The sequence below is a fragment of the Dyella subtropica genome (genome assembly GCF_026283965.1).
GTDB lineage: Bacteria > Pseudomonadota > Gammaproteobacteria > Xanthomonadales > Rhodanobacteraceae > Dyella_D > Dyella_D subtropica.
Window position 1 is genome coordinate 55,838 of sequence record NZ_JAPDPD010000005.1, and the last position, 57,671, is coordinate 113,508.

50 protein-coding genes and 1 other RNA gene (2 of these 51 running past the window's edge) are annotated in these 57,671 nt (G+C 63.7%); 22 read left to right on the forward strand and 29 right to left on the reverse strand.

Features of this window, described 5'->3' with window-relative positions; translation table 11 throughout:
- The 3 genes in view from OUZ45_RS05610 to OUZ45_RS05620 are tightly spaced (at most 49 nt apart) and all read left to right on the forward strand, a layout consistent with a single transcriptional unit that may run on beyond the window.
- Positions 1-663, forward strand: the 3' portion of a protein-coding gene (locus OUZ45_RS05610; protein ID WP_266168954.1) for an efflux RND transporter periplasmic adaptor subunit. Its footprint begins 522 nt before the window's first position; only the last 663 of its 1,185 coding nucleotides appear in the window; its start codon lies beyond the left edge, outside the window; the stop codon is at positions 661-663.
- Between the two features lie 49 nt (positions 664-712).
- A complete protein-coding gene (locus OUZ45_RS05615; RefSeq protein WP_266168955.1) occupies positions 713-3,913 on the forward strand; it encodes an efflux RND transporter permease subunit in 3,201 nt (1,066 codons plus the stop codon).
- Positions 3,913-5,397: an efflux transporter outer membrane subunit gene (locus OUZ45_RS05620; protein ID WP_266168956.1), complete on the forward strand. Its 1,485-nt coding sequence runs from the start codon at positions 3,913-3,915 to the stop codon at positions 5,395-5,397. The genes OUZ45_RS05615 and OUZ45_RS05620 overlap by 1 nt, the downstream gene beginning before the upstream one ends.
- 70 nt (positions 5,398-5,467) lie before the next feature.
- On the opposite strand, the gene OUZ45_RS05625 is transcribed toward OUZ45_RS05620, so the two are convergent.
- Positions 5,468-6,124, reverse strand: a complete 657-nt coding sequence (locus OUZ45_RS05625; protein ID WP_266168957.1) for a response regulator — start codon at positions 6,122-6,124, stop codon at positions 5,468-5,470.
- A gap of 82 nt (positions 6,125-6,206) precedes the next feature.
- Between OUZ45_RS05625 and OUZ45_RS05630 the strand changes: the two genes are divergently transcribed.
- The gene (locus OUZ45_RS05630; protein ID WP_266168958.1) at positions 6,207-9,044 is read left to right on the forward strand and encodes an ATP-binding protein; all 2,838 of its coding nucleotides are present in this window, start codon (positions 6,207-6,209) and stop codon (positions 9,042-9,044) included.
- 148 nt (positions 9,045-9,192) lie between these two features.
- Positions 9,193-9,269, forward strand: a non-coding RNA gene (locus OUZ45_RS05635) — sX9 sRNA.
- Positions 9,270-9,305: 36 nt separating this feature from the next.
- Here the strand turns inward: OUZ45_RS05635 and OUZ45_RS05640 are convergent.
- The gene (locus OUZ45_RS05640) at positions 9,306-9,434 is read right to left on the reverse strand and encodes a hypothetical protein (protein WP_266168959.1); all 129 of its coding nucleotides are present in this window, start codon (positions 9,432-9,434) and stop codon (positions 9,306-9,308) included.
- Positions 9,435-9,518: 84 nt separating this feature from the next.
- On the opposite strand from OUZ45_RS05640, the gene OUZ45_RS05645 reads away from it, so the two are divergent.
- On the forward strand, positions 9,519-11,165 hold the full coding sequence (locus OUZ45_RS05645; protein WP_266168960.1) for a FecR domain-containing protein: 1,647 nt from the start codon (positions 9,519-9,521) through the stop codon (positions 11,163-11,165).
- Positions 11,166-11,178: 13 nt separating this feature from the next.
- Positions 11,179-12,321, forward strand: coding sequence for a CHASE2 domain-containing protein (locus tag OUZ45_RS05650; RefSeq protein WP_266168961.1), 1,143 nt, complete (start codon positions 11,179-11,181; stop codon positions 12,319-12,321).
- 134 nt (positions 12,322-12,455) lie between these two features.
- On the opposite strand, the gene OUZ45_RS05655 is transcribed toward OUZ45_RS05650, so the two are convergent.
- From OUZ45_RS05655 to gltX, 3 genes are all read right to left on the reverse strand, one after another.
- The gene (locus OUZ45_RS05655) at positions 12,456-12,914 is read right to left on the reverse strand and encodes a helix-turn-helix domain-containing protein (RefSeq protein ID WP_266168962.1); all 459 of its coding nucleotides are present in this window, start codon (positions 12,912-12,914) and stop codon (positions 12,456-12,458) included.
- An 89-nt stretch (positions 12,915-13,003) separates the two neighbouring features.
- Entirely contained in the window at positions 13,004-16,978 is a 3,975-nt protein-coding gene (locus tag OUZ45_RS05660; RefSeq protein WP_266168963.1) for a YadA-like family protein, read from the reverse strand.
- A 761-nt stretch (positions 16,979-17,739) separates the two neighbouring features.
- Entirely contained in the window at positions 17,740-19,140 is a 1,401-nt protein-coding gene (gene gltX / locus OUZ45_RS05665; RefSeq protein WP_266168964.1) for a glutamate--tRNA ligase, read from the reverse strand.
- A gap of 32 nt (positions 19,141-19,172) precedes the next feature.
- Between gltX and OUZ45_RS05670 the strand changes: the two genes are divergently transcribed.
- Entirely contained in the window at positions 19,173-19,982 is an 810-nt protein-coding gene (locus OUZ45_RS05670) for a transporter (RefSeq protein WP_266168965.1), read from the forward strand.
- Between the two features lie 54 nt (positions 19,983-20,036).
- On the opposite strand, the gene OUZ45_RS05675 is transcribed toward OUZ45_RS05670, so the two are convergent.
- Positions 20,037-20,471 (reverse strand): DUF4399 domain-containing protein, encoded by a 435-nt coding sequence (locus OUZ45_RS05675; protein WP_266168966.1) that lies wholly within the window; start codon positions 20,469-20,471, stop codon positions 20,037-20,039.
- Between the two features lie 166 nt (positions 20,472-20,637).
- On the opposite strand from OUZ45_RS05675, the gene OUZ45_RS05680 reads away from it, so the two are divergent.
- Both OUZ45_RS05680 and OUZ45_RS05685 read left to right on the forward strand, forming a co-directional pair.
- Positions 20,638-21,798: a glycosyltransferase family 4 protein gene (locus tag OUZ45_RS05680; RefSeq protein WP_266168967.1), complete on the forward strand. Its 1,161-nt coding sequence runs from the start codon at positions 20,638-20,640 to the stop codon at positions 21,796-21,798.
- Positions 21,767-22,339, forward strand: a complete 573-nt coding sequence (locus OUZ45_RS05685; RefSeq protein WP_266168968.1) for a phosphatase PAP2 family protein — start codon at positions 21,767-21,769, stop codon at positions 22,337-22,339. The genes OUZ45_RS05680 and OUZ45_RS05685 overlap by 32 nt, the downstream gene beginning before the upstream one ends.
- A gap of 791 nt (positions 22,340-23,130) precedes the next feature.
- Here OUZ45_RS05685 and accD read toward each other — a convergent pair.
- From accD to trpB, 3 genes are all read right to left on the reverse strand, one after another.
- Positions 23,131-24,000 carry an acetyl-CoA carboxylase, carboxyltransferase subunit beta gene (accD, locus tag OUZ45_RS05690; RefSeq protein ID WP_266168969.1) on the reverse strand — a complete coding sequence of 290 codons (870 nt, stop codon included), beginning with the start codon at positions 23,998-24,000 and terminating at the stop codon, positions 23,131-23,133.
- A 73-nt stretch (positions 24,001-24,073) separates the two neighbouring features.
- Positions 24,074-24,874, reverse strand: coding sequence for a tryptophan synthase subunit alpha (gene trpA, locus OUZ45_RS05695; RefSeq protein WP_266168970.1), 801 nt, complete (start codon positions 24,872-24,874; stop codon positions 24,074-24,076).
- Positions 24,871-26,082 carry a tryptophan synthase subunit beta gene (gene trpB, locus OUZ45_RS05700; RefSeq protein WP_266168971.1) on the reverse strand — a complete coding sequence of 404 codons (1,212 nt, stop codon included), beginning with the start codon at positions 26,080-26,082 and terminating at the stop codon, positions 24,871-24,873. The genes trpA and trpB overlap by 4 nt, the downstream gene beginning before the upstream one ends.
- A 134-nt stretch (positions 26,083-26,216) precedes the next feature.
- On the opposite strand from trpB, the gene OUZ45_RS05705 reads away from it, so the two are divergent.
- The gene (locus tag OUZ45_RS05705; protein ID WP_266168972.1) at positions 26,217-27,137 is read left to right on the forward strand and encodes a LysR family transcriptional regulator; all 921 of its coding nucleotides are present in this window, start codon (positions 26,217-26,219) and stop codon (positions 27,135-27,137) included.
- Here OUZ45_RS05705 and OUZ45_RS05710 read toward each other — a convergent pair.
- The 11 genes from OUZ45_RS05710 to OUZ45_RS05760 all read right to left on the reverse strand — a co-directional run bounded on the left by OUZ45_RS05710 (position 27,128) and on the right by OUZ45_RS05760 (position 39,153).
- Positions 27,128-28,132, reverse strand: coding sequence for a cupin-like domain-containing protein (locus OUZ45_RS05710; protein WP_266168973.1), 1,005 nt, complete (start codon positions 28,130-28,132; stop codon positions 27,128-27,130). The genes OUZ45_RS05705 and OUZ45_RS05710 overlap by 10 nt on opposite strands.
- A gap of 51 nt (positions 28,133-28,183) precedes the next feature.
- On the reverse strand, positions 28,184-29,563 hold the full coding sequence (locus OUZ45_RS05715; RefSeq protein ID WP_266168974.1) for an ATP-binding protein: 1,380 nt from the start codon (positions 29,561-29,563) through the stop codon (positions 28,184-28,186).
- A gap of 188 nt (positions 29,564-29,751) precedes the next feature.
- Positions 29,752-30,369 carry a phosphoribosylanthranilate isomerase gene (locus OUZ45_RS05720; protein ID WP_266168975.1) on the reverse strand — a complete coding sequence of 206 codons (618 nt, stop codon included), beginning with the start codon at positions 30,367-30,369 and terminating at the stop codon, positions 29,752-29,754.
- Positions 30,366-31,133 (reverse strand): tRNA pseudouridine(38-40) synthase TruA, encoded by a 768-nt coding sequence (truA, locus tag OUZ45_RS05725; RefSeq protein ID WP_266168976.1) that lies wholly within the window; start codon positions 31,131-31,133, stop codon positions 30,366-30,368. Before truA ends, OUZ45_RS05720 begins: the two co-directional genes overlap by 4 nt.
- Positions 31,134-31,329: 196 nt before the next feature.
- Positions 31,330-33,735 (reverse strand): motility hub landmark protein FimV, encoded by a 2,406-nt coding sequence (locus tag OUZ45_RS05730; RefSeq protein WP_266168977.1) that lies wholly within the window; start codon positions 33,733-33,735, stop codon positions 31,330-31,332.
- 167 nt (positions 33,736-33,902) lie between these two features.
- On the reverse strand, positions 33,903-34,196 hold the full coding sequence (locus OUZ45_RS05735; RefSeq protein ID WP_266168978.1) for a hypothetical protein: 294 nt from the start codon (positions 34,194-34,196) through the stop codon (positions 33,903-33,905).
- A complete protein-coding gene (locus OUZ45_RS05740; RefSeq protein ID WP_266168979.1) occupies positions 34,196-35,224 on the reverse strand; it encodes an aspartate-semialdehyde dehydrogenase in 1,029 nt (342 codons plus the stop codon). The genes OUZ45_RS05735 and OUZ45_RS05740 overlap by 1 nt, the downstream gene beginning before the upstream one ends.
- Before the next feature lie 134 nt (positions 35,225-35,358).
- Positions 35,359-36,369, reverse strand: a complete 1,011-nt coding sequence (locus OUZ45_RS05745; RefSeq protein ID WP_266168980.1) for a 2-hydroxyacid dehydrogenase — start codon at positions 36,367-36,369, stop codon at positions 35,359-35,361.
- Positions 36,370-36,425: 56 nt separating this feature from the next.
- Positions 36,426-37,514: a chorismate synthase gene (gene aroC / locus OUZ45_RS05750; protein ID WP_266168981.1), complete on the reverse strand. Its 1,089-nt coding sequence runs from the start codon at positions 37,512-37,514 to the stop codon at positions 36,426-36,428.
- 342 nt (positions 37,515-37,856) lie between these two features.
- Complete coding sequence (prmB, locus tag OUZ45_RS05755) at positions 37,857-38,777, reverse strand: 50S ribosomal protein L3 N(5)-glutamine methyltransferase (protein ID WP_266168982.1); 921 nt, start codon at positions 38,775-38,777, stop codon at positions 37,857-37,859.
- 49 nt (positions 38,778-38,826) lie between these two features.
- Positions 38,827-39,153, reverse strand: coding sequence for a cupin domain-containing protein (locus OUZ45_RS05760; RefSeq protein WP_266168983.1), 327 nt, complete (start codon positions 39,151-39,153; stop codon positions 38,827-38,829).
- Between the two features lie 53 nt (positions 39,154-39,206).
- On the opposite strand from OUZ45_RS05760, the gene asd reads away from it, so the two are divergent.
- A complete protein-coding gene (asd, locus tag OUZ45_RS05765) occupies positions 39,207-40,052 on the forward strand; it encodes an archaetidylserine decarboxylase (protein WP_266168984.1) in 846 nt (281 codons plus the stop codon).
- Between the two features lie 135 nt (positions 40,053-40,187).
- A complete protein-coding gene (locus OUZ45_RS05770; RefSeq protein WP_266168985.1) occupies positions 40,188-40,631 on the forward strand; it encodes a hypothetical protein in 444 nt (147 codons plus the stop codon).
- Positions 40,632-40,680: 49 nt separating this feature from the next.
- Here OUZ45_RS05770 and OUZ45_RS05775 read toward each other — a convergent pair whose 3' ends face one another.
- The gene (locus OUZ45_RS05775; RefSeq protein WP_266168986.1) at positions 40,681-42,177 is read right to left on the reverse strand and encodes a transglycosylase SLT domain-containing protein; all 1,497 of its coding nucleotides are present in this window, start codon (positions 42,175-42,177) and stop codon (positions 40,681-40,683) included.
- A 149-nt stretch (positions 42,178-42,326) separates the two neighbouring features.
- Here OUZ45_RS05775 and OUZ45_RS05780 point away from each other — a divergent pair, with 149 nt between their 5' ends.
- Together OUZ45_RS05780 and greB are read left to right on the forward strand one after the other, a co-directional pair.
- On the forward strand, positions 42,327-43,586 hold the full coding sequence (locus OUZ45_RS05780; RefSeq protein ID WP_266168987.1) for a tetratricopeptide repeat protein: 1,260 nt from the start codon (positions 42,327-42,329) through the stop codon (positions 43,584-43,586).
- The gene (gene greB, locus OUZ45_RS05785; RefSeq protein ID WP_266168988.1) at positions 43,583-44,080 is read left to right on the forward strand and encodes a transcription elongation factor GreB; all 498 of its coding nucleotides are present in this window, start codon (positions 43,583-43,585) and stop codon (positions 44,078-44,080) included. The genes OUZ45_RS05780 and greB overlap by 4 nt, the downstream gene beginning before the upstream one ends.
- Positions 44,081-44,183: 103 nt before the next feature.
- Here greB and OUZ45_RS05790 read toward each other — a convergent pair whose 3' ends face one another.
- The 3 genes from OUZ45_RS05790 to rimO all read right to left on the reverse strand — a co-directional run bounded on the left by OUZ45_RS05790 (position 44,184) and on the right by rimO (position 46,969).
- Entirely contained in the window at positions 44,184-44,693 is a 510-nt protein-coding gene (locus OUZ45_RS05790) for a hypothetical protein (protein WP_266168989.1), read from the reverse strand.
- A 130-nt stretch (positions 44,694-44,823) separates the two neighbouring features.
- Entirely contained in the window at positions 44,824-45,636 is an 813-nt protein-coding gene (locus OUZ45_RS05795) for a DUF3025 domain-containing protein (protein WP_266168990.1), read from the reverse strand.
- A 13-nt stretch (positions 45,637-45,649) separates the two neighbouring features.
- Positions 45,650-46,969 carry a 30S ribosomal protein S12 methylthiotransferase RimO gene (gene rimO, locus OUZ45_RS05800; protein WP_266168991.1) on the reverse strand — a complete coding sequence of 440 codons (1,320 nt, stop codon included), beginning with the start codon at positions 46,967-46,969 and terminating at the stop codon, positions 45,650-45,652.
- 104 nt (positions 46,970-47,073) lie between these two features.
- Between rimO and OUZ45_RS05805 the strand changes: the two genes are divergently transcribed.
- A complete protein-coding gene (locus tag OUZ45_RS05805; RefSeq protein ID WP_266168992.1) occupies positions 47,074-47,742 on the forward strand; it encodes a dienelactone hydrolase family protein in 669 nt (222 codons plus the stop codon).
- Complete coding sequence (locus OUZ45_RS05810) at positions 47,739-48,164, forward strand: HIT domain-containing protein (RefSeq protein WP_266168993.1); 426 nt, start codon at positions 47,739-47,741, stop codon at positions 48,162-48,164. Before OUZ45_RS05805 ends, OUZ45_RS05810 begins: the two co-directional genes overlap by 4 nt.
- 61 nt (positions 48,165-48,225) lie before the next feature.
- Here OUZ45_RS05810 and OUZ45_RS05815 read toward each other — a convergent pair whose 3' ends face one another.
- The 4 genes from OUZ45_RS05815 to apbC all read right to left on the reverse strand — a co-directional run bounded on the left by OUZ45_RS05815 (position 48,226) and on the right by apbC (position 51,328).
- Complete coding sequence (locus OUZ45_RS05815; RefSeq protein WP_266168994.1) at positions 48,226-48,720, reverse strand: hypothetical protein; 495 nt, start codon at positions 48,718-48,720, stop codon at positions 48,226-48,228.
- A gap of 141 nt (positions 48,721-48,861) precedes the next feature.
- Positions 48,862-49,428 (reverse strand): dCTP deaminase, encoded by a 567-nt coding sequence (gene dcd / locus OUZ45_RS05820; RefSeq protein WP_266168995.1) that lies wholly within the window; start codon positions 49,426-49,428, stop codon positions 48,862-48,864.
- 245 nt (positions 49,429-49,673) lie between these two features.
- Positions 49,674-50,237 (reverse strand): NADPH-dependent FMN reductase, encoded by a 564-nt coding sequence (locus OUZ45_RS05825; RefSeq protein WP_266168996.1) that lies wholly within the window; start codon positions 50,235-50,237, stop codon positions 49,674-49,676.
- Positions 50,234-51,328, reverse strand: a complete 1,095-nt coding sequence (apbC, locus tag OUZ45_RS05830; protein ID WP_266168997.1) for an iron-sulfur cluster carrier protein ApbC — start codon at positions 51,326-51,328, stop codon at positions 50,234-50,236. The genes OUZ45_RS05825 and apbC overlap by 4 nt, the downstream gene beginning before the upstream one ends.
- 146 nt (positions 51,329-51,474) lie before the next feature.
- Here apbC and OUZ45_RS05835 point away from each other — a divergent pair, with 146 nt between their 5' ends.
- The 4 genes from OUZ45_RS05835 to nth all read left to right on the forward strand — a co-directional run bounded on the left by OUZ45_RS05835 (position 51,475) and on the right by nth (position 55,460).
- Positions 51,475-51,921, forward strand: a complete 447-nt coding sequence (locus OUZ45_RS05835) for a DUF2147 domain-containing protein (protein ID WP_266168998.1) — start codon at positions 51,475-51,477, stop codon at positions 51,919-51,921.
- A 171-nt stretch (positions 51,922-52,092) separates the two neighbouring features.
- Complete coding sequence (metG, locus tag OUZ45_RS05840; RefSeq protein WP_266168999.1) at positions 52,093-54,192, forward strand: methionine--tRNA ligase; 2,100 nt, start codon at positions 52,093-52,095, stop codon at positions 54,190-54,192.
- A 27-nt stretch (positions 54,193-54,219) separates the two neighbouring features.
- Entirely contained in the window at positions 54,220-54,828 is a 609-nt protein-coding gene (locus OUZ45_RS05845) for an RnfABCDGE type electron transport complex subunit B (protein ID WP_266169000.1), read from the forward strand.
- A complete protein-coding gene (nth, locus tag OUZ45_RS05850; protein ID WP_266169001.1) occupies positions 54,825-55,460 on the forward strand; it encodes an endonuclease III in 636 nt (211 codons plus the stop codon). The genes OUZ45_RS05845 and nth overlap by 4 nt, the downstream gene beginning before the upstream one ends.
- 257 nt (positions 55,461-55,717) lie before the next feature.
- On the opposite strand, the gene OUZ45_RS05855 is transcribed toward nth, so the two are convergent.
- Positions 55,718-57,103 (reverse strand): coiled-coil domain-containing protein, encoded by a 1,386-nt coding sequence (locus OUZ45_RS05855; protein WP_266169002.1) that lies wholly within the window; start codon positions 57,101-57,103, stop codon positions 55,718-55,720.
- 209 nt (positions 57,104-57,312) lie between these two features.
- Between OUZ45_RS05855 and rnt the strand changes: the two genes are divergently transcribed.
- A protein-coding gene (gene rnt, locus OUZ45_RS05860; RefSeq protein ID WP_266169003.1) for a ribonuclease T crosses the window boundary here: on the forward strand, positions 57,313-57,671 show its 5' portion. The gene runs 301 nt beyond the window's last position; 359 of the gene's 660 nt are visible here — the first part of the coding sequence; it begins with the start codon at positions 57,313-57,315; its stop codon lies beyond the right edge, outside the window.

Genomic DNA, 57,671 nt, shown 5'->3' on the forward strand with positions numbered 1-57,671 from the left:
CGTTCAGCGCGTAACGTGCTGCGCCTGCAGGGCATGACGGACGGCGACATCGACCGCATCGTCGCCAGCCACAAGGTCGACGGCGAGCTGCGTGTGCTCAGCCCGATGGCCGGAAGAGTCACCGCGCGTACCGTGGCGCCTGGCGACTTCGTGCAACCCGGCGGCGCGACCGCACCGTTCACCGTGGCGAACCTCGATTCGCTCTGGATGGTGGCTAACGTAGCCGAGGACGACGCCATGGCGCTGCGTGCCGGACAAACCGTCACCGTGGCGGTGAACGCGCTGCCCGGCCGTACTCTGCAAGGCACCATCGAGGTGGTCGGCAGCAGCGTGGACCCCGCCACCCATCGCGTGCAGGTGCGCTCGACGATTCACGACACCCGCCGCGAATTGCGTCCGCAGATGCTAGCCACCTTTGTGATCCGTACCGGCGAACCGCTGCGTTCGGCGGCCGTTCCTGCCAATGCCGTGGTACGCGAAGGCGACGGCACCATGACGGTCTACACCACCCAGGACGGCCACCGCTTTACCCGGCGCCCGGTGAAACTCGGCCTGCAGCAGGACGGCTTCAACCAGATCGTCGAAGGCCTGTCGGGCAGCGAGCGGGTGGCCGGCGACGGCGCGCTGTTCATCAGCAACGCACTGGCGCTGCAGTCGCAGTAACGCTGCGAACACTGCCCGCCACTCCAACGTATAGAAGAAAGGCCAGATCGTGCTCAGAGGCATCGTTGCGTTTGCGCTCACCCGGCGATCCATTGTGATCATGGCCCTGGCGGCTTTTGTCATCGCCGGGCTGGTGGCGTACGCCAAGCTCAATATCGAGGCATACCCGAACCCGGCGCCGGTGATCCTGGAAATCACCGCGCAGTCGCCTGGACTCTCGGCCGAGGAAATGGAGCGGTCCTACACGCGCCCGATGGAGGTCGGACTGGCCACCACGCCGGGCGTGGACAACATCCGCTCCACCTCGTTCTACGGCCTGTCCTTTGTGCGCGTCACGTTCAAGTACGGCGTCGACTACTACCAAGCCTATACACAGGCCGCATTGAACCTGCAGCAGAATGTGAGCCTGCCGGGCGCCGTGCAGCCACAGATCCAGGCATCCAGCCTGGTTGGCGAAATTCTGCGCTACCAGCTGGTCGGTCCGCCGCACACCGGCCTCACTCAGTTGCGCACGCTGCAGGACTGGGTGGTCACGCGCCGCCTGCTGTCGGTGCCCGGCGTCGCGCAGGTCGTGACCTGGGGCGGCACCACCAAAGAATACGACGTCAATGCCGACCTCCACAAGCTGGAGGGTTACGGCATCACCCTGCCGCAGCTGATCACCGCTGTCGGCAACGCCAATGCCAATGTGGGCGGCCGCACCATCAACATCGGCCAGCAGTCGGTCAACATCCGCGGCGTGGGCCTGATCAAGAACACCGACGACGTCGGCAATATCGTGCTGTCGCAGACCAATGGCACACCCGTGCTGGTGAAGGACGTCGCGAAGGTCTCCATCGGCTACGTGCCGCGCCTGGGCAAGGCCGGGCGCGACGACCAGGATGATGTGGTGACCGGTATCGTGGTAATGAACCGCACGCTGCAAACCAATGAGGTACTCGCCCGCGTCAAGACCGAGGTGGCGAAACTCAACAGCGACGGCACCCTGCCCGCCGGCGTGAAGCTGGACCCCATCTACGACCGCTCCACCCTGGTGGACGTCACCACGCACACCGTCCTGCACAACCTGATCTTCGGTTGCCTGCTGGTGTTCTTCATCCAGTGGATCTTCCTGGGCGATCTGCGCAGCGCGCTCATCGTGAGCGCCAACATCCCGGTCGCGCTGTTCTTCAGCATCATCATCCTGGTCATCTTGGGCGACTCGGCCAACCTGCTGTCGGTGGGCGCGGTGGATTTCGGCATCATCGTCGACTCGGCGGTGATCCTGATCGAGAACATCTTCCGCAATTTCCAGAAGAACAAGGAAGAGCGGCAAGAGATGCTGCATGAGCAGGCGCAAAGCGACTTCGCGATGTACGCCAAGGGGCGCGCAGCGCATAGCTGGCCCGAGCGGATGCGCCTGCTGTTCATCAGCACCACGCAAGTGGACCGCGCCGTGTTGTTCTCCTCCGCCATCACCGTCGCCGCCTTCATTCCGCTGTTCACCATGCAAGGTGTCGAAGGCCAGATCTTCAACCCGATGGCGCGCACCTATGCCTACGCCCTGACCGGCGCGCTGATCGCCACCTTCACCGTGACGCCCGTGCTCGCCTCGCTGTTGCTGCCCAAGCACGTCAAGGAAACTGAAACGCTGTTTGTGCGCGCGATTCGCCGGGTCTACTCGCCTGTGCTGCATTGGGCGCTGCAACGGCGAAAGCTCACGGTGCTGATCGGCATGGGCTTTCTGCTGCTGGCCGGGCTGCTGTTGCCGCGCATCGGCACCGAATTCCTGCCGGCGCTGGAGGAAGGCAATCTGTGGATTCGCGCCACCATGCCGGCCACCATCTCCTTGGAAGCTGGCATGGACAAGGTCAACCGCATGCGCCAGATCCTCAAGGCGCATCCGGAGGTGATCACCGTGGTGTCCCAGCATGGTCGCCCCGACGACGGCAGCGACGCCTCGGGCTTCTACAATGTCGAGCTGTTCGTACCACTGAAGCCGGAAAACACCTGGCCCAGCGGCGAGACCAAAGACACCTTGGTGAAGGAACTGCAGCAGGCATTTGGCAACGAATTCCCTGGTGTGGAATTCAATTTCTCGCAGTACATCCAGGACAACATCGAGGAAGGCCTGTCCGGCGTCAAAGGCGCCAACTCGGTGAAGATCGTCGGCCCCGAACTGCCCGTGCTGGAGAAGCTGGCGGACCAGGTGCTGCACGAAATGCGGCAGGTCAAAGGCATAGAAGATCTCGGCGCATTCCATGTGCTGGGCCAGCCCAACCTCAACATCACCATCGACCGCGCCAAGGCAGCCCGCTACGGCCTCAACACCGGCGACATCAACAGCGTGGTGCAGGCCGCCGCGGGCGGCACGCAGGCCACCACGGTGCTCGAAGGCGACCGCCAATTCTCGTTGACCGTGCGCTTGGCGCAAACTTATCGCTCCGACGTGCAGGCGATCGGCGACATCAAAGTCGGTTACGCCACGCCCAGCGGCTCCACGGCCTATATTCCGCTGCGCGAACTGGCGAGCATCACGCTCGACACGGGCGCCTCGTACATCTATCACGAGCGCAACGAACGCTTCATCCCGGTGAAATTCAGCGTGCGTGGCCGCGACCTGGGCGGCACCGTGGCCGAAGCGCAGCACCGCATCGCCGAGCACGTCACCCTGCCCAGCGGCTACCACCTGGTGTGGGCCGGCGAGTTCGAGGATATGCAGCAGGCCAAGGATCGCCTGGCCATCGTGCTACCCATCGCCATCGGCCTGATCCTGGCGCTGTTGTTCACGCTGTTCAATTCGTTCCGCGACAGTCTGCTGACGCTGGCGGCGATTCCCTTCTCGATCGCTGGCGGCATCATCGCCTTGTATCTATCGGGCCTGAACTTGAGCGTTTCGGCCGCGATTGGCTTCGTCTCGTTGTTCGGTGTGTCGGTGATGAACGGCATCCTGGTCATCACCTATTTCAACCATCTGGTCTTCGAGGGCAAATCGCCGTTGGAAGCGATGTATCTCGCGGCCGAACAACGCATGCGCCCCATGCTGATGACGGCGCTGTCCGCGTGCATCGGCCTGTTGCCGGCGGCGTTGTCCACCGGCATTGGCAGCCAGGTGCAGCGCCCGCTGGCGACCGTGGTCGTCGGCGGCATGCTGCTCGGTCCGATCATGCTGCTGATCGTGGCGCCCGCATTGCAGGTGCTGGTGGTGGAATGGTCACAGGGACGCAAGCGACGCCGTCCGCGCCACCCTGCCGAGACGGGAGGTCTGTGATGGCTACGTCTCTTACCAAGCGCACGTCGCACGCCCGGTTGTCGATGATGGCGGTTGCTCTGCTCTGTGCGGGCTGCGCCGTGGGACCCGACTACCACCGCCCCGCCTTGCCCGCGGCCGACAACTACACGCGCGAGTCGCTGCCGAAAACGGTCGGCGCCGCCGACGTCAGCCACGACGAGCAACAGCTTCAACCAGGCGAGAAGATCGCAAAGGAATGGTGGACGACGTTCGGCTCGCCCCAGCTCAACGCGCTGGTGACGCAGGCGTTCGCGCATAACCCGTCCATCGAGAGCGCACAGGCGGCGTTGCGTCAGGCACAGGAGAACGTTGCCGCGCAGCGCGGCGCGTACCTGCCGACGGTCCAGCTCAACTATTCGGCCAGCCGCCAGAAGAACGCCGTCGGCACGATCTCGCCGACGCTCACCTCCGGCCAGCCGATCTACACGCTGCACACGACACAGCTCAACATCTCCTACGCGCCGGACGTCTTCGGCCTCAACCGGCGCGCGGTGGAGTCGCTTGCCGCGCAGGCCGAAAGCCAGCAGTTCCAGCTGGAAGCCGCTTACCAGACGTTGGCCTCTAACGTGGTGGCTGCCGCGGTACAGGAAGCCGCGCTGCGCGCGCAGATCGATGCGACCACCGACATCATCGCCAGCGACACGCGATCACTGGCGATACTGCACGGGCAGGCCAAACTCGGCTACGCCTCCGGTCTCGACGTAGCCGCGCAGGAAACAGCGCTGGCCCAGGCGAAGCAAACGCTTCCGCCCTTGCAGAAGCAGCTCGAGCAGACGCGCGACCTGATCGCCGTGCTGACTGGCAACCTGCCGTCGCAAGGCGGCAGCGAATCGTTCGACCTGGACCACTTGCAACTGCCTCGCGAAGTGCCGTTGTCACTGCCCTCGCAGCTGGTCGAACGACGTCCGGACGTGAGAGCCGCCGAAGCGCAGGTCCACGCAGCCAATGCGCAAGTGGGTGTAGCCCTCGCCAATCGCCTGCCGCAGTTTTCCATCTCGGGACAGTACGGCGGCAGCTCGACGCAATTCAGCCGGATGTTCGACCAGGGCAACAAGTTCTGGGGCCTGACCGGCAACGTCGCGCAAACCATTTTCGACTTCGGCACGCTCAAGCACCGCCAGCGTGCCGCCGAAGCCGCATTGCAGCAGTCGGCCGCGCAGTATCGCGGCGTGGTGTTGACGGCATTTCAGAACGTCGCGGACGCGCTCTATGCACTCGATGCCGATGCGCGCGCACTCGACGCGGCCATCCAGGCAGAAACAGCGGCCAAACGGACGCTGGACCTGACGCGCAAGCAACTCGAATTCGGTCAGGTGAATGGATTGGCGCTACTCAATGCGCAGACCGCCTACCAGCAAACCAGGATGGCCAGTGTGCAGGCGCAGGCGGCGCGGTATAGCGATACGGCGGCGTTGATGTTGGCGCTGGGCGGGGGATGGCAGGAACAGCAAAAGCAGGAGTAAGTAGTCGCTCTCAACAGGGGGCGAGTCCGGCGCTCGTCTGACTCGGCTCCGACATGAGGCAGCCCGCGAATCAAATCAGACCGTGCGTTCGTGCATATTCGAACAGCTGCGTGTTGCTGGTCGTGCCCAGCTTGCGCATCGCATCGTTCTTCTGCTGACTGATGGTCTTGACGCTGCGATGCAGTTGCTCGGAAATCTGCGTCACCGAAAGGCCACGCGCGTACAGGCGCACCACTTCCGCCTCGCGCCGGGAAAGAATGGATGGATCGACAACCTGGTCATCCTGCTCGACACTCGCCACGTGCTCACGCATCGCTTCACAAACATAGGTGCGCCCCTTCATCACCGCGTTGATGGCCAGCAGGAGCTCCTTGGTCATCGCCATCTTGCCGACCAGGCCATTGACACCTGCCGCCAGCATGCCGCGAATCAAAGCCGGGTTGTTCGTCATCGTGAGCACGATGATCGGCAACTGCGGGTGATCGCGGCGCAGGCGCTGCATCAGCGGCAGACCGTCACCGGCGCCGTCCTCGTAAGGCATCGAGTAATCCGTGATCAGCAAATCGCACGATTCGCCTTTGAGCAGCGCCAGCAATTCCCCGCCATGGCTCGCTTCGCCCACCACCTGCATCGCCCCGTGCTCGCGCAGCAATGTGCGTATCCCCAGCATAACGACGGGATGGTCGTCGGCGATGACGACCCGAAGGGTCTGGCCGTTCTGCGACATAGCCTGTCTCGCTGGAATCCCATGGGCGCGGCATTGTACTGTCCACAGCGCTCCCGCGCAGACACTCCACGCACCATGAGGCATGATGGCGATCATTTGCGGCCAGACCGCCGATCGAGCCTCCATCGTGACTCTTTCAAACCTCAACGGCGTCCCCGGTACGGCCTGGTTCGAAGCCGGGTCCGTTTCCGTCTCCACCATCATCGTGATTCTCGCCACCTTGCTCTGCCTCACCGCGCTGGCGGCGCTGGCCGTGCTGCGCGTCGTGTTCCAGCTGCGCCAGAAACTGGCCGAGACCGAACGAGCGCTACAGCAGCAGGTGCAGGCGACGCAATCATTGATCGATGCGATCCCGTTTCCGGTGGAGTTACGGGATGGACAAGGTGTGTATCGGATGCTCAACGCTGCCTGCCAGCATCGGCTGGGCATCGACATCACGCGCGCCATCGGCAAAACCAGTCTGGAGCTGTCGGACCATCGGTTGATATCCCTACCCGACGGCACGCCGTCGATACAGTACTTGCACCAGCTTGCGCTGGAAGCGATGCGACTGGATAGCCGGCAGCGCCATGAACTTGACTACGTAAGCGACGACGGCAAGCAACGTGGCGGCCTGCTTCTGGTGTCGCCAGCGCATGACGCAAGCGGTGCAGTCAACGGTTCGGTGAGCGTGCTGATCGATATCACCGAATATCGGCAGCTGGTAAGAACCGCGCGTGCCACCGAACAAAGCCTGCGCGAAATCACCCAGCGCATTCCGGTGGTGGTGTTCGCCGTGCGGCGCGGCGCCGATAGAATGCCCCGACTTAGCTTTGTCGCCGGCAATTTGCGCGCCCTGTTCGGATTGGAACAGGCGGACCTGATCGAGCCGACCGACGAGCTGCGCGAATGGCCGTTCCACGATCGCATCCATGTCGAGGACGCACCTACGCTTCGCCGCTTGCTGCGGCATGCCGCGCGGCATAGCCGCACCGCCACGCTGGACTTTCGCGCCTACGGCGATGAGGGGCTGCGTTGGATCCACCTGACGATGGGCGCACGCCGCCTGCCTGGACAAGGCGTGGAATGGATCGGCTATTTCATCGACACCACCAGCGTCAACGCGCATAACCAGGTACTGCGCGCGGCCCGCGACGCAGCCGAACGGGCCTCCAAGGCCAAGGCGGACTTCCTCGCCACGATGAGCCACGAGGTCCGCACACCGATGAATGGCGTGCTCGGCATGCTGGAATTGCTCGGGCGCACCTCGCTCGATGCCGAACAGCAGGAGCTGCTGCATACGGTGGAGGACTCGGCCGGCGTGCTGATGCAGGTCCTGGATGACGTGCTGGATTTCTCCAAGCTGGAGGCCGGCAATGTGCGGCTGGACCAGGTGCCATTCGATCTGCGCAGCCTGATCGACAACGCGGTTGGCATCATGACTGGAGCCATGCATGGCAAGGGCCTGCGTGTCGAAGTAGGCATGGATGCCACGCTGGCCGGCGAATTTTTGGGCGACAGCGTTCGGATCCGGCAGATCCTGCTCAACCTGCTCAACAACGCCAGCAAGTTCACCGAGCGTGGCAGCATCACGGTCAATGCGCGCGTGCTGGGCGACGACGGCCACTCGCAGCGCCTGCGCTTGAACGTCCGCGACACCGGCATCGGCATCGCCGTCGACAAGCAGGCCAGCCTGTTCACGCCGTTCACGCAGGCAGAGTCGTGGACAACGCGTCGCTACGGCGGCACTGGCCTGGGGCTGGCCATTTGCCGACATCTTGTGCAGTTGATGGATGGGGACATCGTGCTCAGCAGTCGCCTCAACGAAGGCACGCAGGTCACCGTGGATTTGCGCCTGCAGGTCGCGCGGCGGGAGATCGCGCGGCCGGCGGAACTGGGTGGCCGGCATGCGATCGTGCGATTGTCCTCGTCCGGCATCGCCCATGCGCTGGCCGAGCACCTGAGCGCCCTCGGCTGCACGGTAGAGCAGGTTCCGCCTGCGCAGCCCATGCGCGATGGCGCAGCGGCCAATCTGCTATTCATCGCATCGGATGACGAAGCCGGCGCAGACCTGATGGCGTCGCAGGCCATATTCGTCGAAACCGATCCCTATGCGGCTCGCAGTGACGACAAGCGCATCGTGCTGCCCGCCAACCCGCTGAAATGGCAGACGCTGATGCGCGTGTGCGCGCAGGCCCTCAAGCATGTCGCCGTGGCGCCGGTCACGTCCGAGCACGTGTCTGTCCGCGATCGGCATGGACGCGTGCTCGTGGTCGAAGACCATCCCGTCAGCCGGTCGCTGGTGCGCAAGCAGCTCGAATGGCTGGGTTGGTCCTGCGACGTGGTGGACGACGGTGAAACCGCCCTTCAGGCGTTGTCCAAGCGGGATTACGCCATCCTGCTGACCGATTGCCAGATGCCTGGCATGGACGGCTACGCCCTGACGCAGGCTTGGCGCCGCCGTGAAGCCGCGAGCGGGCGCGGTACACGCCTGCCGATCATTGCGATGACCGCAAACGTGCTGGATGGCGAAGCGGCTCGCTGCCGCGAAGCAGGCATGGACGACTATCTCGGTAAACCCGTGCAGTTGCGCCAGCTGGAGGAAAAGCTGCTTACGTGGATGCCGCTGCCCGCTGGCGGCCCCGATCCCTTCGAGGAGGTCGGCGCACAGGACATGCGTAACGAGATGCGGCAACTGCTGCAGGAGACAGGCCACAAGGATTTGCACGAGCTGGAACACGCCGTCATGACGGGCGATCTGCGGAGGGCCATGCAGCTCTTGCATCGGATGCTCGGAGCGCTGCAGCTGTTCGCGGACGGCGAAATCATTACCAAAGGGCACGCGCTGACCGAGCAGCTGTCGAGCAACGAAGCCAGTGCGACCCTGCATCTGATGCCTGGCTATATCGCGGATTTACGCCGCTTGTTGGGGACGCTCTGATTTATTGAAAATCCGCGAACCATAAAATGACGCCACTTATGGATCAGTGCGCCCTCAGCCTTTCCGTTTGAGCAGAAACTGAAATAAGAGCCGCTATCAAAACTACTGCGCGACCACGAGGCGGGCGCGGTCGGTGCTCGGAATCCTCATGTACGCGCCAGTACACTCCGGTTCCTGCGCGCCGCCCGCACCCTCCTCGCGGCCGCTCGCTACGTTTTGATAGCAGCTCTAACTTCACATTCCGTTGACCTTTAAGGCCAATCAAAACGAAATAAACGAAATAGCACGCCCTCCTTTCACTTCGCGACCCGTCAACCCCGCTTTTGGCCATTGGTATTTCTTGACGACTGTCGCAAAATCGCCCGCTTGCAATTCGGTCAGGGCTGCCACTCTCCCACCTTGGTCAATGACTGATCCTCACACCCCGTGGAGAGTGCATCGCTGGTGCAACTGAGCACTAGATAAGGAAGAGTGATGCGTCTGTGCAAATTGCCGCGCCGGCATCTGCTGGCAACGCTGCTGATCGTTTTGTCGATGCTGCCGGTTGCCCATGCGTCGGATTGGAACTATCGCGTTCGTCCCGGTGACAACGTTTGGGATCTTTCCAGCCGCTACCTCAAGCCTGACGTTCCCTGGCAGCAGCTGAGGGACTACAACAAGATCGCTGACCCTTATCACCTGCCACCCGGCATGCTGGTGCACGTCCCGATCGCCTGGCTGCGCCAGCAGCCTGCCGAGGCCACGGTTGTCGCGATCGTCGGGGCTGCGCACGTACAGCTGTCCGACCAAGCACCAGCTCAGCCGGTTACGACGGGCATGTCGCTCGGCTACGGCGCCGAACTGCACACGGAGCCGGGGGCCAGTCTGACGCTGCAATTCGCCGACAGTTCGCGCGTGCTGATGCAGGAAGACAGCACGCTGCGACTGGACCACATGAGCGCTTACGGCAAGACCGGCATGGTAGACACGCGCCTGCGCCTGCAGCATGGCCATATATCCAGTGCGGTGACGCCGCTGACCGGCTCCGCCGCACGCTTCAGCGTAGAGACCCCAGGCACGGTGTCGAGCGTACGCGGCACCCATTTCCGCGTCGCTGCCGACGGCGCCCAATCGCGCACCGAAGTGCTGACGGGACGTGTCGACGTGGGTGGCGATCACGCGCACGTGCTGGTGCCGAAGGCATCGGGCATCGCGGTCACCGATGGCGACAAGCCTACGCATGCGAAACCGCTGCTGGCCGCACCCGAACTGCAATGCCCGCCCCAGGCGGTGACGCAACTGCCTTACCGTTTCGTGTGGACGGCACTCGAAGGCGCAAGCCACTATCGCGTGCAGATGGCTTCGAGCGATCGTTTCGAAGCCTTGTTGCTGGATCGTGTCACGCAAACAGCGGGAGCCAGCCTGCCCGACGTACCCGATGGCAGCTATGCGGTCCGCGTGCACGGCATCGATGGCGATCAACTGGAAGGATTGGACAGCACCTGCACACTGCGCATCGACGGCCATCCGCAACCGCCGCTGGTGATGGAGCCGCTGCCCGGGAGCAAGGTGCGCGATACGCGCCCGCGCTTCCGCTGGACGGAGAGCCTGCAGGCTTCGTCCTATGTGTGGCAATTGGCCGGCGATACGCAGTTCGCGGCTCCGCTCGCCAGCGAGTCCGAACTACACGGCGATCACGTGCGAGCGCCGAACGACTTGCCCTATGGACGCTACTATTGGCGAATCGCGACACGGGACAGCAGCGGCAAGCAAGGGCCTTTCAGTGATCCCATGCCCTTCGATCTCGTGCCGCAGCCGCCGGTCCCTGAAGTGGGCAAGCCCCAGGCGTCACGGCACACGTTGAATTTCGCGTGGGCAGCGGGTGCGACAGGCCAGGGCTATCACATCCAGTTCGATCGGAATCCTGATTTCTCGCATCCGCAGATCGATCGCACGCTGGATCAACCTGGGCTGGAGATACCCAAGCCGGGCTCTGGCGTGTGGTATCTGCGCATGCAGATCATCGACCCCGACGGCTATGCCAGCCCATGGGGGGCGGTGCAGAAGATTCGATTGCCATGCATGGTCTGCCGCATTGCGGCTGTCGGTGGTGGTGGCGCGCTGTTGTGGCTATTGCTTTGAGCTTCGTCAGCTGATGCCGGCGTCGTTCAGCGGCTTCGCATGGCTGGCACGCGCCATGTTGTGGCTGGCGGGCCTGGGCGTGCTTGTGCTCCTTCTTGCCAGCGGCCGCACCACGCCACTGGACGAAGCGCTGTACGACTTGCACGGTCACTATTGGCGCTATACGCCACGCAACGATGTGGTGATCGTCGCTATCGACGCAAAGAGCCTGGATGCGCTGGGCCAATTTCCGTGGCCACGCTCGATACATGCGCGCCTTATCGATCGCCTGACCGCCGCTGGCGTGCGCGGCATCGCCATGGATATCACCATGCCCTCGCCCGATACCGCGCATCCGCAGAACGACCAGTTGCTGGCCGAGGCGATGCACCGCAACGGAAAAGTGGTGATGCCCGTGTTCGCCGAATCGGCGGCACTGGGCGATCCCTTGCAGGAAGCACTGCCGGTGGCGCCGATCGCGCAAAACGTAGCCGCGATCGGTCACGTGGAAGTTGCCAAGGACACCGATGAATGGGTACGTGGCGCGTACCTGAAAGCCGGGCTCGGCAGTCCCTACTGGCCATCGCTGGCACTGGCTCTGGCGCAACTCGACCCTGGCATTCTGGCGACGACGCTTCCGGGCATGCGCAATCCGCTGAACGATGGTGCTTCGCCCTATCAATGGATGCGCGACGACTTCGTGCTGCTGCGCTATGCCGGACCTGCGGGCACGTTCGGGCGCCTGTCCTATGCGGATGTGCTCGACGGCAGCGCCCCGCCCTCGTTGCTGAAGGACCGATGGGTGCTGATCGGTGCGACCGCCGCCGGCTTGGGCGATATCCTGCAAACGCCGGCATCGCCGATGCCCGGTGTGGAATATCAGGCGAACCTGTTCGAATCCCTGCGCCGCGGCCTGCTGGTCACACCGGTGAATTTTCTGGGCCAGTTCGTGATCTCCGGCGCTGCGCTCGCACTGCCGCTGTTGCTGTATGGCGCACCGGGGCTGGGGCGCGGCTGGCGCTTCCTGCTTGCGGCGCTCGGATCGATGCTGCTGCTCTGCCTGGTGCTGCTTCGCCTCTACCATCTGTGGTGGCCGCCTACATCGTGTCTTGCGATCGTGTCGGCCGCATTCGTGACGCATGGCGTGTGGATGCGCCGGCGTTCGAGAGTGCGCTGATCTGACCGAGTCTGATCTAACCGAGTCTGATCTAACCGAGTCTGATCCAACCAAGTGTTGAGAACGTGCTGCCCTGCACTTGCTCAACTCGCCGAGTCCGGCGCACGTCCGGACTAGGGGCCGATGGCCGCTTCTCAACAACCTGCTAATCCACCCATTTCGCATGCCTGGCATTCCAGCGACACCTCCTTTACTTCACGCAGGCGATCACGCTCGTCCTTGAAGCGCATCACGTCGGCGAGGTACACGCGCCGATGTTTGCCGGTCCGGTGAAACGGCAACACGTGATTTTCCAGCAGCTTCACCAAGTACGGGCGCGAAACATGGAGCAGATGCGCTGCCTGCTGCGTGGTCAGCTCGGCCTGGACAGCTAGCACCTGCACCGCGTTGCCAGCCGCCATCTCGGTGAGAATCTGCTGCAGCAGGCGTAGCGCAGAGGTGGGAACCGCTACGTCGCGCGACTGATGGTCGGCATCGAAGATCCAGATCCACTGCGTCTCTGAGCGGGTAACCAGATGGGCCGCCATGTCGCGGCGGCCAAGGTTCGCCGCTTTGATCTCGCGTTCGGTGGGTAGGCTCGCGTTGAAAGTCATGGTGGGCCACTTAAAAAAAAAGGCTGCGGGAACCCGCGTCCCTCTCCCGTGCATGTGCATGACACATGGCAAGGGAGAGGGACACGGCATCACCACGTCATCGCCGCACCTACGCTCATACCCGTATCGCCGCGGGTGTTGCTCGAAAGGTTCAACTTGTAAACCCAGCGACCGCTTTCGCTGATACCGGATACGCCGATCGCGATGCCGGACTCTCCATGGAACGAACCCACCGCTACCGCCGCCGCGTGCTGATTGAGCTGATAGGCCTGCGGCAGACCCGCCATCGCCATCGCCGAAGCAACACCTGCATTGGCATGATTTCGGAGGCTGTGGACCGCCTGATCGGTGTAGCTCTGCGCCCAGTTTTCGGCGGTTTGCATGCCGCTGCCCAATTGGCGAACGTTCACCGCATCGGAAGCCGCATTGCCGTCGGCCACGTTGTGCACCTGTGCCGGTGATGCGGCCGAACCCACGCTGACGCTGCCGTAGTTGACCGAGCCGTCACTGTTGCGGTCGTACTGCACCGACGCTGCCGAAACAGCAGCGAGCTGGCTGACGTTCGCCGCATCGGTGGCTGCCACGCCTGCAGCCACGTTCGTCACGCGACGCTGCATATTGGTCGTACCCATCGATACCACGTTGGCCTGGCCGCCATCGGAGGAGCCGGCACCGATCGCCACCGAGTTGCTGCCGGTGGAGGTGGAGCCTGCACCGAGTGCCGTGCTGCCGACGCTGGTCGCCGTCGTGTTGGCGCCTGCGGCCAGCGTCATCGTATTGGACGCCTTTGCCGAGGGACCGGCGGCCACCGAGTTGTAGCCGGTGGCGCTACTGGCTGCGCCATCGGCGTCGGCCGCGTAGTACATCTGACCGCTGCTGGTGCTTATGCTATTGACCAGATTGTTGATCGTCTGGTTGGTTTGATACAGCTGCGAACCGTTCACCGCGTCGGTGCTGGTGGCTGTTACTGCGCCCGCTCCAACGTTGATGACCTTGCGCTGCTGCGAGGAGGAACCCACCGATACCACGTTCGCCAGGCCACCGTCCGTCGAGCCCGTGCCGATCGCGACAGAGTTGCTGCCGCTGGAGTTCGAGCCGTTGCCGAGCGCGAGGCTCCCATTCCCCGATGCCACCGCGCCGGCACCGCCTGCGGCGGAGTTCGTACCACTCGCCGTAGGTGCGTTGCCTGACCGGTCCCTGCTGATCTGGAATTCTCCGCCGGTACCGTTAGCGACATTGGTGACCTGATTGCCCAGCGCATTCATGGCTTGATTGGTGGCATACAGCTGCGAACCGTTCACTGCGTCGGTGCTGCTGGCCGTGACCTGGCCGGCGGCGACGTTGGTCACCTGGCGTTGCTGCGAGGACGAGCCGACACTGAACACACCCGCCGGCACCGAGCCTGCGTAGTTGTAGACGGTGCCGTTGATCGTGCCGCTCCTGGTCGCCACCGCTGCGCTGCTGACGCTGGAGCCCGTACCGATCGCCACGTTGGAACCGGCGAGACCTGCCGCAATGCTCGCGCCCTGGCCGATCACGGTGGCATTGGCGACACCGTTGTCGGTGGAGCCGTTTCCGACCACGGTGGAATCCGCACCCGTCGCCGAAGCACCAAAACCGCCCGCCGTCGCATTGGCGCCCGACGACAAGGGCATGGTCGACGTCTGCGAGTTGTCGGAAACGAACGGACCGGTTTTGCCGTTGGTGATATTGGCGATCTGCTGGTTCGTCGCGTAGAGCTGCGATCCGTTGACCGCGTCGGTGCTGGTCGCGTTGACCCCACCCGTCGCTACGTTTTTCAGCGTCACCGCAGGAGCGCCAGTACCGCCCAGCGTGATGCTGGTCTTGCTCGCGTTGTCGTACTGCACGGCATTGGCTGCCAACGTACCCAGCTGCGTACCCAGGCCGTTGACTGCCTGATCGGTGGCGTACAGCTGCGAACCGTTCACCGCGTCGGTGCTGCTCGCCGTGACCTGGCCCGCGGCGACATTCGTTATCTGGCGCTGATTGCCGTTCGACCCCACGCTCACCACGCCGATGGGTGCGCCGCCCGCATAGTTGTAGTTCGTGCCGTTGATCGAACCGTTCGGCGTGGCCACGGCATCGCCCGTCACCGCCGAACCCCGGCCCAACGCGACACTCGAACCCGTCAGACCCGATGCAATGCTTGCTCCTTCACCTAGCACGGTCGAACCTGCCACGCCGTTGTCGGTGGATTGATTGCCGAGCACGGTGGAGTTCGCGCCGCCGGCCGATGCGCCATAGCCACCGGCACTGGCATTGCTTCCCGGCGCCACCGGCTGCACCGATGTCACCGCATTGCTCGATACGAAGCCGCTGCTGGCGCCGACGCCGGCAAGGTCGGTGTTGATCGCCTGCAGCGCAGCGCCGACGTTGTTGTATTGCGTGCTGCCGATGGTGTAGCTGGGCGCCGTGAACGTACCGGTGCCGGTGTTATAGCTGGCGCCACCGCCCAGTGCGGTTGCCGCCGACGTACCGAATTTGTTGAAGGCGTTGGCGACGCTGTAAAGCTGTGAACCGTTGACGGCATCGGTGCTGGCAGCGCTCAAGACACCAGCCGCAACGTTCTGGATCTGGCGCTCCTTGCCCGCCGCGCCTATCGATAGCACGCCGTTCGTATCGCTGCTCGCCGCCGCCACTCCCCCCGTCATATCGAAGGTGCCGGCATGCGGTGCCGCCGTGACCGAAGCGCTGCCCAGCGCGACATCGTTGGCGTTGCCGGCGATGGCATTGGAACCCAGTGCGACCGCACTGCCCGCCGTCGCCTGCGCGGTATCGCCCATGGCGATGCCGCCCGCAGCCGTTGCACTGGAGCTGTTACCCAGCGCTAGCGAGCCCTGGCCGATCGCGGTGTTGCTGTTGCCGATCGCCAAGGCGCCATTCGCGGCGGTGGCCCCCAGGCTGTCGCCGGCCGCCACGTTGCTTGCGCCCAGCGCCACGGCACCGGTGCCGTTGGCGATGTTGGGATCGCCGATCGCCACCGCGCCATTGCCCGTCGCCGTCTGCTTATAACCCAGCGCTACCGCACCGTTGCCGGCATTCGCCTTCGATTGATTGCCCATCGCCATGGAGCCGGCGCCTGCGGCGGCGGCAACCACATTGCTGTCACCCAACGCGATCGTGGACGTGGCAAGCGCTTGCGAGCCGTTGCCGATAGCCGTAGCGGTGGCGCCGGTGGCCTTCGCCTGGAAACCCAGCGCCATGGCATAAGCGCCTTGCGCGTTGGTCTGCGAGCCCACAGCGATGGCATTGGTGTTGCCACCGGCGCCCAGGGTGCTGTCGGCCTTGGCCTGCGAGCCGATGGCGATGTCGTTGACGTAGGTCGCTTGAGCGGTGGAGCCCAGCGCCAGCGAGTTGGTTCCGGTAGCGACGGACCCCGCGCCTACCGCCACTGCCAAATCGCCGGTGGCTTTGGTTTGTGAGCCTGTGTCGTAGTAGAGGCCGACATTGGCGTTGTTCGTGTCTGCCGCGCCGATGGCGATGGATCGATAACCTGCCGCATTGGCAGAATCACCCATCGCGACCGCGCTGACGCCATTGGCGTAGGCAACGTTGCCGAACGCAAGCGAGTATTTGCCGTTGGCGGCGCTTTGGCGGCCCATGGCGATGGCGTCGTCGCCGCTGGCGAGCGATGCCACGCCAATCGAAATGGCGGAATTGGCTGTCGACTTGGCGAGTGCGCCAATAGCGACGGAGCCCAGATTTACGGCAGCGGAGCTCTGAAAACCTACGGCCACCCCACCATAGTCAGCCGTTGCGTTGTCGCCTACCGCGGTACCTTTAATGCCATCGTAGATATCGTTGCCGACGCCATTGGGGCTCGGGTTGCCGGGATTTTTGTGATCGAGAACGTTGCCGTTGTTTGTGCCGGCCGCAGCTCCGTTGGTGTTGGAGCCTGAGCCGGATACCGCCGTTTGCGCCCATGCGGCGGGCGCCAATACAAACGAGGCCACGATCGCAGCGGCCAATAAACGTTTCGATACGGCGACCTCGCCGAATGAAGCATCGACGCCGGCCTTATTCCTTGCTTGGATGATGTTCATACGTACCTCGATTGTCGGTAGTGGTTAGCAACGGGGCCGCCGAAACACGCAGCAGCACTCCGCCGCCACGGCTGTGAACCATGCGGTTGAACACGCTTTGCTTGATGTCCCGAAGAATCGCCCGGTGGTGATGAAAGCCCTATCTCATGTCGCGACGCAGAGCGGCATCGCGCATGCAGTTCTTGCCTGATCCCTGGATTCGCCCGTCCCTGCTAGGCGAACGAAGAAGCTCCAGTCGGGGCTAAATGCGTCAAGCGAATCAAATGAAACGCCCCGTGCCTTGGTGCGCATTCTGGATAGCCGCTGAATGAGCCGGCATCAGACAATTCCTAAAAAAGGAGCGGCATGCGTATGGCAGCGATCGCTTGGGAGGCTGTTGAGAAACAGCCTGCCAATAGAGCCCTGTGGGCGACAAACCGGCAGGATTGCCGGTTTGCACGGCGCAAGCCGTCCGCAGGGCGAGGGCCATGGATGGCCCGAGTGACCCGGCGCGATAGGCCGATGCCAAGCGCCCATCGCGCACAGGGTGCGCTCCTACAGGAGCGACCGCGGCGTTGATGTTGGCGTTGGGTAGGGGCTGGCAATCTGCGCAGCAGCGACAACCGTAGGAGCCCACCCTGTGGGCGACAAACCGGCAGGACTGCCGGTTTGCACGGCGTAAGCCGCCAGCAGGGCGAAGGCCATGGATGGCCCGAGTGACCCGGCGCGATAGCGCCGCGCTCAGCGCCTATCGCGCACAGGGTGCGCTCCTATAGGAGCCGTCAGACTTTCGCCTTGGCGATGGCGTGATCGATGCGCTTCAGAGCCTCATCGCGGCCTGCCAGATAGATGGTGTGATCGATCGACGGCGATACTTGGGTACCGGTCATAGCCACACGCAGCGGCTGAGCGATCTTGCCCATGCCTAGCTCCAGCTTGGCAGCTACTTGCTCGATCACCTGATGGATCGGTTCCGGCTGCCATGCGCAATCAACCAGCAGCGCACTAGCCGCTTCGAGTACGGCGACCGCGCTGTCGTTCTGCAGATGCTTGGCCACGGCTTTGTCGTCCCACTCGACGATCGGGCCGTACCAGATCTTCGCGCGCTCGGTCATTTCCTTCAGCGTCTGCACGCGGTCGCGCAGCGCAACGATGACATCGGCCGGTACCGGACCCTTGCTGAAATCGATGCCAGCCTGCGTGAGGTGCCACTCGAACTCAGGCGCCAGCGACTGCGGATCTTCCGTCTTGAGGTAATGCTGGTTGAGCCAGGACAGCTTGGTGAGGTCGAAACGCGATGCCGCCTTGTTGACGTCGGCGATATCGAACAGCTCGATCATCTCCTGCTGCGAGAAGATTTCCTGATCGCCATGCGACCAGCCCAGGCGCACCAGGTAGTTCAGCAACGCGTGCGGGAGGAAGCCGTCGTCGCGGTACTGCATCACGCTGACCGCACCATGGCGCTTGCTGAGCTTCTGGCCATCGGGGCCGAGGATCATCGGCAGGTGCGCGAACTCCGGCACCGGAGCGCCCAGCGCCTGATAGATGTTGATCTGGCGCGGCGTGTTGTTGACGTGGTCGTCGCCGCGGATCACCTCGGTGATGCCCATGTCGATGTCGTCGACCACCACAGCGAAGTTGTAGGTCGGCCAGCCGTCGGAACGGAAGATCACCAGATCGTCCAGCTCAGTGTTGGCCCACTCCACGCGGCCCTTCACCTTGTCGTCGAACACCACCGAACCTTCCAGCGGGTTCTTGAAGCGGATCACGCGGTTCGGATCGTCGCGGTACGGCTCGTTGCGGTCGCGGTAGTAGCCGTTGTAGCGGGGTTTTTCGCCCTTGGCCATGGCGGCCTCGCGCATGGCCTCGATCTCTTCTTTGCTCTCGTAGGCGTAGTAGGCCTTGCCGGCCTTGAGCAGATCGTCGGCCACCTGCTTGTAGCGCTCCAGGCGGTGGGTCTGGTACAGCGGCCCCTCATCGTGCACCAGGCCCAGCCACTGCATGCCGTCGAGGATGGCCTGCACGGCAGCATCCGTTGAACGCTCGCGGTCGGTATCCTCGATGCGCAGTGCAAACTGACCGCCGCGACGGCGCGCTTCCAGCCAGCAATAAAGCGCGGTGCGAGCGCCACCGATATGCAGGAAGCCGGTGGGACTGGGGGCGAAGCGGGTGCGGACGGTCATTGGGGTTTTCTTGGAAGGTGTGGAGCGAAGCGATGGATTTTAGCCGATCTGGCCGGTGGTACCGCGCACTTTTACCGGCCCTGCTCCTGCTGGCCGGCGCCACGCAGGCGCAGGCGCAAGCGGAGGCGGAGGCGGAGGCGGAGGAGGCTCCTGGTTTCGATCGCCCGGGCCTGGGCTTTTCCACCAACCCACTGCACGCCGGCCAGTTCGGCTTTGAGCAAGGACTGCCCGATTGGAGCCGTCATCGTGATGCCGGCACCACCAGTGACTTGGCCACGTACGACAGCCTGCTCCGCTTGGGACTCGGTTCTGGGTTCGAATTGCAGTTGGGCGGCTCGCCCTACAACCGCCTGCGCCAGACTGGCGATGGTCCATCGCAGACCAGCCATGGTCGCGGCGATACCAGCCTGAGCCTGAAATGGGCACCACCATCGTCCAGCGAGGCTTGGAATTGGGGCGTGCTCGGCACGATGGAATTCACTGATGGTGCCCGCAACTTCCGTAGCGACCGGCGCGTCTACACCGTCGGTGCAGTCCTCGACCAGAAGCTCAACGAGCGCACGGACATTAGCTATTTCGCGCAGTGGCAGCGCAGCGGCGGACGGGACAATTATTTGCTGGCACCCGACTACAACTACGAGCTCACCGATCAGGTGGGCGTCTACCTCGAAGCTGCATTTCTACGCGACGCGGACTACCGTAATGGTACTCAGGCAGGTGGCGGGCTCTCCTGGCAGCCGCTGCACAACTTGCAGTTCGACACATGGTTCCGTCACCGCCTCAGCGGACAAGCGGCCACCTGGGAAGCAGGCGTAGGCGTAGCGATGCTGTTCGGCCGCTGAACTCATCGCGCCAAAGAGGCGGCTCCGCGGTGACAGAGCCGTCTCGCGATGGCGTTACTTCACATGCACCGTGATCTTCTTCGACACCACCGCTGGATCGAACGGGATGTGATTCTCGTCGGCCAGTTCCAGCTGCAGCGTGTGCGTGCCTGGCTTCAACTTGATGGTGGTTTCAGTCTGGCCGTTGCCGAAATGGACATGGTTCTCGTCCTTGGCGATCGGCTGGCCGGCCGCGGGCATATCCGTCACGTCGATCAGCAGGTGGTGGTGGCCCGTGCCTTCCTTCTTTACGCCGGCTGGGGCCACACCCATGCCCTTCAGGCCGAAGCTCACCGTGACCTCCTGCCCCACCGTGGCGCCGTCCTTGGGTGAAATGATGTAGACCTCGGCGCCGGCAGGTGCCTTGGTTACCGGCAGCGCGGGAGCATCGGCAGCGAACACTGCCCCGGTCAGGGTGGCCAGGGCCAGGGCGAGCAGGATGCGTTTCATCGTCGGTTCTCCATAGTGACAAGGGCGACCAGTGTAAGCGCCCGGCCATTCAGAAAGCGCCAATGAATCCGCCTATTGGGCGTCTGCGTCACACGGGTGTCATAGGTGCGCCACGCCCCCGAAACGCCGAAAGCCGAACCTACGCCGGGCCAGCACAGGTATTCCCATGCGCATCGGCATCGTCACAGAGACGTATCCGCCAGAAATCAACGGCGTTGCACTCACCGTGCATAGCCTCGCCGCCGGCCTCGCGTCGCGCGGACACACCGTCGACCTGATCCGTCCGCGACAGGCACAACCGTTCAAGGATGAACCCGGCATCGTCGCCGTGGAAATGCGGGGCGCTTCGCTGCCGCGCTATCCAGGGTTGCGCTTCGGCCTCCCCGCCGGGCGCCTGTTGCGCGAACGCTGGACACGTTTACGGCCGGACGCCATCTACGTGGCCACGGAAGGCCCCCTGGGCTGGTCGGCGGTGCGCACGGCGAACAAGCTGGGCATTCCCGCCGCTACCGGTTTCCACACGCGCTTCGACGCTTATGCCAACCATTACGGTGTGGGCTTCCTCACGCCCATCGTGCGCAACTACCTGCGCCGCTTCCATCGGCGAGCCGCGGCCACCCTGGTGCCTACCGATGCCCTGGCGAGCGAACTGAGCGCCCTCGGCGTCGATTCCGCCCGCCTGCTGCGCCGTGCCGTGGATACGCAGTTGTTCCATCCGCGCTACCGCGATGCATCCTTACGCGCCGCTTGGGGCGTCGATGGCAACACGCCAGTGGTGCTCTATGTCGGCCGCATCGCGCCGGAGAAAAATCTCGATCTGGCGGTGCGCACCTTCCGCGCCATCCAGCAACAGGTACCGAAAGCACGCTACGTGTGGGTGGGCGACGGCCCGGCACGTGCCGCATTGCAGGCGGCCCATCCGGATTTCATCTTCGCCGGCATGCAGCGCGGCGAAGCGCTCGCGCGCCACTACGCCAGCGCCGATCTGTTTCCCTTCCCCAGCCTCAGCGAAACCTTCGGCAACGTGATTCTCGAAGCACTGGCCGCCGGCCTGCCGGTGGTGGCCTACGAAGAGGGTGCCGCGCGCGAACACCTCGACACCGGCATCAACGGTTACCGCATTGAAGCCGGCAACGAAACCGCCTTCATCGAGGCGACCACCACCCTGGCCTGCAACGCCAGCCTGATTCGCCACATGGGCCGCGCCGCACAAGCCAGCATCGCCAACCTCTCCCCGGACGCGGTGATCCGCGAATTCGAAACCCTGTTGAGCGAACTGGCCAAGGAGCACAGCGATGAACACCCTACCGCCGCTGCACACGCCTAATTTGCCGGCCGGCCCGCGCTTCGCAATCGATCGCCGGATCTGTGTTGCCGCCAATCATTGGGGAGCACGTCGCGCCGTGGGTGTGTTCTTCGGCATCATCAGCCGACTCGGCGATGGTGTGTTCTGGTATGCGCTGATGCTCGCGTTGGCACTGATCGATGGCCGACGCGGCCTGCTCGCCGCCGTGCAAATGGCCGTCACTGGCCTCACCGCTCTGCTGCTGTATCGCCTGCTCAAGCGCTGGACGCGCCGGCCGCGACCGTTCCGCGCCTGCCCCGGCGTGATCGCGCACGTGCCACCGCTGGACGAATTCAGTTTCCCCTCGGGCCACACGTTGCAAGCGGTGAGCTTCACCATCGTCGCGCTGGCCTGGTATCCGCTGCTGGCACCGCTGCTGCTGACTTTCACCACGCTCATCGGTGCATCGCGCGTGATTCTCGGCCTGCACTATCCGAGCGATGTGCTCGCGGCGACGGTCATCGGCAGTGCGCTCGGCGCGCTGTCGTTGTGGCTGATGCCGATGGCGCATTGGATGCACTGATACAAGCTGCTGTGCATTTCATAAGCACGACGTCACACCTGTCTTTAAGATCAGACAGATAGACCACCTATCCACAGCCTTTACCCACAGCCCTCCACAATCCCTGTGGAAAACCGCGCATTTCGCGCAGGTTTGTTGGGCAAAACTTCGACACGTTGTAGCAAGTGGTTGTCGACAAAGGTGTCGATGCACGTTGTCCACAGGCTTACATGCACAACATCCACAAGCGCTGTGGAAAACCTTGCTCGACACACGCCAGGCGCGCTGGCGAAAACTTCATCACTGCGTACCAAGTGCTTGTCGACAAAGGTGCATAACGTGTTTGTCCACAGGCTTACGCAAACAACATCCACAGCCGCTGTGGACAACATGCACGCCACCACGCACGGTGTGACCAAAACATCGACAGTGTGTGCGAAGCGTTGTTGGCACAAGCACTTGGAGTGCTTTTCCACAGGCTTACCCGAAGAACATCCACAGCGGCTGTGGACAACGTGCTTCCTGATTAGCGTCGACTCTCAGCTGATGCGGTTTTGCCCCTCCCCTTGCTTGCGACGCAAAGCTAGTCCCGTGGGACAGGGGGAGGCTGGGAGGGGGTGAACCCTTGCGAAAACCTCTCCCGAAACGCTTTCTCAAGTACTCACCCCTCCCCAGCCCTCCCCTGCAAGCAAGGGAGGGAGCTAACCGCACGCGTAGCTGAAAGTCGACGCTAATCAGGACGTGCCTTGCCGATGCCTGAAACGACGATGCCGCCTTTCGGCGGCATCGTTTGGATCGTCATGGCGACGCGATCAAGCGGCGCGCGGCGCCTTAGTCAGAATGCCAAGCAAGTCGGCCAGCTTGTCGCGCATCTCGCGGCGATCGACGATCAGATCGATCGCACCATGCTCAACCAGGAACTCCGAACGCTGGAAACCTTCCGGCAACGTCTCGCGCACCGTCTGCTCGATCACGCGCGGACCGGCGAAGCCAATCAACGCCTTCGGCTCGGCGACATTGATGTCGCCCAGCATGCCGAGGCTGGCGGACACGCCACCGGTGGTTGGATGCGTGAGCACGCTGATATACGGCACGCCAGCATCGCGCAGGCGTGCGAGTGCGGCCGAGGTCTTGGCCATCTGCATCAGCGAGAACAGTGCCTCCTGCATGCGCGCGCCGCCGGTGGCGGAGAAACACACCAGCGCGCTCTTGTCGGCTAGCGCGCGCTCAGCGGCACGCGTGAACTTCTCACCTACTACGGAGCCCATCGAGCCGCCCATGTAGGAGAACTCGAACGCCACCGCCATCAGCGGGCGGCCCTTGAGCTTGCCGCTCATGGCCAGCAGCGCGTCTTTCTCGCCGGTGGATTTCTGCGCCGCCACGATGCGGTCGCGGTACTTCTTGGAGTCGCGGAACTTCAGCGGATCGGTGGGCTCCATGCTGGCCCACAGTTCCTGCGCCGAGCCTTCATCGAGGAAGGCGTCCAGACGCGCGCGCGCGTCGATGGCATGGTGATGGCCGCACTTGGGGCAGACCATCAGGTTGCGCTCCAGCTCCGGCCGGTACAGCACGGTGCCGCAGCCGCCGCACTTCTCCCACACGCCTTCGGGCACCTTGCCCTTGCCGCCGTTGGAGCTTTGCGTGCGTGCACGCGGGGTCATGATTTTCTGTAGCCAGTTCATCGCAACACCTCAAACGTTCCTGACCTGACCGATCCCTTCAAACCAGCCAGCGTCAAACCAGCTAGGGACCGTATCAATGTGCGTCGAGCGCGGCCCGTATCGGTTGCAGGAAGTCCTGCACGCGGCTGGCGATGTCGCCGGCCTGTGCCGCCCCCGCCAGCCGTTCGACCAGCGCGCTGCCGATGACTACCGCATCGGCAAACCCGGCAATGGCCTTCGCACTGTGCGCATCGCGCACGCCGAAACCCACAGCCACCGGCGCCTTCGCGCGGGCTCGGATGTCGGCCACGCGGGCCGCGATATCCGAGGTACTCAAACGCCCCGCGCCAGTGATGCCGGCAAACGACACATAGTACAGGAAACCCTCCGCCAACCCGCACAGCTGCGCCATACGCGCGGGTGCGGTGGTGGGCGCCGCCAGCAGGATTTGCTGCAGACCCACGGCCTTCAGCGGCGTCAGCACGGCGGATTCTTCCAGCGGGCAATCCACTAGCAACACGCCATCCACACCGGCTTTCACGGCTTCCTGTGCGAAACGCTCGTAGCCATGGATCTCGACGGGATTGAGGTAGCCCATCAACACCACCGGCGTCTCCGCGTCGCGCTGGCGGAACTCGGCGACCCAGCGCAGCACATCGCCGAGCCCCACGCCCTTGGCAATGGCGCGCTCGCTGGCGTGCTGGATCACTGGGCCGTCAGCCATCGGGTCGGAGAACGGCACGCCGAGCTCAATCAGATCGGCGCCCGCGTCGACCAGGGCATGCATCAGCGCGACGGTGTGCACCGGCGCGGGATCGCCTGCGGTGACGAACGGAATCAGGCCGGTGCGGCCGGCGGCTTTCAACGCGGCGAAACGACGGTCGATGCGGCTCATACCTGCACTCCTTCGCGCGCGGCAATAGTGTGCACGTCCTTGTCGCCGCGGCCGGATAGGTTGCACAGCACGAGTCGATCCTTCGGCATTTCGCGGGCCAGCTTCATTGCCTGCGCCACGGCATGACTGGATTCGAGCGCGGGGAGGATGCCCTCGGTGCGCGCCAGCAGATGAAAGGCTTCCAGCGCTTCGTCATCGGTAACGCCTACGTATTCGGCTCGCCCGGCGTCTTTCAGGAACGCATGCTCGGGACCGACACCCGGGTAATCCAAACCGGCGGAGATCGAATGCGTTTCGGTGATCTGGCCGTTGTCGTCGCACAACACATAGGTGCGATTGCCATGCAGCACGCCAGGACGGCCCGCGGCCAGCGAAGCGGCGTGATGCCCGGTGGCGATGCCCTCGCCCGCCGCTTCCGCGCCAACGATGCGCACGTTCGCATCGTTGAGGAAGGCGTGGAACAGGCCGATCGCGTTCGAGCCACCGCCGACGCAGGCGGTGAGCACATCCGGCAGGCGGCCGTATTGCGTCAGCATCTGCTCGCGCGCCTCGCGGCCTACGATGGCGTTGAAGTCGCGCACCATCATCGGATACGGATGCGGACCGGCCACGGTGCCGATGATGTAGAAGGTGTCGGCAACGTTGGTCACCCAATCGCGCATCGCCTCGTTCAGTGCGTCCTTCAGCGTCTTCGACCCCGACGTCACCGGCACTACTTCAGCGCCGAGCAGCTTCATGCGGTAGACGTTGATCTTCTGCCGCTCGATGTCGACCGCGCCCATGTAAACCACGCACTTCAGTCCGAAGCGGGCCGCCACCGTGGCGGTGGCCACGCCGTGCTGGCCGGCACCGGTCTCGGCGATCACACGCGGTTTACCCATACGCTTGGCGACCAGCGCCTGGCCGATGGTGTTGTTGATCTTGTGCGCGCCGGTGTGATTCAGATCCTCGCGCTTGAGCAGGATCTGCGCGCCGCCGACGTGCTTCGACAGCCGCTCGGCGTGATAGATGGGGCTGGGCCGGCCCACGTAGTACTTCAGATCACGGTCCAGCTCGGCCAGGAATTCGGGGTCTTCGCGCAGGCGCAGATAAGCCTCGGTGAGTTCCTCCAACGGCGCCATCAGGGTTTCGGCGACGAACTGGCCGCCGTAAGCGCCGAAACGGCCGTGTTCGTCGGGCCAGCGGTGGAAATCCTGGGTGGTGGACATGTGCGAATTCCTCTGCGGAAAGCCGCCACGGGGGTCGCGCCCCAATGACTCGGCAAGCCGCAAAATTACCGCGAAGCACCCTGCCGGGGAAAGCGATAAGATCGCCACGACCTGTTAGAAAAACTCACCAATCCATGCAACGCGACCTGCCGCCCCTCAATGCCCTGCGCGCCTTTGAAGCCACGGCTCGACTGGAAAGCGTCAGCCAAGCGGCGCAGGAGCTGCACGTTACCCACGGCGCTGTGAGCCGTCAGATCCGTGTTCTGGAAGACGACCTGGGCAGCGCCCTGTTCCGCCGACAAGGCCGTGGACTGGTACTTACCCCCGCCGGCCAACGCCTGCGCGATGCCAGCGCCGCCGCATTCGCCCAATTGCGCGATGCGTGCGAACAATTGCGCGGCCATGCAGCCCAAACACCGTTCGTGCTCGGTTGCCCGGTCAGCCTGCTCACGCGCTGGATGATTCCGCGGCTGGAGCGGCTGATGGCCGAACTTCCCGAACTGAACCTGCATCTGCGCCCCCAGGAAATCCCATTCGATGAGGCACTGACAGGGCTGGATGCCGCCCTGCTCGCTGCCGCGCCGCCGTGGCCGGCCGGATGGCACGTGTTTCCGCTGGCGCGGGAACGCATCGGCCCCGTGCTCAGCCCTCGTTTTGCGCAAACGCATGGGCTGCTGCATAGCGATCCCTCGGCCGTACTGGGGCAACGGCTATTGCATACCGCGTCGCGCCCGCACGCCTGGCAGTCCTGGATGGAAAGCCAGCATCTGCCCATGGAAAAACTGCATTTCAGCCAGAGCTACCCGCACCTGTATCACCTGATTGAGGCCGCCGTGGCGGGACTCGGCGTGGCGATCGCGCCCGCGCAAATGGTCGCCGACGACCTGGCGAGCGGCCGTCTGCTTGCTCCCTGGGGCTTTCAGGACACGGCGGCGCAATGGGTTCTGGCCGTACCTTCTCGCGCACCGACATCACGTCTGATGCCACTCGCCACCTGGCTAGAGGCCGAGTTCACTGCGCATGAAAAGCTGCCAGCAGCGAACGGTCAAAGATAACGGCGAATGGTTTCACGCAACTGGGTCACGCGTTCGGCATCGAGCGGCCCGAGCATGCCACGACGAGTAGGCGGAATATGCGCGGCAGGGTCTTCATCATTGAACACGTAGTGGTCGAGCAGTCCGCGCCACGCATCGCGCTCGGCGGGCGGAAGCGACTTGAAGCCGAGAATGCAATGCAGCAGGCAGCCCAATAGCGTTTGTGGCACATGACCACTGCCCAGCCCGGGCTTCCACCAATAGTTCACCAGCGCATTGACCTTTCCCAGAGAGGTCACGTGGTGCCACCACATCGGCGGGATGTAAATGGCGTCACCGGGTTGCAGATCAGCCACCAGCGCTTGCTCCAGCGCGAGCTTCAAGCGCGGAAAGCGGGGATCATCGGGGCGGTCGAGCCGAGCGATGCTGATCGCCGCACCGGTCGGCGCGAAATCCAGCGGGCCGATATACAGATTGCTTATTTGATCCGGCGCAAACAGCGTGAACCTTCTCGCGCCGCCGACCACGCAGGCGATGTTGTGGAATTCGTCGAAATGAGCCGGCGTGGTGACCTGGTTGCCGATCCAGATGCGCGGCTGGATGTTCCGGTCGAGGAACGGAATCGTGTGCTCTTCCAGAAACCCGGGCAGGCAGGCGGCAATCGGCGCGCTCTGCATGGCCAGCCCCGGCGGGTTTTCCCGCTGGCTGAAGTGCAGCAATTGCTTCAAGCCGAATGAGACGGAAATACGGTCGTGACTGAAATTGAAGGCGTCGAAGTCGGCGCTGTAACCAATCACGCCTTCCTCTTCGGGCTTCATCAACAGCGCATCGACCACCGTCCCGTTATCGAACGCAGCCAGCTTGCTGGCGAAAGCCAAGTCGGACTCCGCCGCCGCGGACACGATGGGCCAATGCTTGGCCAGGCCGCGAATGACAACGGGACGTTCGTGACCCACGATGGCGCCGAGCACATCGGCGTGACCGTCAGTACGGAACTCCTCCATAGGGACTGGCATCGTGTTACCCGGCTGCGACTTGGGTAACCCGCTCCGGACGCAATGAATGACTCATTCCATCACCTCCCAACGGCCACCTTTTTGTGGACCGACAAATTTCAGTTTTCCGGCCTTCACCAGTTTGGCGCTGGCCATCTCGACAGCACGAACGGAACGACCAATCAGAGCAGCAGCCTCGGCGAGTGTCATTTCCGGGTTCTGCCGCAGCAACGTCAACAGGGCCGCCGAAGTTTTCACCGAAGTTTTCACCGAAGTTTTCACCGAAGTTTTCACCGAAGCTTCGGTCGATGCCTCGCCAACTGCTACCGGGTTCAGGGTGCGAAGGTAGCCCGCCGCGAACGCGAACTCCAGCCACAGCTCACCCGTTTCGACGCGTAGCTGTGGCTCGGGCGTGCCGGCCTCCTGGCACGCCTGAAAGATGCGCTGAATACCTCGACCCCAGGCTTCGATCTCGCCGGCGCGAAAGAAGGTATTGGCGATGTCCGGGTTAAAGGGCTGCGAAGGGTGTTCGCCGCGCAGCTTTTGTACTGTCCAACCCTGTGGCAGCAGCGCCGGGTTCCACAAGCTCAACCGATCGTCGTAAACGCGAATTTGCACCGGCGCCGCCACTGCGTAATCGCGATGCACCAGCGCATTCAGCAGGGCCTCGCGCATAGCGGCTTGTGGCACCGGAAAGCGCTCGATACGCTGGATGCCCTCGTAGCTGATCGCAGCCTTGAAGTATTTGGTGTACAGCAGATCCAGCGTCTTGTGCACTTGGGAAAACAGATCGCCGGATATTTCGTCGTGATACGCCAGATCCGTTGACGAGCGGAAATAGCCGATCTTCACGAACGCGCCGGTCACGAACGCCGTTGGCTCTGGATGGAACAGCAGCACCGCCGCCCGCTTGAGGTAGGCACCTTCGGCAAGCCTGAGCTTTTCGAGCAATACCGCATCCGGCGCCTCCAACAACTCGGCAGAGAGGCGACCACTCTTCAATGCGCGTTGGCGAAACTGCCGAATGCTGGCGGCATCCAGTGCCGTCAGCATCACACCGGGCAACGGTACCGCATCCCAATGGCGTCCTTGCTTGCGCAATAGAAACTGATCCAGCGCGGCATTCTTGAGTTCCTGCCGAGTGCTGCCACTGCGCACGTGGTATTCGCCCTTGTAGCTCACTGGGTACAGCGACGCGGACACGGCGATGTCCAGCCATTCCTTGCCATCGGTCACGTGCAGATTCACCGGCACGATCAGGCCCAGCACATCGCGGATCTTATTGGGCAGGTCTTCCAGTAGCTTGCGAGCGTTGGGGATACCAACGAGCTGACCCGCATCGTCTTTGCCGATCACCAGCACCCCGCCATCGGCATTGGCAAAGGCGCAGATCCACTTCAGATACTCGTCGCGCCAGGATTCCTTCCATTCGAGATGCTGGTGTTCGGTCATACCAGTCGCGTCTTCCCGGTCAGTAGCTCTTGCATCATGCCTTGTTTGAGGGCGCGGGTTCCGGCGAGGCGGGCTCCGAGGGCGGTCAGTTCTGCGTCCATGCCGGAGAGAACGGTGGCGATGGCAGTTTGTTCTTCAACGCTCGGCAACCTCATTTCGACACCCTGGAAGAAAGGCCGAAGGCTCAGTCAGTCCACCGCCCGAACCGCCTCGATAAATGCCAGCATCTTGTCGTAGTCCTTGACCCCCAGCACGGACTCAATCCCGCTGGATACATCGACCGCCCACGGCCGAGCCACGCGCACGGCACTACCTACGTTTACAGGCGTCAGGCCACCGGCCAGTATCAAAGGCTGCTGCACATCGCGCGGCATCAGTGACCAATCGAACGCCTTGCCACTGCCACCGGCTTCACCCAGCCCATGGCCATCCAGCAGCAGCCCCGTGGCTCTCGGATACGCGTGCAGCTGTTCCAGGGCCGCAGCGCCCTCACCCATCGCAATCGCCTTCAGATACGGCAGGCCGAACTGCGCACACCAGGCGTCGCTTTCGTTGCCGTGGAACTGCAGCAGTGACGGCTGCACGGTATCGACGATGGCCCGAACGAAGTCCGCCTCGTCATCCATGCACAGAGCCACCGTAGTCACAAACGGAGGCATGGCATCGACAATGGCCTTGGCCTGGGCCAGCGATACCTGCCGCTTGCTGCGCGCGGTTAGCACCACGCCGATGGCATCGGCACCGAGCTGCGCTGCGAGCAAGGCATCCTCGATGCGCGTCATGCCGCAGCACTTGATGCGGGTCATTGGCTCACCTCCGCAGGCAGTCCCCAATGCGCTTCGTAACGGGGACCAAGGAAAGTCAGCCCCGAGGACGGTGCCGTTGGCCCGGCCACCTCGCGATTACGGCCGGCCAGCAACTCGCCCACCCACGCCATGGGTTGCTCGCCGCGCCCCACCGGCAGCAGCGAGCCGACAATATTGCGCACCATGTGATGCAGGAACGCATTCGCCTCGATCTCGACGATCACCTGCTCGTCTTCGCGTCGGACGCTCACCGCCAGCACGGCGCGACGTGCGTGCGCAGCCTCGCAGGACACGGCACGGAACGCACTGAAATCATGCTCGCCGATCAGCATCTGCGCGGCTTCATGCATGCGGGCGGCATCCAGCGGATGGCGTTCCCAGGTGACATAGCGCGCGTCCAGCGCTGCGCGGACTGGACGATTCAAAATGCGATAGCGATAACGTCGACTGCGCGCGGAAAAGCGCGCGTGAAAATCATCCGGCACCAGCTGCGCCCACAGCACGGCGACGCTGGTCGGCAGATTGGAGCAGGCGCCAAGAATCCAGCCACGCAGATCGCGCTGCGCCTCGGTGTCGAAATGCACCACCTGGCAACGCCCATGCACACCGGCATCCGTACGGCCCGCACAGGTGACATCCACCGGATGTGCCGCGACGAACGACAGCGCCCGCTCTAACGCCCCCTGCACCGTGGCGCCATGGGTCAGCCGCTGCCAACCGAGAAAATCGGTGCCGTCGTATTCGATGCCCAGGGCAATGCGCATGGAGGAAAGCGGGTCCTGCTAAACGAAGAGCACAGATTAGTAGGAGCGCACCCCCTGATCGAGTCCGAGGCAGGCTCTGTGCGCGAATCGGGCGCGACGGCGACCGTCATGCGTGGGTCGCCCACAGGGTGGGCTCCTACAAACAAACGGGCCGGCAAGGCCGGCCCGTCGGGTACACGTGTGGTCAGAGGCTGGCTCAGCGAATGCCGTCGAGCAGCTTCCGCGCCACGTCTTTCTGTATCTGGCTGCCTTCGTGCAGGACTTCATCCAGCATGGCGCGGGCGCCATCCGGATCGCCCATATCGAGGTAGGCGCGGGCCAGGTCGAGCTTGGTGTCGGCCGGATCGTCGTTGAACTCTCCGTTCTCATGCGACTGGCCGCTGCCGGCCAGGCTGTGCCCATGCTCGGTCTGCGCCTCCTCCTCGACATCAGCGAACTGCCAGCTGGAAGCGGCGGCGCGATGCTCGTCTTCGACCTGGGCGGCCGGCGCGGCGACCGGCCCAGCGCCATTGAGCGGACGGGGCGTGAGATCGAAGTCGAAGTGGTACTCGCTGACCTTCTGGCTCTTCGACGCCACCGGAGCGGCCGGGATCGGCGGGATGTCGGAATGCTCGTCGGCGTAACTGCCTAGATCGAAGTGGTGGAGCGCATCGTGCTCATCTTCGTTCTGAGGCGGCAGCGGTGGCGCAGCCTCATGCGCGTGCGCGAACAGCGGGTGACCCGGAACCAGGTCCTCGCCCATGTGCACGACGTCCTGCCATTCCGGCTGATCAGGCCCGGAGATGTGGGCGTGCATGGCCTCGGCTGCCGCCTCGAAATGATCGACGTCGCGACGGCTGTAGTAGAGGCTTACCAGTTCGAGGTGCAGGCCGACGTTATCGGGATGCTCCGCGAGCTGATCGAGCAGCTCGTCCTGGTCGGGATCCGCATCGCCGACGGTCGGCGTCGCGCCGAAACGGTCGGCCAGGGACGAGAACGAGGCGGCCGTGGCGGCTGCCGGCGCTGCCTTCTTGCGGCGACCCAACAGGGCGCCGAAGAGCAATAGAACGGCGGCGCCGCCACCCGCGGCCAGCGCCCAGGTCTGGGTATACCAGGGTTCTTCCGGAGCCGGTGCCGGGGCCGGAGCCGGCTTGGCCACCGGCGGCTTGACGGCGGGCTTGGCCGGCTCGGCGGCCGGCGCACTCGCCACGGCAGCGGTGCCGGCGTGAGCCGGGCTGACGGCTACTGGCGGCGTCACGGCAAGGGCTGGGCCCTCCGAGGCCTGGGTCGGCGCGGCCGGCTTCACACTGCTGGCGGCCACGGCCGGGGCGGCCTCTTTCGCCGCGACCGGCGTAGCGGCAGCGGCTGCCTTGATGTCTTTCGATTCGACCGGCGCGGCAGCCGCAGGCTTGGCCCCAGCGGCAGGCTCGACCGGCATGTTGGCGGCCTTGCGGGCCTCCGCCAGCTTGTGCTCCAGCTCGGCGATCTCGTTGTCCTTGAGCGACAACAGTTTCGTGTTCTTGGTGTTGATGCCTTCCAGGTCCTTGAGCCGTGACTTCAGCTCATTGCCCTGCTGCTCCAGCGAGGCCAGAGCCTCCTGGCTGCGCAACAAGTCCTGGTGCAGGCCCGCCGCACCCTTGCCATCCTTGCCGGCGCGGGTGTCGCTGCCCTGACCACCTTCCTTGGCCGGCACCAGGGCCAGGCGGTCGGAGGTGTCGGTCTTGGCTGACGTCGGCGCCGTGGAAGCCGAAGGACGCGTACCGGCATCGGCCACGCTGGTCGTCGTGCGCGCAGCGCCGGAGCGCCAGTCGCCGTTTTGGCGACGAACTTCAGCCACAGCAGCGGCCACGGCCATCGCCTGCGCGTCTTCGCGCGACGGTACGCGCAACACGGCACCGGTTTTCAGCGCGTTGATGTTGTCGCGGTAGAAGGCGTCCGGGTTGGCCTGTTTCAGCGCCAACAGCATCTGGTTGACATCGACGCCGGCTGGCGCGGTGGCTTTGGCAATGCCGGACAGGGTCTGGCCGCGCTCGACCGGACCAAACTTACCCGCGGCGCCTGCCGCGCTCGGCTGGGCCGACGCCTGCTGTTTGGCAGGCTTGGCTGCGACCGGCTTGGGGACAGCCGCCTGTTCAGTGGCGGCCGGGGCAGCTGCCGCGTGACGCGATGGCTTGGAGGCGGCCGGCGCCTGAGTCGGCGCACGGGTCTCGGGCGCCGCGGCGGCTGTCGCACTCGGCGGATCAAGCAGAATGGCGAACTCGCGGACGCTCTTGCCGCTGGAACTACTCACTTCGACCAGCAGGTCGAGGTAAGGGTCGTTCACGGGCGCGCTGCTGGTGATGCGAATGAACTTCCGGCCATTACCGGCATCCACCACGCTGAACTGCAGCGGGAGGCTGGGCACTCCGCCGCTGATGCCGGCGTGGGCGAACTCCTCGCCGGAGGCCAGCTTGGCGGAGAGGTTCTGCAACTCCGACGGGTGCTCGGGATTCAACGGGATTTCGGCCAGCAGCGGCTGACCCAGGGCCGACTTGATCTGGATCTGGCCCAGCTCAAGCGCAGCTGCCTGGCCGCTGCCCACGGCAAGCGCCAGCAGCACCGACAGTTTCAATGAACGGTTCATCGCGTGTTCCCCCGAACTACCCCGTGACGTGTCTTATTGGGTCGCCGCTCAAAGGCGGTGACTACCCACAACGAGGCGTCACTTTAAGTTAGACAAAGGCCAGACAACAATAGCCGTGGCCGATATTTACAACGCATTGCTGCGACTTGTTCTTGATATGGGCAGGCTCAGGGCTGCCCTCTGGAAGCCGCCGACGCCCCCTTCAATTCCCTCAACTGCCGCTGCAGCTCGGCGATGGTCTTGTCCTGCTGCTGCATCTTCTGGTCAGCCTCGCGGCTTTTCGACTCCTGCGCGGCCACATCCTGCTGCAGGCGTTCCAACTCGGCGCCGCGCTTGGCCATACGCTGGGCGATGTCCGCCTCAGCGAGCGGCTTCGCCCCTTTAGGCGATACCTCAGTTGCCCAAGCTGGAACCATGACCCACAAACCACACAAGACCAAACCAAAAAACATTCGCCGCATTACAGGTAATCCTCAATCAGCAGTTCGGCAATCTGCACCGCGTTCAGCGCGGCGCCCTTACGTATGTTGTCGGCCACGATCCACAGGTCCAGACCGCGCTCGTGCGAGATGTCTTCGCGGATACGCCCCACGAACACAGGGTCCTTGCCCGCTGCATCGCCCACGGGAGTGGGATAACCGCCGGCCTTGCGCTCGTCCTGCACCACCACGCCTGCGGCCGACTCGAGCAGTTCGCGCGCGTGTTCGGCCGTGATCTTGTCGCGGGTCTCGATGTGCACCGCCTCGGCATGGCCGTAGAACACCGGCACGCGCACCGCGGTCGGATTCACCTGGATGCTGTCGTCCTCCAGGATCTTGCGCGTCTCCCACACCATCTTCATTTCTTCCTTGGTGTAGCCATTGGGCTGGAAGTCGTCGATGTGCGGGATCACGTTGAAGGCGATCTGCTTGGGGAACTTGCCTGCCTCCACTTCCTGGAAGCTGAGCAGCGCGGCGGTCTGCTTGCCCAGTTCTTCCATGCCTGAGCGGCCGGCGCCGGAGACGGACTGGTAAGTGGCCACGTTGATGCGCTCGATACCCGCCTCGCGATGAATCGGCGCCAGCGCCACCAGCATCTGCATGGTCGAGCAGTTCGGGTTCGCGATGATGCCGCGGTTGGTGTATTGCGCGATCGCGTGCGGGTTCACTTCGCTGACCACCAGCGGGATATCGTCCTGGTAGCGGTATTCCGAGGTGTTGTCGATAACTACGGCGCCCGCGGCGGCAGCGCGCGGCGCATGCTCGCGGCTGACCGAGCCGCCGGCCGAGAAGAAGGCGATATCCACGCCGTCGAAGTCGTAGTCGGCAAGGTTGCGCACGGTGATCGATTTACCGCCGAACTCGACTTTGCCGCCCGCCGAACGCTCGCTGGCCAGCGGCACCAGCTCGCTGATCGGGAATTCGCGCTCGGCGAGGATCGCCAGCAGGGTTTCACCCACGGCGCCTGTCGCGCCGACCATCGCCACCTTGTAGCTGCTCTTCTTGCTCATGATCCGGTATCAGGTAAAGAAAATCGGAGAACCGTCCGTACGGGGCCGATTTCCACACTTATGGAAATCTAGCCGGGGTCGCCTGCAAAACAATACGCGATCTGCCTGGGCGTGAATGGCATCACGCTTTGACATCAATGTCTGGGCCAACGCGCCATCACTTCTGGATTCAAAGGCGTCGCGGGGTGGCCAGCATGCGGCCCGTGACCCAGCGCAGCCAGCACATTATCAGCTGCGAGGCTGGCCATGGCGCGGCGGGTATCTTCGCTGGCGCTGGCAATGTGCGGGCTGAGCAGCGCATTGTCCAAGCTCAGCAGGTCCGGATGCACCGCCGGCTCACCTTCAAAAACGTCCAGTGCCGCGGCCGCCAGCCGGCCCTCGCGCAAGGCCGCGGCCAGTGCCACCTCGTCCACGATGCCGCCGCGGGCAACGTTCACCAGCACCGCCGTGCGCTTCATCAGGGCCAGTTCGGGCGCACCGATCGCATGGTGGTTCGCCTTGTTGTAGGGCAAAACCAGAATCAAGTGATCGGCCTGTTTCAGAAGGCTTTCCTTGCCGACCAGGGTTGCGCGGCATTCGCGCTCGATGGGCTCAGGCAGGCGCGAGCGATTGTGGTAGAGCACCCGCATATCGAAGCCGGCGGCGCGGCGGGCAATGGCCTGGCCGATGCGCCCCATGCCAAGGATGCCAAGGGTTTTGCCGTGCACATCGACACCCAGCCAGTCGTCGAAACGCATGTGACTGCCCCACTGTCCTGCGCGCAACCAACGCTCGGCCGCGCTGACCCGGCGAGCCGCCGCGAGCATCAATGCCCAGGCGTAGTCGGCCACGGTTTCATTGAGTACATCGGGCGTATTGCAGGCGAGGACGCCGGCACGGGTCAGCGCCGGCACGTCGAGATTGTTGTAACCCACGGCGAGGTTGGCGATCACGCGCAGGCGCTGGTTGCCTTCCAGCACGGCGGCATCCACGCGATCAGCCAGACCCAGCACGGCGCCGTCAACGGCCAGCAGGCGCTCGCGCAACTGCTCGGGCATATGCCTGCGCTCGATGGCTTCGGCCTGTACGTCGAAGTGTTCGGACAACCGCGCCAGCACATCGGGAAACAAGGGGCGCGAGACCCAGACTTTCGGTTTTGCAGTCATCGGCTTTCTTCAACGCGAAGCTTGGGGGACAAAGGCGCGGGGGCGCGCCACCACGGTCAGGGCAACCGGGGTTCTATCTCGCCCACATCGCCGCATTGGGCGCGATGGCGCAGGGCGTGGTCCATCAGCACCAGGGCCATCATCGCTTCGGCGATCGGGGTGGCGCGGATACCGACGCAGGGATCGTGGCGTCCCTTGGTCACCACCTCGACCGACTCGCCAGCCAGATTCACGCTATGGCCAGGAATCAGGATGCTCGAAGTCGGCTTGAGCACGATGGACGCGGTCACCGCCTGCCCCGTGCTGATGCCGCCGAGAATGCCGCCGGCATGATTGGACGCAAAGCCATCCATGCTCATCTCATCGCGATGCTGGCTGCCGCGCTGCGTGACGGCCGCGAAACCATCGCCGACTTCCACACCCTTCACCGCATTGATCGACATCAGCGCACTGGCGAGATCGCCATCCAGCTTGCCGTAGATCGGCTCGCCCCAACCCGGCGGCACGCCTTCGGCGACCACGTTGACGCGCGCGCCGACTGAGTCGCCGGATTTGCGCAAGGCGTCCATCGCTTTTTCCAACTGTGGCACCTGAGCGGCATGCGGCCAGAAGAATGGGTTCTGTTCCACCGCATCCCAATCGAAGCCTTCCGCTGCTATATCGCCAAGCTGCGCCAGATAACCGCGCACGCGCACACCGTAACGTTCGGCCAGCCACTTCTTGGCGATCACCGCCGCTGCGACGCGCATGGTGGTTTCGCGCGCAGACGAACGTCCGCCGCCGCGCGGATCGCGAATGCCGTACTTCTGCCAATAAGTGTAATCGGCATGGCCAGGGCGGAAGGTGCTGGCGATATCGCCGTAATCCTTGCTGCGCTGATCGGTGTTCCGAATCAGCAGCGCAATCGGCGTACCCGTGGTTTTGCCTTCATAGACGCCGGAGAGAATCTCGACATCGTCAGCCTCACGTCGCTGCGAAGTGTGCCGGCTTTTTCCGGTGGCGCGGCGATCGAGGTCGGTGCGGAATTCGTCCTCGTGGATCGCCAGGCCGGGCGGGCAGCCGTCGATCACACAGCCGATGGCCGGACCGTGGCTTTCGCCGAAGGTGGTGACGGTGAAAAGCTTGCCGAAGGAGTTACTGGACACGGAAGGATAGACGTCTGGGCGGGAAGCGCCACAGCTTACCCGCGATGGGCGATGGACGCTTGCGGCAAGGGCCTTATCGCGCCCCCTGGGAACAGCCTGATCAGCGTCGAATCTCAGCTGGCGCGGTTTTCTCCTCCCCTTGCTTGCGACGCAAAGCTAGTCCCGTGGGACAGGGGAGGCCGGGAGGGGGTGAACACTTGCGAAAGCCTCCCCCAAACGCTTTCTCAAGTACTCACCCCTCCCCAGCCCTCCCCTGCAAGCAAGGGAGGGAGCTAACCGCACGCGTAGCTGAAAGTCGACGCCAATCAGGTGGGAACAGAGGGAGGAGCAAAGCCGCCTCGATCAGCGCCGCGCCACAGCCGCCGCGCGAATGACCGCCGCGTGCTCAATAAGGTCGCGCCGCTCCAGCGCAAACACCCCCATTGCGCCGACCTTGAACTCGATCCACACGAAAGGGACTTCCGGCAGCAAAGCCACCAGCGCGCGCTCGCTCTCGCCCACTTCGACGATCAACAAGCCGTCCTCACTGAGATAGTCGGCAGCCTCGTCCAGCATGCGCAGGCAGATGTCCAGGCCGTCTTCGCCCGAAGTCAGGCCCAGCTTCGGCTCGTGGCTGTATTCGCCCGGGAGCGCGGCGTATTCGTCCTCGGTGACGTAGGGTGGATTGGAGACGATCAGGTCGTAACAACGGCCCTTCAAGCCGTTGAACAGATCGGACTTGATCGCCTCGACGCGCCCCTCGACGTGCTGGAACACGATGTTTTCGCGCGCCAGCGACAGCGCCTCGTCGCTGATGTCGACGATGTCCACCTGCCACTCCGGCTGGTACTCGGCCATGGCGATACCGATGCAGCCCGAGCCGGTGCACAGGTCGAGCGCGCGCTCCACATGGCGATGATCCAGCCACGGCGTGAAGCCGGATTCGATCAGCTCGGCGATCGGCGAGCGCGGCACCAGCGCGCGGCGGTCGCTCTTGAACTTCAACCCGGCGAACCAGGTTTCGCCGACCAGGTAGGCCACCGGCAGGCGCTCGTTGACGCGGCGCTCGATCAACGCCAGCACGCGTTCGCGCTCTGCGGTGGTGAGCTTGCCGGCGCCATAGGCCGGCGGGATATCCGGCGGCAGGTGCAGGCTGGCCAGCACCAGATGTGTGGCTTCGTCGATCGGGTTGTCGTGGCTGTGGCCGTAGGTCAGCCCGGCGGCCGAAAAGCGGCTGGCGCCGTAGCGGATGAAGTCGATGATGGAGGCGAGTTCGGCGGTCACGGCGGCCAGGGGATCGTAAAGAGGGTTGCGAAGTATAGCGGCTGAGCCCTCAGCCGACCTCGCCGCCATCCGGGCCATAGAAGAAGACCCAAGTGCAGAAGTCCTCGCTGAAGCCTTCGAAACGGTGCTCCATACCCGCCGGTACGAACAACACCTCGCCCGGCTCGAAAGGGCGGCGCACGCCATCACAAACAAACTGTCCACTGCCGGCGATCACCACATACAGCTCGTCGCGACGATGCGGCGTCTGCGGATCCACACCCACTGGACGATAGATCTCCACTTCCAGTGAGCCGTGCCGGAATATCGCGGCGAACGATGTCTCCACCTTTTCGAGGGCGGCCAGCGCCGCCGTCGGGGTCAGCCTGTCGTGCATGGAGACTCTCCTTATGAGAACGGATTCGATACCGGGCCCCGTATACTGGCCGGATGACTTTCAACGTACTCCTGCAATACATCCTGCCCCATCGCGCCCTGTCACGCGTGGTTTACTGGGCCACGCGCTGGACCTTCGCCCCCTGGAAGAACTTCCTGATCAGTCAGATCGTGCAGCGCTACCAGGTGAACATGGCCGAGGCGACGCAGCCTGACGCGCTGGCCTACCAGCACTTCAATGCGTTCTTCACTCGCAAGCTGCGCCCCGATGCACGCCGCGCCGACACGGACCCAAGCACCCTGATCAGCCCCGCCGACGGCAAGATCAGCCAGTCCGGCCCGATCGTGGACGGGCGCATCTTCCAGGCCAAGGGCCAGGAGTACACCGCGGCCGAACTGCTCGGTGACGAAGCCGCCGCCGCGCCCTACCGCAACGGCCGCTTTGTCACTGTCTACCTGTCGCCGCGCGACTACCACCGCGTGCACATGCCGCTGACCGGCACGCTCAAGGAAACCGTGCATGTGCCCGGTCGCATCTTCAGCGTCGCACCATTTGCGGTGGAGGCGATCCCGCGCCTGTTCGCCCGCAACGAGCGCCTGGTCTGCCACTTCGAGGGCGAGCATGGTCCGTTCGTGGTGGTGATGGTGGGCGCGATCCTGGTGTCCTCGGTCGCCACCGTGTGGGACGGCCTGGTGATTCCGCCTTATGCGTCCTCGATCCGGCGCAAGTCCTTTGCCGGTCAGAACATCACGCTGGAGCGTTTCGCCGAGATGGCGCGCTTCAATATGGGCTCCACGGTGATCATGCTATGGCCCGAAGGCGTGGCCGAGCTGGACGCCCTGCAGCCACAGCAAGCCGTGAAGGTGGGTCAGCGGCTGGGACAGCCTCCCTCTCACTGAGCGTCTCGCCGAATCACGAGCTGACGCATTTCGTCGTTTTGTGACCATTTTGGCGCAAGCCAGCTGGGCGCATGGCTATGCTTCGAGTATTCATGGTGCTTTCCCGCACCACCCTTTGAGTCCTCGAGGAGACCCATGCGCATCGTCAGCCAGATCATCGCCATGGGCCGCGCCCGCCAGCTGGGCCGGCAGTTTCGCGACATCGATCGCAGCATCCAGGGCCTTCCCCGCCGCGCTCGCGTTCAATTGGGCACCCTGACCCTACGAGAAATCGGCCAGGCGTCGCGCAGCGAATTCCCCCATCTTTACGGGACCTCACCCGACCAGCGCTATCTGCCGTGGGGCGAGGGCACCGAGATCGGCTATACGCGGGCTCGCTCGGACAACCCCGAAATCTCGATGCGCGGCATCGCCTTGTGGCTCGCCGTGGCCTACCACGAAACCAAGGATTCGCCGCACCTGAAACTGCAGCTGCATCATCGTCAGCTCATGCGCGTCCTGCGTGAGTTGAAGGAAATTCACCGCAGCGCGGAGCCCCGCAAGGGCAACAGCCTGATGACAACGGCTGCCGCGGCTTGATCCCCCAAGGGTGGGATAAGCGTCCCACCCGCTCGTTACACGCCCCGATTCAACGGCAAACCGGCAGCTTGAGCGTCTGCCCCGGGCGAATGTGCTCGTGCTTGATCCCGTTCAACTGCGCCACTTCTTGCGCATCCGTGCAGCTCAGCTTGCGCACGATGCCCACCAGGGTGTCCCCGCGCTTCACCACGTAGCTGCTCGATTTGGCCGGTGCGGACGACGAACGTGCCGCGGGCGCGGCAGGCGTCGAAGACACCACTGGCAGCACGGCGGTGTGCAGGTCGTTGGCGAGAATCGGCCATGGGCCATCCACACAACGTGACGCATAAGGCTTTTCAAGCAATTTGGGCACGACCAGGCGAGCGCCGGCCGGCTGCGCCACCTGCGGATCGAGCCGCGGATTGAGGTTGCGTAAAGTGCGGAACCAGCCATCGCCCATGCCACCCGCCGAACCAAAGCAGACCGTGAGTTCAGTGATCGACGCCGGCCTGGCCAAGGTGATGCTGCCGGGCGCACCGTCCATCTTCGGGAAGCGCAGGTTGTAGCTGTCCGGATGCAGGAACAACCAGGCCGCGGCCAGCACCGCCGGTACGTAGTCGCGGGTTTCCTGTGATAGCTGGTTGTAGATGCGCGGGTCGTAGAAGCTGGTGGAAGTGTCGTCGCCCGCCAGGCGGCGCATGCGCCCTTCGCCACCGTTGTAGGCGGCCAGGGTCATCTCGAGATTGTTGTTGAAGATCTTCAGCTGCTCGTCGAGGTATTCGGCATTCGCGCGCGCGGATTGGGCCGGATCGAAGCGCTCGTCGAAACTGCCGTCCGTACCCAGGCCGAAGCGCAGGCCGGTGGCGTACATGAACTGCAGCGGGCCGGCAGCACCCGAACGCGACACCGCGTGTACCTTGCCGCCGGATTCCTTGGCCAGGATGCCGAACAACACCGCCTCGGGCAGGTCGCGGTTCTGGTACTGCGGCCACATCTGGTAGCGCATGTACTGGTAATTGACGTACGCACTCATCAGGTTCGGACGCCACTGCGTCAGCCACATCTCCAGCGCCGCCTTCACTGGGCCGTTCATGGCGATCAGCTCAGACAACTGCTGGCCGTGAAGCAAGGTCACGCTGCGCTGCGCCTGCGGCAGGCTGGCCGCACCGGTCTTGCCGGCATTGCCGCCCTCAGCGGTTTGCTCGCCAGTGATTTCCACGTCGTCGCCGAGCGAGAAGCTGCCGTCTTTCAGACGCAGCAAGCGGTCATACGCCGAGAAGAAACGCTGAGGATCGCAACCCGGACTGTTGCCGCACTGCGCGGAAGCACGCTTCAACTGCTCCAGTGCCGCCGACAAGGTTTGCTGCGAAGCCTGGCTATTGCCCTCGCGCGCCTGTTGCAGGGCCGTCTCGTAGCTTTTGCCGGCCTGGTCCAGCTGGCCGTAGAGCGCATTCACCTGAGGCGTGGGTGGTGTAGTGCCGCCAGTGCTGGCACAGGCACCAAGCGTCGCCAGCGCCGCGAAGAGAGGAACAAGGCGCAGAGAGCTTGTGTGGATGCGTACCTGCATGACGGACTTCACTGTTCGAAAGCGTCGACAATAGCCGCCGCAAGCACCTGACTCAACTGGAAACTGCTCCCGCCGATCGCGCACCAGCGAACCCGCGATAGCACCGGCGTCTTGGCTACAATCGCCAAGTCACCTTCGGACGGATCCCCATGTCACGGATAGCCACCGTCTCCACCGGCACGCCCTTCTCGGAGCGCCTGCCCAGCGCATTCGGTTACCCGTTGCGCGGCGCGGCACTCGCCAGCTGTATTGGATTGGCGTTGCTGCACTATGTCGGGTTGCTGCCATCGTTTATCGGGTTCTTCGCCAGCCTGATGGTGTGGACCGCCACCTGGCGGTATGCCGCCGATTGCATGTTGCACACCGCACACGGCTACGCCGATCCGCCGGATGTGAGCCTCGGCGGCAATGAATCCGCCGGCTGGGCGCTGGCCGCCATCCACTTGATGATCGTTGCGCTGTGCGTGCTCGCCATCGTATTTTTCCCCAAGGCCCTCTGGCCAGTGCTGATCCTGTCCGCACTGGCGCTACCCGCGATCGATATGTCGCTGGCGTTCGACGGCAACCTCGCCGCGGCGTTGAATCCCATCCATGTCTGGCGAATCGTCACCGGCTTCGGCGTGGCCTATCTGATCCCAGTCGCGATCAATCTGCTGACCGGCGCGCTGCTCGCGCTGGCCTCACTCGCCACCGGCTTCCTGCCGAAACTGCTGGCGTTGCCGCTCTATGCCTTCGCCTACACCTACCTGATCATCCTTGGCTTCCACTTGATGGGCGCGATGATCCATGAGCGTCACGAGCGTTTCGGCATGGCGCCGGAAGCGGAGGCGCTGGCGAGAGAAGTGCATCAGGACGCCGACGAACAACTGCTGGATGCGGTTCGCGAAACGTCCACGCGAGATCCGCAAGCGGCCATCGCCATGCTGGTCGCCCGCATGCAGGACCGCAGCGCGCCGGCTCCGCTGCATCAGGCCTATCGCCAACTCCTGCAACAGCAAGGTCTTCGCGATGGCTTGCTGACCCATGGGCAAATCTGGGCAGCCGCACTACTGGCCAACGGCGAGTCGCGGCGGGCACTGGGTCTGCTGCAGGAATGCATCGATATCGATCCCGCGTTCCTGCCTGACGACCCCGGCAACACGGGCACCCTGGCCGAGCTGGCGGCTCGCCTCGGCATGAGCCGCCTCGCTGTGAAGCTGTGCCGCGGCTACCTGTCCACCTGGCCCACCGCACCGGAAGCACCTCGCTACGGCCTGCTCGCTGCCCGACAGCTCGGCATGCAACTCGGACAACCGACCGAGGCCATGGTGCTGTTGGGCAAGCTCGCAGCGGATTGGCCTGATCATCCGCTGCATCGCGAGATGCTCTCGCTCAAACGACAACTGCAGGACATGCAAACTTCCCTATGAGCCGCTGGCGACCACCCTCCCCCTCCTCCACGGCCATCATCACTCGCGAAGGTTTCGAGAAGCTCAAGGCCGAGCTGGACCACCTGTGGCTCACGCTGCGCCCCGAAGTGGTGAAAGCGCTGGCCGCCGCCGCGGCCGAAGGCGACCGCTCGGAGAACGCCGAGTACACCTACCGCAAAAAACAGCTAGGTGAGATCGATCGCCGCGTGCGTTACCTGAGCAAGCGCATTCCATCGCTGAAAGTGGCCGAAGGCATGCCGGCCGATCGGGAGCTGGTGTTCTTCGGCGCGCGTATCGAACTGGAGAACGTCGATACCGGCGAGAGTCTCAGCTATCGCATCGTGGGACCGGACGAAACCGACGCCAAGCTCGGCTGGATCAGTATCGACTCGCCACTGGCTCGCGCCGTGCTGAAAAAACGCCTGGACGATGAATTCGAAGCCGAACTCCCTGCCGGGCGCACGCGCTTCGCCATTATCGGCGTGACTTACTAAACACCACCTCTGTAGGAGCGCACCCTGTGCGCGAAGGCCGCTACAGCCACGTTTGGCATCGCACGGTCGCGCACAAGGTGCGCTCCTACATGCGGCCAACGCCTTACTGGCCGCCGCCCATCAAGGCTGCGATTTTCGCCTGGTGCGATTCGTAGAACGTCACGTTGGCCATGTTGACCTTGGACTGATCGATCGCCTTCGCCACCGCGGGATCGCTGCGTGACTGCACCACGATCGCGGCGTTCATCAGCGCAATGTTCGCCAGCATGAATTCGCGCGGCGAAAAACCGTACTTCTTGATCAACGGAGCGATGCGCGCATCGCCAGACATGGCCTGTGCAGCAAGGTCATCCAGGTTGTGCACTTTGGTGGGATCGGGGGTGGCCTGTGAACGAATGCCCTGCGTGCGGGCCTCCTTGGTCGCGGCCATCAGACGGCCGAACACATCTTCATTGAGTTTGTAGTCCTTGATCTGCTGCTTGTCCGCCTCCGTCAGCCCCTGGGTCGCGGACTGCGCCGCGGCGGGATGCGGCAGCAAGGCGGCGAAGGCGAGCCAGAGGCCGAACAACCAGGCTGTCGCCATGCCTGGTTTGCGTTGAGTCGTTGTCGTCATGGAGGTCTCCGTAAAACCGTTGGACGCCACAGCATGGCACGACGCAACGCTGTGACAGTCGCCAACCCTACGCAAGACCAAATGAATGTCGCCTGCGGAACAATCTCCGCGCCGATCAGAACGCCATGACCTAGGCAGCGGGCACCGGAGCCGGGTAGCTGCGCCCTGCCCGCAGCGGCTGGTAGCAGGCGGCATCCTGATGGAAGGCTTCCTGGTCGTTGTCCGCATGCCAACCGGGAATGCCGGACAGCGGCAAAGGACGTAGCTCCAACGGATCGCGCAGCAACTGCCCGGCGGCGATGGCCGCGGCGCAGTGCTCCACTAGCGAGTGGCGTCCTTCATTCGGCGACGCCAGGAACACCAAGGCCTTGCCCACCAGCAGCTTCCCAGGCGTCAACGCATGCTCAAGCAGCGCATGGCCGAACACATGCACGCGTATCGCGCCATCGAGCCAGTCCTGGCGTCTGCGCCAAAACAACCCATGCCAATCGTGCGCATCCCACAGCGCAAGCAACGACGGCTCGCTCAGCTGCACGATCACACCGGCTTCATCGAAATGCGTCAACGCATACTGCGGCCGCGAACGCTCCTGCGTGCCCATGTGGGCGATCTCGGCGACTTGCTGCGCGTTCAACGCACGCTTGATGGACGGATAGCGCAGCCACACCAGCGCATTGAAGAGATCGTGCCAGTTCGCTTCCCGAGTGGCGATCTGACCGCATTCGGCGATGCGCTGCTCATAGTGCAGGCCATCGGAAAGTAACGCTGGCGTCTGCGCCATGAAGCGCTCGCGCACACCGTCTTGTGCGCGAGCGTTGAGCGTTTCGATGGATGGCCAAACGTCACATTCCAGCAGGTCGGCGTACTCCGACCAATCAGTTAGCGGCGACTGGGCGAACACCCTCGTATCAACCGAACTACGCGCGGGTGCCACGTAACGCATGGCCTGGCGAAGCTCAGCCAGCGAGGCGCGCGTGCAAGTCGTGTTCGTCGGCCGACTCGACCACCACGTCGACGAACTGGCCTGGCTTCAGCAACTGGCCATTGGCGATGTGCACCGCACCGTCGATTTCGGGAGCGTCAGCCGCCGAGCGCGCGATGGCGCCTTCGGCACCCGCCTCGTCAACCAGCACCTTGATGGTACGGCCGATCTTGCGTTGCAGCTTGGCGGCGGAAATCTCCGCCTGCACTGCCATGAATTGCTCCAGGCGATCTTCCTTCAACTCCTCGGACACCGGGTTCGGCAGCTCGTTGGCCTTGGCGCCATCCACCGGCGAGTACGCGAACGCGCCCACGCGGTCTAGTTCGGCCTCGCGCAGAAAGTCCAACAGCTCCTCGAACTCGGCGTCAGTCTCGCCCGGGAAGCCAACGATGAAGGTGCTGCGAAGCGTGATGTCCGGCACCGCCTTGCGCCAGTTGCGGATGCGCTCCAGCGTCTTGTCGATGTTGCCCGGGCGCTTCATCAACTTGAGGATGCGCGGACTGGCGTGCTGGAACGGGATATCGAGGTACGGAAGGATTTTCCCTTCCGCCATCAGCGGCATCACCTCGTCCACGTGCGGATACGGGTAGACGTAGTGCAGGCGGGTCCACACGCCGAGTTCGGACAAGCCCTCGCACAGTTCGGTCATGCGCGTGCGGTAGCTCTTGTCGCGCCACTGGCGCTCGGCGTACTTCACGTCCACGCCGTAGGCGCTGGTGTCCTGCGAGATCACCAGCAGTTCCTTCACGCCGCCCTTCACCAGCTTCTCGGCTTCGATCAACACCTCGTCGACCGGGCGCGACACCAGGTCGCCGCGCATCGATGGAATGATGCAGAAACTGCAGCGGTGATTGCAGCCTTCGGAAATTTTGAGATACGCGTAGTGCTTCGGCGTGAGCTTGATGCCGGTATCCGGAATGATGTCCAGCAACGGATTGCGCTTAGGCGGCAGCGCCGCATGCACCGCGTTCATCACGCTGCCGTAGTCCTGCGGGCCAGTGATTGCCAGCACGTCCGGATACGCTTCGCGAATCAGTTCCGAACGCTTGCCCAGACAGCCGGTGACGATCACCTTGCCGTTCTCGTGCAGCGCCTCGCCGATGGCGTCCAGCGATTCCTGCACGGCGGCATCGATGAAGCCGCAGGTATTCACCACCACGGCATCGGCGGCGTCATAACGCGGCACGATCTCGTAACCCTCTACCTTGAGCTGGGTGAGGATGCGCTCGGAATCGACCAGCGCCTTGGGGCAGCCGAGGCTGACGAAACCGATCTTGGGGGACGCCTGGGACATGGCCTAGCTACCGTAAACATGCAGAGAACCGACAATTATACGCCAGCCCGATCTCCGCGCCCGGCTGGCTAAAATTGGCCTTTGCCGCCGCAAGGAGCTTCCCCATGGGCCAGACCATCAGCCTCAACACCAACCGCATGCAGTGCATCGGCGCCTACCTGGCGCAACCCGAAGGCAAGCCAAAGGGCGGCATCGTGGTGATCCAGGAGATTTTCGGCGTCAACGCTCACATCCGCAGCGTGGCCGACCGTTTCGCCGCCGCGGGCTACACCGCTATCGCACCGTGCTTTTTCGATCACCTCGAAACCGGCCTGGAGATGGACTACGACGCCATCAGCGCGACCAAGGGCAAGGCCCTGGTCACGGAGTTGGGCATGGATCGCGCGGTGGAAGACGTCGCCAGCGCGGCCGAGGCTATCGCCTCGGTGGGCAAGATCGGCACCGTCGGCTATTGCTGGGGCGGCACCGTGGCGATGCTGTCTGCCATGCGTCTGGGCCTGCCGTCAGTGAGCTACTACGGCGCGCGCAATACCCCCTTCCTTGGCGAAATGCCGAAGGCGCCGGTGATGTTCCATTTCGGCGAACTGGACAAAAGCATCCCGCCGGAGACGGTAGCGAAGCATCGCGAGATGCTGCCGCAGATGGATGTCTTCACCTACCCCGCCGACCACGCCTTCAATCGCGACATCGGCCCGCAGTATCACGAAGCCAGCGCGAAGCTCGCCTGGGAACGCACCATGACCTTCTTCAACCAGCAGCTGGCCCGCGCATGAGGGGCACCGGCTTCATGCTCGATGCGCGACTGGAAGCGGACACTCACCGCGTCACCTCACTGCCTTTGTGCGACGTGCTGCTGATGAACGACGCGCGCTTCCCGTGGCTGATCCTGGTGCCGCATCGCGCCGGCCTGGTAGAGATCGCCGATCTGCCGGAAGAAGCCCAGGCGACGCTCTGGCAAGAATTGAACCAGGCCGCGGCGGCCCTGCGCGACGTGGCGCCCTGCGACAAGCTCAATCTCGGCGCGCTGGGCAATATCGTGCGCCAGCTGCATGTGCATGTGGTGGCGCGGCGCGAAGGCGATGCGGCGTGGCCAGGCCCCGTGTGGGGCAGCGGCCCAGCGGAGCCTTACGCGACCGCCGTGCTGGACGATCTGCTGCAACGCCTGCGCGCCGCACTGGAAGTGCCCGCAAACTGAGAAGGCCCAAAAAGAAAAAGCCCGCGATCGAATCGCGGGCTTTCTCGTCATCTGATATCGATCAGTGTCGCGACGGGTCGTAGCCGCTGTCGCTGGCCGACTTGCCCTTCATTTCGTCGTTCATCTTGACCGGCGCGTGGTAATCCTCGAGTTCGCGCGCCTTGGTATCAACCGGGTTGATCTTCTTCAGCGTGCCACCGTCGTCGTAGTACACGGTGAAGCCATAGTCGAGCTGCATGCGCGCCATGAACTCCAGGTGCTGCTTGCGGATCTTCGACTCGTCGCTGCGCGTCAGCAGCACAGTCTTGGGCAGCTTGCCCTGATCCTTGAGGTAGGCGAAGTGGCTGCCAGTATCGAGCGCGGAAAGCACCGCGCCATCGACCAGGAACTGCCCGCTCTTGTACGCCTGCAGCGTCGTATCGAACTTGCCCTGCATCTGCTCGGTCTTGATGGCCTCGCCCTTGGTGCCGCCGAGATGGCAACCGGCCAGCATCAGCATGCTGCCCATCAGGAGGGCGGCAGCCGTGCGACTCAGCAGTGTGGATAGACGAATCATGCGTATCTCCGACAATCAATCAGTGAGAACAACGAAGGGAGTGTAGCGCCGTCCCGATGCGTCGCATCGCCATCGGACGGCGGCCGTTCAGGTGAAGCGCATGCCCGCGTGAACGCCGCGCGGGCGCAAGAGTGCGCTGTCTCAGGTGCGTGGCAAGGTTACGCCCTGCTGCCCCTGATATTTGCCGCCGCGATCTCGGTAGCTGGTTTCGCATTCCTCGTCGGATTCAAGGAATAGCATCTGCGCCACGCCCTCGTTAGCGTAGATTTTTGCGGGCAGCGGCGTGGTGTTGGAGAACTCGAGCGTGACGTGCCCTTCCCACTCCGGCTCCAGCGGCGTCACGTTGACGATAATGCCGCAGCGCGCATACGTGCTCTTGCCCAGGCAGATGGTGAGCACCTTGCGCGGGATACGGAAGTACTCAACCGTACGCGCCAGCGCGAACGAATTGGGCGGGATGATGCAGACATCCGCCTCGACGTCGACGAAGCTGCTCGGATCGAAGGCTTTGGGATCGACGATGGTCGAGTTGATGTTGGTGAATATCTTGAACTCGCGTGCGCAACGCACGTCGTAGCCGTAGCTGGAGGTGCCGTAGGAGACCAGTTTATTGCCGTCCCTGAGCTTGACCTGGCCCGCCTCGAACGGCTCGATCATGCCCTGCTGCTCGGCCATGCGCCGGATCCACTTGTCGGATTTGATACTCACTCGGGCTCCCAATGATCATGAATCCGCCCAGTGCCATGCGCCGGGCGGAGAATGCGGAAAAATAACGGATCGGCCGGTACCCCGCCAGTCGAGCAGGGCCAGCGTGGCGGGCCGATGCCCTTGCCGGGCTGCCCCCGCTCCCAACCGCGCGTCAGGGGCACTCTCGTCCGCACTGAAAGATAAGCTCATGAAACCATGAGATATTCGATAAGCGCTTCGTGGGAATGCTGCTGGCTGCGCGCTACCTAATCGTCGGATGTCACGGTTCCATGCACGGCACGCCGCAGACGATCCAGGGCATTGCGAATCCGATCGACATGCTCCGGCTGGCCGAGCAGGGCTTCCGTCGAGTAGCCCGCTCCAGGCAACGGAAAATCGGCGGCCGCACTGTCCAATATGCAGGCCGACATGGTCGTCAGCACTTCTCGCAGCGCGGCCTGCGCATGATGCGAGCCGCGTCCCGATGCATTCCACTGCACCACCGGCTTGCCGGGAAACTCCAGGCTGGCAACCAGCCAGTCGAGCAAGTTCTTGAACGCGCCCGGCACGCCATGCGCGTATTCGGGACAGGCGATCAGCAGCGCATCGCTCCTTCCCACCGCTTGGCGCAATCCGGTGACCGATTCGGGCAACGGCTCCACATCAAGATCGGGATTGAACAAAGGCAGCCCGCCCATCCCTTCGAACAGCGAGAGTTCGAGCTCGTCCGGCGCCAGCGCACTTGCTGCGCGCAACAACGCCGTATTGCTCGATACGCGACGGAGGCTGCCCGAGAGGCACAGCACACGAAACCGCTTTCCCGCGCTCATGCAGCAGGTGTGCCCTGTACCACGATCTTGCCCAGGCCCAGCGACTTGTTGCGCGGCTGCTTCGACAACCGGCCGGCAGCATTGCGCGCGATCTCGCGGTAGCGCGCGGCGAGATCGGAATCCGGCATGGCCGCTACCGTCGGCGTGCCGCTGTCAGCCTGCTCGCGGATACGGATATCCAACGGCAGCGAGCCCAGATACGGCACCTGATACTGCTCCGCCATGCGCGCGCCACCGCCTTCGCCGAAGATGTGTTCTTCGTGGCCGCAGTTCGAGCACACATGGGTCGCCATGTTCTCGACGATGCCGAGCACCGGCACCTCGACCTTCTCGAACATCTTCAGCGCCTTGCGTGCATCGAGCAGGGCGATGTCCTGCGGCGTGGTGACGATCACCGCGCCCGCCACCGGCACCTTCTGCGATAGGGTGAGCTGGATATCGCCGGTACCCGGCGGCAAGTCCACAATCAAATAGTCCAGTTGCTCCCAGCGGCTATCGGTGAGCAGTTGCATCATCGCCTGGGTGACCATGGGGCCGCGCCAGATCATCGGCGTCTCTTCATCCACCAGGAAGCCGATCGACATCGCCTGCAAGCCGTGCGCCTGCATCGGCGTGATGGTCTTGCCGTCCGGCGATTCCGGCTTGCCGCTGATACCGAGCATGCGCGGCTGGCTGGGACCGTAGATGTCGGCATCCAGCACGCCGACCTTGGCGCCTTCGGCGGCCAGTGCCAGCGCCAGGTTGGCCGACACGGTGGACTTGCCCACGCCGCCCTTGCCGGAAGCGACCACGATGATGTTCTTCACATTCGGCAGCGGCGCCAGCGTGCCCTGCACCTTGTGCGCATAAACGCGGGTGGTGATGGACACGGAGGCGGCCTCGATCGCCGGGTCCGCCTCCAGCGCCTGCTTCACGCGCGCGCTCAGCGTGTCGACCGCACCGCCCGCCGGGTAGCCCAACTGCAGATCCACCGACACCCGGGCGCCGTCCACGCCCACAGCGCGCAAGTTTTCGGCCAGCGGCGCGCCAGTGTGGGTGTCGGTCAGCTCGCCGAGGATGCGGCGGACCAGGGCTTCGCTTGCTTGCGTCATGGGGATAAAGAACGGGGAAGAGGGCGTCTATTATGCCAGCCCGCCACCCTCGCCCACCCGAGCGACGGCAGGTTGCGCGTTGCAGCTTGACGCTCCGTCGCCGCCTCGTCAGGCTCCATCCATACTGTTTCGTACGGGAGGGTTGCATGAAACCACTGATTCGCCTCGCCATCGCCACCGGCCTGCTGCTTGGCGCCGGCGCCGTGTTCGCCGCCAGCAACTCGCCAGTGGGCACCTGGAAGACCATCGATGACAAGACCCATCGGCCCAAGTCCATCGTGCAGATCACCGAGGTCAACGGCGAACTGCAGGGCAAGGTGCTTCAGGTGCTGGAATCCGACGAAGGTCCGCACCCCATCTGCAAAGAGTGCGACGGCGACCGTAAAGACAAGCCCGTCGAGGGCATGGTCATCATGTGGGGCGTCAAGCGGGATGATGACGTGTGGGACGGCGGCCGCATCCTCGACCCCAAGAACGGCAAGATCTACAAGGTCAAGCTCAAGACCATCGAGAACGGTGCCAAGCTCGACGTGCACGGCTACATCGGCTTCTCGCTGATCGGCCGCAGCCAGGTGTGGGAGCGCCAGGAATAAGCCTGCGACCTCAGTGCCGCGCAAAAAGGGTGAGCCAAGCTCACCCTTTTTCGTTTCCACGATCCGATCCAACGATGACCCGGCCACGGCCTCGCGCAACAGCCGCCGCCGCAACAGCCCACCCTGAACGCCCATGCCATAATGTCCCGCTCACAAATCAGCCAAGAAGCCATGTCCCGCCGACTCCTCGTGACCAATGCCCTGCCCTATGCCAATGGCCCGCTGCACCTGGGTCACATGCTGGGCTACATCCAGGCCGATATCTGGGTGCGCGCGCAGCGAATGGAGGGCAACGAGGCGTTCTATGTCTGCGCGGACGACGCGCACGGAACGCCGATCATGCTGGCGGCGGAGAAGGCTGGGCTGGCGCCGGAGGCCTATATCGACGGCATCCGCGTCGGCCATGAAGCGGATTTCGCCGCGTTCGGCGTGGCTTTCGACCATTACCACTCGACGCACTCGGAAGAAAATCGTGAGCTGGCCTCGCTGATCTACACGCGCCTTCGCGACGCCGGCTACATCGCCAGCCGCAGCATCCAGCAGCTGTTCGATCCGGAAAAAGAAATGTTTCTGCCGGATCGCTACATCAAGGGCATCTGCCCAAATTGCGGCACGCCAGACCAGTACGGCGACAACTGCGAAAACTGCGGCGCCACTTACGCACCCACCGATCTGATCAAGCCTTATTCGGTGATGTCCGGGGCCACGCCGGTGCTGCGCGATTCGGAGCACTACTTCTTCGAGCTGGGCAAATTCGAATCTCTGCTGCGTGACTGGTTTGCCGGCAAGCACTCCGATGGCGAACCGGTGGCGAACAGCGGCGTAGTGGCCAAGCTGAAGGAGTGGCTGGATGGCGGCCTGAAAGATTGGGACATCTCGCGCGATGCGCCCTACTTCGGCTTTCCGATCCCCGATGCGCCGGGCAAGTTCTTCTACGTGTGGCTGGACGCGCCAGTGGGCTACCTCGCCAGCTTCAAGGCGCTGTGCGACAAGACGGACATCAAGTTCGACGATTTCCTCGCGCCCGATAGCCATGCCGAAATGCACCACTTCATCGGCAAGGACATCATCAATTTCCATGGCCTGTTCTGGCCAGCCATGCTGCACGGCGCGAACTTCCGCACACCGACCGCATTGCACGTCAACGGCTATCTGATGGTGAACGGCGCGAAGATGTCCAAGTCGCGCGGCACATTTATCCAGGCGCGCACTTATCTGGATGCCGGACTGCACCCGGAGTTCCTGCGTTACTACTTCGCCTCCATGCTGAGCGACACGCCGGTGGATGTGGATCTCGACCTCAGGTCGTTCGAGGAGCGCGTCAACTCGCACCTGGTCGGCAAGTGGGTGAACATCGCCAGCCGCACCGCGGGCTTCGTGCACAAATACTTCGATGGCCGGCTTGCACCGTCGTTCAGTGCGGAAGAGACCGAGCTGTGGCGCTTGCTGGTCTCGCACTACAGCAATGTGCCCGCGCTATACCGCGATGGCGAGTTTGCCGAGGTGATGCGCAACTTCGTCATGATGGCGGACCTGGTCAACGGCCATATTGCCGCCAAGGCACCGTGGACCATGGCCAAGGACGAGTCGCAACGCGAGGCTTTACACCAGGTCTGCTCGTTTGCACTGACCGCCTTCCGCTTGCTGGCCGGCATGCTCAAGCCTGTGCTGCCCGCCACCGTGGCTGCCGCTGAGCAGTTCCTCGCGGCGCCCATCATCGCTTTCGACGACGCCTGCGCCGAACTGCATAACCACACGATCAACGCGTTTGAGCCCTTGCTCGGCCGCATCGACCCCAAGCGCATCGAGGCCATGGTGGAGGCATCCAAGGAGTCGCTTGGCGCGCCTGCGGCTGACGCCGTGCCCGTACCCGCCAAGAAACCGAAGGAAAACAGCAAGACCATGAGCAACACCAGCACCACCGCCGTCGACGGCGCCACCCTCATCGGCATCGACGACTTCACCAAGCTCGACCTGCGCATCGGCAAGGTCACCGCCTGCGAATTCGTGGACGGCTCCGACAAACTGCTGCGCTTCGAACTGGATGCCGGCCCGCTCGGCCAGCGCCAGATCTTCTCCGGCATCCGTGCCGCCTACGGTGAACCGGAAAAGCTGATCGGCCGCAACGTGGTGTTCATCGCCAACCTCGCCCCGCGCAAGATGCGTTTCGGTTTGTCCGAGGGCATGATTCTTTCGGCCGGCGACGGCGGCAGCGACTTGTTCCTGCTGGACGCGGACCAGGGTGCAAGGCCGGGCGCTACCGTTCGCTAAAACCGATTCGTCGTCAGCCACGCGGATATGACCACGCTAGCCGATCGCATCGATGCTCTGCTGCCTCAAACCCAATGCGAACAATGCGGGTTTCATGGATGCCGCCCTTATGCGGAGGCCATCGCGCGCGGCGAAGCAGAGATCAATCAATGCCCGCCAGGCGGCGCAGCAGGCATTCTGAAACTCGCTACGCTGCTTGGGCGCGAGCCGCTTCCGCTCGATTCCGAACATGGCGTGGAAAAGCCACGCACCCTGGCGCGCATCGTCGAGGCTGACTGCATCGGTTGCACCAAGTGCATCCAGGTCTGTCCGGTGGATGCGATCGTGGGCTCGGCCAAGTTGATGCACACGGTGATCGCCGACGACTGCACCGGTTGCGAGTTGTGCGTGCCTGCTTGCCCGGTGGACTGCATCGTGCTGGAACCGATGCCCATGGCACAGGTAGAAGACATCACCCACGCCGATTCGGCGCGTCGCCATTTCCAGCGTCGCGAGGCACGGCTGGCAGGCGAGCAGGCACAGCGCGAAGCCGAACTGGCCGCGCGCAAAGCACAAGTGGCCGCCACCGTCAGCGAGAACCCGGTGCTGGCCGCACTAGCCCGCGCCAAGGCAAAGCAACAGGAATCCAAACCGTGAAGCGAGCCGATGTCGTTGAGCTGTTCTCCCGCCTGCGCGAACTCGACCCGCACCCCACCACCGAACTGGACTACTCCACGCCCTTCGAATTGTTGGTTGCGGTGGTGCTGTCGGCACAGGCCACGGACGTAGGCGTCAACAAGGCGACGAAAAAACTCTTTCCCATCGCCAACACGCCGCAGGCCATCCTGGATTTGGGCGAGGAAGGGTTGAAGGGTTACATCAGCACGATCGGCCTGTTCAACGGCAAGGCCAAGAATGTGATCGCGCTATGTCGCATCTTGATCGATCAGTACGAAGGTGAGGTGCCGCGCACGCGTGAAGCGCTGGAAGCCCTGCCCGGCGTCGGCCGCAAGACCGCCAACGTGGTGCTCAACACGGCATTCGGGCATCCGACCATCGCAGTGGATACGCATATCTTCCGCGTTTCCAATCGCACCGGCCTTGCTCCCGGCAAAGATGTGCGCGCCGTAGAGGACAAGCTGGAGAAGGTCGTGCCGGCCGAGTTCAAACAGGACGCCCATCATTGGCTGATCCTGCATGGGCGTTATGTGTGCAAGGCGCGCAAGCCCGATTGCCCGCAGTGTGTCATTCGCGATCTGTGTCGCTACAAGGACAAGACAGTCGCTTAGACCACCCTGTAGGAGCGCACCCTGTGCGCGAAAGCCCTGCGTTAGCAGGGCCGCGGTGAAGTGAAAAGCGCGATCCTTGCAGACCGTTTCACTCGGGCCATCCATGGCCCGAGCTTTGCTAACGCAGGGCTTTCGCGCACAGGGTGCGCTCCTACAAATGGTGTTTATCGATGTCGGAAAAAGCAAAACGGCGGGCAATGCCCGCCGTTTTTCCGTCCTTGGGTCGAACTCCCTTCCGATAACCGCGAGATCCGGGATCAGTAGCTCAGCAAGCCCCAGAAACCGATTTCGTTGGTCTTGTACTGGAATGCCTTGAGCGGGCCTTCCAGCTTGTCGTACTTCCACGCAAACGCCAGGCGCAGGTTCATCAGCACGTCGTAGGACACGCCGGCGTTGTAGTAGGTGTCCTTCAGCTTGTTCTGCGGACCGGTCACGCCCCAGTACTTGTAGTCCACGCGGTCGTAGCGGGCGAACACGGCCCACTGCTGCGCGAAGCTCCAATCACCGAACAGCGAGTAGCCGTTGGCCTTGTCGCGCACGGCAACCGGAGCCGGCAGCACGCCGTTGTACTTCAGCACGTCGTCCCAGTTCTTGGCGGTGAAGTACTCGGCACCCACGCCAAAGGTCTTGTCGCGGTAGGCAACCAGCGCGTCGCCGCGGGTGGCGTTCTGGGTCGGCGCACCGCTCTGAACCTTGTTGCCGCGCTTGCCGTCATAACCGCCGACAGCGATGACCATCTCCTCGATCGGCGAGTAGCCGAAGCGGCCTTCAAAGTCGATGCCATTGGAACGCGACGGGTTCTTGTAGCCGCGGCCGGTAACGGCCGACAGCTGGTAGTTGATCGAGTTGTCGCCGGTGGTGGCACCCAGCGCATGGATACCCCAGTCGGACGAGTTGCCAAAGGAGCCGATGCCCTGCGCAGCAGTGCCGGCGGTGCCACGGCCACCGTCGATGGAGCGATCGGTGATGGTGTTCTCAAGGAAGCGATAGCCGTACCACTTCTCGACGAACGGAATCCACGGCATGTCAGCCGCACCGAAGCGCACGGCGAGGAGCGGATCGAACTTGCCCTGCACGTAGGCCTTCTTGATGAACAGGCTGGTCTGGCCCAGCGTCGACTGGTAGTTGAAGTCGGTGGTGAGGTTGGCCGACCAGACGTCGTCGAACTGATGATCGACGGTCAGGTAGAAGCGCTTCACGTCATAGCCGGTGCCATTGACCGAACCATGACCGTCCTTCTTGACGTTACCGGTCTTCGGGGTCCATTCCTTGTGATCGACACTGGTCATGTCGAAGAACATGGTGGCGCCGATCTTGGTGTTGTTGATCAGCTTGTCGTACGTAGCGACCTTTTTGTCGCTCACAGCCTGCGCCTTCTGCACGGCTTCGACGTTCTGGCCGGTGCTGACGTTGATGTCAGACTGCGCGTCCGTGCGCTCTTCCAGCGAAGCCACCTTGGCCTGCAGCTCGGCGAGCTGGGCCTTCAGCAACTCGATCTCGGCGTTCTTGGACGCCTGCGAATCCTGGCTGGTGGTCGTCTGCTTGTGGGTGGCCTTGGCCTTCGTCGCCGGCTCAGCGGCAACGTGGAAACTGGCTACGCCCAAACCGGCAGCAATGGCCACCGCGAGCAACTTGGAACGCATGGTTCTTCTCCGCTTGTTGGATAGGTATCACTTGGACCGCCCCCTTCGATCACCCGGCCGGCCAAGCAGGAACGGCGGCAGGATGCGGCCGATTGGTTACGATTCCATTCTTTTTGCATGACAGAATGAAGACAGCCACCCCGTCCACTGCAACATTCGCCGCCTCAAACAGCTCACGGCGGGCACGGGGCGGCTGATATGCTCTCCCGATGGAGAATCTCAATAACAGCATGGCCAACCGCATGGCCGAACGATTCCGCGGTTTCCTGCCGGTGATCGTGGATGTGGAAACCGGCGGTTTCGACGCCGAACGCGACGCCCTGCTGGAAATCGCCGCTGTCACCTTGGAAATGGATGCCGAGGGCTATCTGCGCCAGCGTCCGGCCGTGGCCGCGCATGTGGAACCCTTCCCCGGCGCCAATATCGACCCGCGCGCGTTGGAGATCACCGGGATCGACCCGGACAATCCGCTGCGCGGCGCGCTCAATGAGCGCTCGGCCCTGGAGCATGTGTTCAAGGCGGTGCGTGAATCGATGCGCGACCAGGATTGCCAACGCGCCATTCTGGT

Coding starts and splice junctions, on each gene's coding strand:
- OUZ45_RS05620 (WP_266168956.1), top strand. CDS start 3,913: ATGGCTACGTCTCTTACCAAGCGCACGTCGCACGCCCGGTTGTCGATG.
- OUZ45_RS05625 (WP_266168957.1), bottom strand. CDS start 6,124: ATGTCGCAGAACGGCCAGACCCTTCGGGTCGTCATCGCCGACGACCAT.
- OUZ45_RS05630 (WP_266168958.1), top strand. CDS start 6,207: ATGATGGCGATCATTTGCGGCCAGACCGCCGATCGAGCCTCCATCGTG.
- OUZ45_RS05645 (WP_266168960.1), top strand. CDS start 9,519: ATGCGTCTGTGCAAATTGCCGCGCCGGCATCTGCTGGCAACGCTGCTG.
- OUZ45_RS05650 (WP_266168961.1), top strand. CDS start 11,179: ATGCCGGCGTCGTTCAGCGGCTTCGCATGGCTGGCACGCGCCATGTTG.
- OUZ45_RS05655 (WP_266168962.1), bottom strand. CDS start 12,914: ATGACTTTCAACGCGAGCCTACCCACCGAACGCGAGATCAAAGCGGCG.
- OUZ45_RS05660 (WP_266168963.1), bottom strand. CDS start 16,978: ATGAACATCATCCAAGCAAGGAATAAGGCCGGCGTCGATGCTTCATTC.
- gltX (WP_266168964.1), bottom strand. CDS start 19,140: ATGACCGTCCGCACCCGCTTCGCCCCCAGTCCCACCGGCTTCCTGCAT.
- OUZ45_RS05670 (WP_266168965.1), top strand. CDS start 19,173: ATGGATTTTAGCCGATCTGGCCGGTGGTACCGCGCACTTTTACCGGCC.
- OUZ45_RS05675 (WP_266168966.1), bottom strand. CDS start 20,471: ATGAAACGCATCCTGCTCGCCCTGGCCCTGGCCACCCTGACCGGGGCA.
- OUZ45_RS05680 (WP_266168967.1), top strand. CDS start 20,638: ATGCGCATCGGCATCGTCACAGAGACGTATCCGCCAGAAATCAACGGC.
- OUZ45_RS05685 (WP_266168968.1), top strand. CDS start 21,767: ATGAACACCCTACCGCCGCTGCACACGCCTAATTTGCCGGCCGGCCCG.
- accD (WP_266168969.1), bottom strand. CDS start 24,000: ATGAACTGGCTACAGAAAATCATGACCCCGCGTGCACGCACGCAAAGC.
- trpA (WP_266168970.1), bottom strand. CDS start 24,874: ATGAGCCGCATCGACCGTCGTTTCGCCGCGTTGAAAGCCGCCGGCCGC.
- trpB (WP_266168971.1), bottom strand. CDS start 26,082: ATGTCCACCACCCAGGATTTCCACCGCTGGCCCGACGAACACGGCCGT.
- OUZ45_RS05705 (WP_266168972.1), top strand. CDS start 26,217: ATGCAACGCGACCTGCCGCCCCTCAATGCCCTGCGCGCCTTTGAAGCC.
- OUZ45_RS05710 (WP_266168973.1), bottom strand. CDS start 28,132: ATGCCAGTCCCTATGGAGGAGTTCCGTACTGACGGTCACGCCGATGTG.
- OUZ45_RS05715 (WP_266168974.1), bottom strand. CDS start 29,563: ATGACCGAACACCAGCATCTCGAATGGAAGGAATCCTGGCGCGACGAG.
- OUZ45_RS05720 (WP_266168975.1), bottom strand. CDS start 30,369: ATGACCCGCATCAAGTGCTGCGGCATGACGCGCATCGAGGATGCCTTG.
- truA (WP_266168976.1), bottom strand. CDS start 31,133: ATGCGCATTGCCCTGGGCATCGAATACGACGGCACCGATTTTCTCGGT.
- OUZ45_RS05730 (WP_266168977.1), bottom strand. CDS start 33,735: ATGAACCGTTCATTGAAACTGTCGGTGCTGCTGGCGCTTGCCGTGGGC.
- OUZ45_RS05735 (WP_266168978.1), bottom strand. CDS start 34,196: ATGCGGCGAATGTTTTTTGGTTTGGTCTTGTGTGGTTTGTGGGTCATG.
- OUZ45_RS05740 (WP_266168979.1), bottom strand. CDS start 35,224: ATGAGCAAGAAGAGCAGCTACAAGGTGGCGATGGTCGGCGCGACAGGC.
- OUZ45_RS05745 (WP_266168980.1), bottom strand. CDS start 36,369: ATGACTGCAAAACCGAAAGTCTGGGTCTCGCGCCCCTTGTTTCCCGAT.
- OUZ45_RS05760 (WP_266168983.1), bottom strand. CDS start 39,153: ATGCACGACAGGCTGACCCCGACGGCGGCGCTGGCCGCCCTCGAAAAG.
- asd (WP_266168984.1), top strand. CDS start 39,207: ATGACTTTCAACGTACTCCTGCAATACATCCTGCCCCATCGCGCCCTG.
- OUZ45_RS05770 (WP_266168985.1), top strand. CDS start 40,188: ATGCGCATCGTCAGCCAGATCATCGCCATGGGCCGCGCCCGCCAGCTG.
- OUZ45_RS05775 (WP_266168986.1), bottom strand. CDS start 42,177: ATGCAGGTACGCATCCACACAAGCTCTCTGCGCCTTGTTCCTCTCTTC.
- OUZ45_RS05780 (WP_266168987.1), top strand. CDS start 42,327: ATGTCACGGATAGCCACCGTCTCCACCGGCACGCCCTTCTCGGAGCGC.
- greB (WP_266168988.1), top strand. CDS start 43,583: ATGAGCCGCTGGCGACCACCCTCCCCCTCCTCCACGGCCATCATCACT.
- OUZ45_RS05790 (WP_266168989.1), bottom strand. CDS start 44,693: ATGACGACAACGACTCAACGCAAACCAGGCATGGCGACAGCCTGGTTG.
- OUZ45_RS05795 (WP_266168990.1), bottom strand. CDS start 45,636: ATGCGTTACGTGGCACCCGCGCGTAGTTCGGTTGATACGAGGGTGTTC.
- rimO (WP_266168991.1), bottom strand. CDS start 46,969: ATGTCCCAGGCGTCCCCCAAGATCGGTTTCGTCAGCCTCGGCTGCCCC.
- OUZ45_RS05805 (WP_266168992.1), top strand. CDS start 47,074: ATGGGCCAGACCATCAGCCTCAACACCAACCGCATGCAGTGCATCGGC.
- OUZ45_RS05810 (WP_266168993.1), top strand. CDS start 47,739: ATGAGGGGCACCGGCTTCATGCTCGATGCGCGACTGGAAGCGGACACT.
- OUZ45_RS05815 (WP_266168994.1), bottom strand. CDS start 48,720: ATGATTCGTCTATCCACACTGCTGAGTCGCACGGCTGCCGCCCTCCTG.
- OUZ45_RS05825 (WP_266168996.1), bottom strand. CDS start 50,237: ATGAGCGCGGGAAAGCGGTTTCGTGTGCTGTGCCTCTCGGGCAGCCTC.
- apbC (WP_266168997.1), bottom strand. CDS start 51,328: ATGACGCAAGCAAGCGAAGCCCTGGTCCGCCGCATCCTCGGCGAGCTG.
- OUZ45_RS05835 (WP_266168998.1), top strand. CDS start 51,475: ATGAAACCACTGATTCGCCTCGCCATCGCCACCGGCCTGCTGCTTGGC.
- metG (WP_266168999.1), top strand. CDS start 52,093: ATGTCCCGCCGACTCCTCGTGACCAATGCCCTGCCCTATGCCAATGGC.
- OUZ45_RS05845 (WP_266169000.1), top strand. CDS start 54,220: ATGACCACGCTAGCCGATCGCATCGATGCTCTGCTGCCTCAAACCCAA.
- OUZ45_RS05855 (WP_266169002.1), bottom strand. CDS start 57,103: ATGCGTTCCAAGTTGCTCGCGGTGGCCATTGCTGCCGGTTTGGGCGTA.